The organism is Roseovarius sp. (assembly GCF_027019125.1).
In the GTDB taxonomy this organism is placed as follows: Bacteria; Pseudomonadota; Alphaproteobacteria; order Rhodobacterales; family Rhodobacteraceae; genus Roseovarius.
On sequence record NZ_JALUXE010000024.1, the window covers coordinates 111343 to 162589 of the forward strand.

Consider the following 51247-nt stretch of genomic DNA (forward strand, 5'->3'; position numbering starts at 1 on the left):
TTGGCCAGGTTATTGGAAATCACCTGAATACGGGCTTGCTGCGCATTGAGCCCGGTTTTGGCCACATGCATCACGTTCGAGGACATCGGCGCTGCCTTTCCTGAGGTCTCTGTTCGATCTCAGTCTGCAAACGTCGTGCCAGCCCGATCTGGTTTTACGACCAATGCGCCGGTAATTTTAGCGCCATGCCGAAAAAATGAGATGGGCGGCCTCTCACGGCGCGCGCCCGCAGCTCTCGGGACGGGCATCCGTGGGCATCTCGGCGCACCATTTGGCAAACTCTGCCCCCGCGCGCTCTTGCACTGCCAGCCGCGCCTTGGGCTCCAGCCCGGCCATGGCCACCTCCCGCAGCGCAAAGCCGCCCGGCTCTTCAAAGGCAGCGCCCAGCGTGAACCAGAGCGCCGCCTCTTCCATCCGGGCGGGACTGCGCAATTGCGCCTCGACCCGACCGAGCGCCACGAATTGTCCCGTCACACCAGCCTCGGCCCGGGCGCGCAGATCGGCCAGCAACCGATCCGCCAGCCGGGCGCGGGCCGGTTCGGTCAAACGGTTCAACAGAAGATCGCTCACGTCCATTGCCCGGGTCTCGCCCGCAAGACGCGCCCGCCATGCCCAATAGGCCGCTGCCTGATCGTCCTGCGGCACGCCCTGCCCGCGTGCCAGCATCACCGCAAGGTTGACCTGAGCCGCCCGGTGCCCGGCCTGTGCCAGATCGGCGAAAATCGCCACAGCCGCCCCGGCCTGTCCATCTTGTGCCAGGGCCACGGCCCGGCCGAAATCCGGCGTAGACCCGGCCATCGCGGCCGCGCCGCATAACCAAACCGTAGATGCCAGCAAGAACCGCCGCATCTACTTGCCCGCCATCATCACCAGTTGCAGATACATCATGCGCCGTCGCTCTCCGTCCGGGCGCTGCTCATAGACCACCAGACGATGCCGCTGCGTGGGGGTCATCTCGACGTCGATGCTGACCGTGTCGGGCAGGTGAATATCGTGCTGCGCCAAGAGCGCCTTGGGATCGGCCAAAAGAGCGGTGCTGAAGGCGCGATCAATCCAGCTCCGGGCCAGAGCCCGCCCAAGGATTTCCGGCAAATGCCGCTCGACCAGCGAAATATCGTGCAGATTGGTGCTCCGCCGCACCAGAGGAAAGGCGTCCGGCGCTTGGCCCGGCGCGGCCTGTCCCGCAGACCGGCGCAACATCCTGAATTTTGACAAGGCGCCCGCCACTCTGCCCACTCCTTCTGGTTTCACCGCGTCGCTTGGGCGATACGGTTCCTCACAGACACAACGACAAAAAACCCTGTCAGTTTAGCGTCGCTTGGCGCGGTCCTTGCAGTTTGCCCTGCATGACCCGGATTTCGCCCCGCCAGCCGCTCATCATCTTTGCCCTGACTGCAAGTCTCGGGCCAATGGCGCTTGGGGCTGCCAGCCTTTGGGTCCTGCGCCACACGCCCAGCGTGCCACAGCCAATGGCCGCGACTGCCCCCACGGGCGATGCCCCCGCCGGACCCGAGCCGCGCCGCTATCTGCCGCTCAGCCTGCCGGTGACGGTGACTTTGCCAGACGGCGGCGGCACGGTCAGTATCGGCCTGGGTATCGCTCTGCGCGAGGCAGGCAGCATCGAACTCATGGCCCGGCTGGCCGACCGACAACTCGAGGCACAGGCCGAACTGGCCGATGTCGTGCTGCGCGCCGCCGAGAGCTATCCCGCCGACACCCGCCTCGCGGCGCTGCGCAACACCCTGCCCGAAACGCTGAAAGAGGCGATGAACGCCCGGCTGATCACCATGAGCGAGGAGCCTGCCATCCTGGAGGTTCTGATACTCGACTGGTCCCACGCCCCCTGATTGGCAGGCTTCTTGCATCCCCGAGACATATACCAAGCCCGTGAAAGGACATCCCATGATCTCCATGCGCCAGACCTTCATTCCCGCCCCCGGCACCGATCCGCACAAACTGGGTGTGGAACTCGTGATCTGCGACGAAAATGGCGAACCGCGGCGTCAGCATGTCTGGGGTCTGGTGCGCTTGCTGCGCCGCCTCTGCTAAGGGACGCGGGTCGCGGCCATTTCAGCGCGGCTGCCGCAGGTGCTGCCGAAGGCGCGTCGCAAAAGCAACAGTGCCGACCCCGAGGATCCCCCAACCTATCGTCAGCGGCGCGGGCATCAGCCCGGCCACCGCCGTGGCCCATCCGGGTTGCAGGTAGATCCCTGCGATCAACCCGCCCGCAATCGTCAGAAACATGCGCAGCTTGAGGCAGGTGGCGCAGGTCTGTTCCTGCCTGCCCGCCATCAGCGCGGCCCAGCCTTGCGATCGCAGTTCAGATAGACAAGATTTGCCCGGCCGCGCCCCGCGCGCTGCGCCGCCTTGGCCGACAGCATATCGGCGGTGCGCCGCACCGCATCGAGCGCCTCGGCAAGGATCGTGATGCGATCCTGTGCGCCATCTTCAGACAAGGACGCCCCCCCCACCAGCGCAATGACCGCGCAGCGCAGGGCATGATCGGCGCGCGACACAGCCGCCAGATCCCCTGTTTCTGCCGCCGCGACCAGCGCCGCCGTCAAGTTTCGGATCTGGTCGCCAAGAAGGCTGTAGGTCATTTGCTGCACCACACGTGTCATACCGCCTGCGCCTTGACCTGCGACCCGATTTGTTGCCAGGCGTCCAGAATGTCACCCATGGCAGCGGCAGCCTCTGCCAGGCGCGCGCCCTCTTCGCCGCGCATCGCCTTGAGCACGTGAAACCGCGCGAATTCATAAAGCTGGAAAAGATCCCCCGCCAGATCGCCGCCTGCCTCGAAATCGAGACTCGATTGCAGGATATAGATCGCGGTCAGAACCCGGTTGACGTGGTCCGCCGGCAACGGGCGCGCCTCTTGTTGGGTGCGCGCCAAGACACCGAGTGAGCGGTTGAGTTCACGCAACGTGACAAAAACGATGTCATAGGGATCGGTTGCCGCTTCCTGCACGAGGGTCTCGGCCTGACGGTAACGGGAACGGGCGAAGGCGAAACTCATCGAAACTTCCTTTGACATGATTGCCAGATCTGTTTGTCAAAACGGCAAATCGCGTCAGGATGTTAGCCCCGGCAGTATTGCCGCCGGGGCCTGGCGTCAGGCTGCGACGCTGGCCTTGCTCTCGTCGCCCGAAGCCAGCGCGCTGACGGCAACAACCATGCCCACCTCGCCACCGGACAGGACGGCGATGCCACTCATGTCGCGCATCCCCGACAGCACGCCCTGCAAGGGGCGCAGCATCACAAGCTGCTGACCCAAGAGCTCGTCAACCGGAATGGCGATGCGCGTCTGATTGCTGCTGAGAACCACATAGAGCCGCGCGCCAGCGGGCATGTCGGCCGGCTCTGGCAGCAACGGATGCACAGGCACAAGCGGGCCTTCGTCGATATGAAGCATCCGCGCGCCCCCAGAGGCCGCCACCGGCAAGAGCCGGTCGGTCTGAAGAATACGATGGATCGAATCCACCGGCAGCACATAGCGCACATGGCCCACCCGCACGACCATGCCATCAAGCACGATCATATGCTGCGGCACCCGCAGGTGGAATCGCACCCCGGCCCCGGCAGGAAGGCTGACACGGCGCAGCGCGCCCTTCTTGCGCGCCATCTCGTCGGCCAGCACGGCATAGGCCTCGGACACCGGAGCCTCGGGGCTGTTGTCGGTCAGCTCGACCCGCACGTGATCGCTTTCGGCCTCGACCGAGATATGAAACCGCGACGCCGGATATTCCCCGGAAAGCCGCAGATTTACCAGTGTCTTGAGCGGCCCGCGCAGTTCCTCGATCAACATCTGGTCGAGCATCACGTCGCCACCGACATAGGTGACAGAAGCATCGACACCGATCTTGCGGGCCTGCGTGGCCACGTAGGCCTTGAGCGGGCGCAACAGCACTTCGGAAGGGCGCGACCGTTGCGCCACGCTTTCCTGTTGCAGATGCGACAACTCTGCCGAGAGCTGCGCCCCCGACTCGCTGATTTCCTGAAGCCGCATATTGTGCTGCTCCAGCCGGTCGCGCAGGACCGAGCGCACGCGCTGCTCCAATTCGCCCACCCCGGTGGCGCGCAGCGCCTCCATCACATCCTGCACCAGATCGACCGAAGCAAGCTGTGTCAACTCGTGCTCGAGCTGCGCGTGGCTGGCGGAAATGGCCCCCACCGCCTCGAGCAGCGCGAGGCTATCGCCGACATCCGACATCGGGATAAGATCAAGCGTGTCGGGCTCTGCCGCCCCGGCCTCGGGTGCTTCGCGCACCTTGAGAGCCTGCGCCATCATCAGCCGCGTGCCCGTCGTGTCCAGCATCGCCAGCCGCTCGACCATCCGGTCCTCTTCAAGGCTCGATGCCACGAGGAAATCAAACAGCGTGGCCTTGTCCAGGAACACCGTGACGTTGGTGATCATCCGCACGACGCCCGTGGTGATCCACTCAAGGAAGCCCTGCGCCAGCGCGTCATCGTCATTCAGATCGGCCCGCAGCACATAGAAATGCAGGCCCTCCTTGATCGCCTCATGGGCGGTCTTGACGCTCTCGGGCGACATCACCCGGTGGAATTCCGGGGGCAGGCCCAATCGGGATTCGATGCTCTTGGCGGTCATCACACCGCTGGCTACGAAACAGGCGTTGGTCGCCTCTTCGAACATCTTTTCAATCCGCGAGGTGTCAGGCGTATCCCCCTGATCCAGCGCATCGAACACCAGTTCCATCGTGTCGACAAAGCCGCGCCCCATTTGGAGCAGGATCACATCCGGGGCCTTTTGATCAACGCGCACCCGCGCGAAGAGGTCGATCAGCGCCATCGTCAGTTGCGAGGCCGTTTCGATCCGGTAATTCAGACAGGCGAAATGCACCTGTCGCATCAAGGTGGAAAATGCCGGGAACCAGTTGGCACCGTCCTCGACGCTCCGCGCCTCCATTCCCTTGCGCAGGCTTTGCAGCGTCTCAAAGATATGGTCGACGCACCAGGCACCCAAGAGCTTGCTTGGGGGCATCATCTCGGCGTCGAACACCGACGCGGGCAAACTGCGCTCGACGCTGACCAATTCCTCGTACAACGCCAGTTCAGCAGCGCGATACGCATGGCCTGCCGGCTCTTGCGACAGTCTGTGGGCGCTGTCGACCAGCCGCACATATTCGCGCGGCGCGGCCAGATCGGCGATCCGCTCGGCAAGATCGCGGCGCTCTTCCATAGTGCAGGGCGTATCGCCCCCCATCCGCATGCCCTGGTCGGCAATCAGCGGGTAGAGCTCTGCGATAGCCTGGAAGAAAGCCCGTCCATCGGCGGCCGGATCAATCGGACCACGCGTCTGCGCCGGAGCGGCGTCCGCGTCGCCAAATTCTTGCGCGGCACGCGCGCGCAGCTCTGCCACATGGTCCTTGGCTGCGGCATGGCTCATGCCCGTGGCCTCGGCCACCGGATCCAGCAGCGCAACCCAGCCGGTCAGATCAAGCTGCTGCGCGGCATAGCGCAGACCGTCGGCCTCCTTGCGCAGGGCGGCGAGGCTCGAGTCCTCTGACCAATTCGCGCAGAGCGCGTCCATCTTGTCGAGCGTCTTGAACACCATATCGGCAAAGATCTGGTGATAGGTCTGATCCGCCCGCAACTTGCCTTCCGCGACCTCGGCCGCGGGTTTGGGTCGCGCCGTGGTCTTCTTGACCGGCGCGGCTTTGGCTTCCACTTGGGGTTCTGGCGCAGGTTCAGGTTCTGCAACCGGCTCTGAGACCACATCGACGGCGGGCTCTGGCATCGGCTCTGGTTCGGGGGCGGGCTCTTCGGCAACCTCGGGCGCGGCGCTTTCCCCGCTCAACAGGCGGCGGATCGCGGCGCTCAGGTCGCGCGTTGCGGCGAGGTCCGGCGCATCTCCGCTCAGGACCGGCTCCAACAGGGCCAGCCAATCGGCGAGGTTCAGCTGTCCGGCGGCATAATGCAGGTTATCCGCCTGCCTGTGCGCGGCGCGCGGGCTGGTATCCTCGACCCACTCCGCAACCAACGCATCCAGCGCGGCGCAGGTCTTGTCGGCCATGTCGTTGAAAATCTTGTGATGTTCCGAGTCGGGGGCCAGGAGCTTGCCCTCTGTCACCTCGGCCACGGTCTTGACCTGCGGCGCAGGTTCCGGCTCTGGCTCTGGCTCTGCTTCGGCTTCGCTCTGCGGCGCTCCGTCCTCTTCGGCTTCCAGCTCAGCTTCGGGCTCTGGATCATCCTCGGGCTCGAATTCCGGCTCGTCATCGTCGCCTTCGAATTCGTCAAATTCCGCGCCGTCGCCTCCGTCCAGCTGATCCAGCAAACCCGCCAGCCCCATGTCAAAGACGGGGGCCTTGGCTTTGGGGGCCGATGCCGCTTCAGGTTCAGGTTCAGGTTCAGACTTGGGCGCAGCAGGCGCTTCGGCGGCCGCTTTCTGCGGCACCACATCGGGTTGCGGCTCTGCTGTGGGCGCAGGCTCTGCCGGTTCGGCTTCGGCCCCGGTCAAACGCCCGATCATCGTTCGCAAATCCTGCTTGAGCCCCGCTGTCGGGCCCGGCTCCACATCGGCGCGGGTGTCGGCGGTCTCTTCGAGCATGCCGCGCAACGCGTCGCCGGTGCGCATCAGGATATCGGTGATCTCGCCATTCAGCGGCACGCCTTCGTCGCGCACCAGACCGATCAGATCCTCGGCCAAATGTGCCAGCCCCTCGACCTGCGCCAGTCCCAGCACGCGCGAGTTGCCCTTGAAGGTATGGACAGCCCGGAACAGCGCGCCGATATGCGCACCCATGTCGCCTTTGCCCCCTTCAAGGGCATCGAGCGCCGCTTCCATTGCGTCAAGGGACTGCGCGCCGTCATCGGCATACAGCATCCAGATTTCGTCCATCTCATCCATCATGGTGTCACCCGCCCAGTGGGTTGCATTCCGGCCCTCAGGCCCCGACCAGTGCCCGCATCACGCGCGTCAACTCGTCTCCGGTCTTTTCCTCGAGGTCATGCGACACTGTGCCGGAGGGCTTGGAAACCACCCCATCCGCACCCAGTTCGCGCGCCTTTGCCGCCAGGGGAGATCCCTGCACCGTCACCGAGGACAGCATACAGATCTTGGCCCGCGTCTTGAGCTTGGCGTGACGCAGAAACTCAAGCCCGTCCATCACCGGCATCTCGATATCGAGCAGGATCAGGTCGAGGTCGGGCAGGTCCGGAAGCTTGTCCAGCGCCTCTTGTCCGTTGGCGGCCTGCGCCACGAGCTTGAAGTCTTTACGCGACTTGAGAAAACTGGAGATGTAGAGCCGCATCATCGCGGCATCGTCCACCACCATTACATTATAAGGCATTGTCTTGTCTCCAAATTATATGGACTTTGGCAGAGGTGGGGCGGCACCGCGCCGCCCCCTCCCGCTCAGAAGCCGTTAAAGCCACGTGCGTCGAGATCGAGCGATCCGCCACCATTCACCCGCCCGTTGGGCTTGCTTCCCATCATGGCCTGGATCTGCGCCATCATCTCGGGCGTGAGACCGCTGAAGCCGCTCATCGGGACCGCCGCCGTCGTGCGGCGCAGCTTGAAGCGACCGATCTCTTCCTTCATCTGCTGGGTGGCGGCACTCATCTCGGCAGCGCCAGCGGCCAGTTCGTCCGCCTGCTGGCTGGTATCGAGCGCCGTCTTGGAAATCTCGGACATGGCGAGCGAGATTTGCGCCACGCCGCGCGACTGCTCGGCACCCGAGCGGTCGATTTCCTCGACGATATCCTTGACCTGCGTGATCTGCTGCGAGATGCCGGTAAAGGCCTCGGATGTCTCATCCGCAATGCGAACCCCCGCATTGACGCGGTTCGACGCATCCTCGATCAGATCCGAAGTTTCGCGCGCCGCCTTGGCGGACCGGCCCGCAAGGTTGCGCACCTCTTGCGCCACCACGGCAAAGCCGCGCCCATGCTGACCGGCCCGCGCCGCCTCGACCGCCGCGTTCAGCGCCAGGAGGTTGGTCTGGAACGCGATTTCGTCGATCACCTTGATGATCTTGGCGATGTCCTGCGACGAGGTCTTGATGCCATGCATGGCTGTGACCATGTCCTTGATCTTGGCGGCACCCTGATCGGCGAGACCCACGGCGCTGCTTACGAATTGCGACGCTTTCTGGGTCGACTCGGAATTTGCGCGCACCTGCTGATCGGTCTGGTTGACCGAAGCCGAGACCTCTTCGACCGAGGCCGAGGCAACCTGCGAATTGGTCGAGAGCGTCTGGCTCGAGTGGGCCACCTGGTTCACCGTGGTCGCGACCTGATCCACCTGTTCGGAGATCACCGCAAAGGCCCCGTTGAGGCTGCTGAACGCCTGCTCGAAGGACTCGATCACGCTGCGATATTCGCCTTTGAACTTGGACAGGTCCGCCTGCACGTCAAGATTGCCCGCGACGATGGAATCCGACAGCGTGCGAATTTCGCTGACCACTTCGCGGAAATTGCCGCGCACCTTCTCGATGACGCGGTTGATGAAGGCTTTCTTGCCGGGCAGCGTCGCGAAGGGCGTATCGAAATTGCCTTCGCCGAACTCCTCGACCACGGCGAGCGCGGCCTTCTTGGTGTCGATATGGGCCTTAACCATTGCATTCATCATCGCCGCTGCGCTGCGGACTTCACTCCGTTCGAACGCGTCATGGTCGACGAAGGCATCAATATCACCGGCATCATGCGCGGCGGCCATTTTCTCCATCTCTGAGGTCAGAAGCTGGAACTCATTGAGCGCGAGGTCATTCTCGGCCTTGATGCGCTTGATCTCGGTCACGTCCCGCCATTCCACCAGCACGAATTGCGATCCACGCTCGACACCGGCGACGGGGGTCGCGGTAAATTCCAGCGAGATGCCGCCAATCACAAAGGCACCTTCATGCGGCCCGGTCATGTTATCCATGATCCGGCGCTGATAATGCGGGTTCTTGTGGAACACATCGACATTCTTGCCGATGATCTCACGCGACCGGAAATGCGGCAGATCGCGACGGATATCGTTTTCAATGCGGTCGAACATCTTGAACGCGGCTTCGTTACAGTAGAGGATATTGTAATCCTCGTCCGCAACCATGATCGGATTGCCCAAAGAGGCCAGAAGCGAGGTTGCAACCACGCGCTTGGAAAAATCCAGGTCTTTCACGTCATCCATGCTGTCATTTCCTCTATTCTTGGCGTCACGGGTCGATTGGGTGGTCATCTCTTGTTTCCTTTCGGTGTCGTCGGCGGGCTGGTCCGGCGTGGGCTGGGGGGCTGAAACATCCATCCGCGAGTCATCCGCGGCACTGGACGTGGAAATCGGTTCCTGATCGGAAGCCGGGGGATCGGAGCGCGGGTCGGCCATGGATCAGGCTTCGGCCATCATCGGCGGGACGAGCGCGTCATCCTCGACCAGCAGGTTGACATTGAGCAGGATCGCTACCCGGTCTTCCAGACGGCCCAACCCCAAAACGAGGCTGCGGCCCTCGGCCCCCGAGAAGCTATGCGTCCGGTCGATCTGGTTGGCGGGAATGTCGAGAACTTCGTTGACGCCATCCACGATCAGGCCCACCGGCGCATCGCTCACTTGCAGCACGATCACCACCGTGCGGTCATCATAGGCCTTGTCCGGCATGCCAAAGCGCAGCCGCACATCCATAAGCGGGATCACCTTGCCACGCAGGTTGATCACACCCTTGATGTAATGCGGCACGTCCGGCACGCTCATGATCCGTTGCAGCCCGACAATCTCGGTCACAACTCCGATCGACACCCCGTAGAGTTCGGATCCGACCGGAAAGGTCAGATACATGGTGTCGATGGAATCCGACGGCTCGGCCTGGAGCTCGTTCTGTGGTGCCTGCGTATCGGCTAACGCGGTTTTAGTCATGGTCAGACTCCTCTATGGGTCATTCGGGGGGCCGGGGCGGCAGTTGCCCGCTGGGTTGCAGATGTCGTGCCAACCGAAGCCAGCAGTTTCTCCGCCATCTGGTCGAGCGGCACTTGTGCCAGCGCCGCCCCTCTCTCCCACGCACGCGCGGGCATTCCGTAGACCAGCGATGTGGCCTCGTCCTGAACAAAGGTCTGCGCCCCCGCGAGGCGCGCGGCCAGCAATCCGTTGGCACCGTCGCTGCCCATGCCGGTCAGCAGGGCTGCACTCAGGCGCGGCGCAGCCAGCTTTGCGGCCGATGCCAGAAGAACGTCGACCGACGGCGTTGAATAACAAACCGGATCGCCTGCGGTCATCTCGACCGCAAGTTCACCCGACGCGGCCCGACGCAAGCGCATGTGCCGCTCGCCGCCCGGCGCAATGAGGGCCAGGCCGGGGCTAAGTCGGTCGCCCTGTCGCGCCTCGCGCACCTCGATGGCACAGGTCGCATTGAGCCGTCGGGCAAAAGCCTCGGTAAAGCCGGCGGGCATGTGCTGAACAATCACCACGGGGGGGCAATCGACGGGTAACGCATGCAGCACCGTGCCCAGCGCCTGCACCCCGCCTGTCGAGGCCCCAAGCGCGATCACCCACTCGCGCGACCGCACAGGTGCCGCAAGCGCTTGCGATGAGGCTGGCGCGGCAGCCGCGACCGCGGTCTGCATCCGCTTCATGTCGACCCGCGCCACCGCCCGCACACGTGCAGCCAGGGTTGCCATTGCGATCGTGTCCATCAAGCCTGGCGCCACGCCTTGTGGCTTGGGCATCACATCGATTGCCCCGGCCTCCAGCGCCTCGATACTGCGCCGCGCCCCAAGCTGGGTTGTCGATGACACCACGATGGTCGGGATACGCAGCCGCGCCACGGTCTGACGCAGGAATTCCATGCCACCCAGCCCCGGCATTTCCAGATCCAACGTGATCACCTCCGGGCGACGGGCGACGACAAAGTCATGCGCCTCTTCGGCACTCGCGGCCTCGCCGATCACCTCGATGTCGGGATCAGCGGCAAGCGTCCGGGTCAGGAACCGCCGGAAAAAGGTTGAATCGTCGACAACGAGCACCGTGACGGGTGCGGAGGAACGGGTCATCATGACCTCCTACGATAAAGACCGGTGGCGACGGGCTCCCAGAGGGTGCCAAGTTGGCGCACGGATTCCGTCACAGAGGTGATCAGCCAGCCACCCGGCTCGACCACGTCATAGAGGGCATTCACCGTGGCAATCTGATCGGCCCGATCGAAATAATAGAGCACGTTGCGGCAGAAGACGGCCTGAAACGGGCGGTTGAACGGATAGGGTGTCGCCTTGAGGTTCATGCGCCGGAAGGTGCAGGCCTTGCGCAACTCGGGGGCCACGCGGTACTGATCCAGCCCGGCAGGCGTGAACCAGCGATTTACCCGCGCCGGGTCGGTCTGGGAAAACTGACGGGCAGAATAGATGCCCAACTCGGCCCGCTCGACCACCGGCTCGCTGATATCGGTGCCCAGAATATGCGTGCGGTTGAGAACGCCAGTTCCCAGCCGCTCGGCCAGCATGATGCCCAGCGTATAGGCCTCTTCTCCACTGGAACAGGCCGCCGACCAGAACCGGAATTCGGAACGCTCCTTGAGTTCAGGCAGGGCCAGGTCCATGAAATGGTCCAGCACCTCGATCTCGCGGAAAAAATAGGTGTGGTTGATCGAAGCCGCATGCAGCACAGCAAGCTGCAGGTCCTGCGCACTGGCGCGGTCCAACTCACGCGCCAGGTGGTTCAGATCTGGCAGGCCGAACCGCCGCAAGACGCGCTCCATTCGCTGGCGCAGCAAATTGGCCTTGGACGGGCCAAAGGTGATCCCGCAGCGGCGGCTCAACCAATCGCGCAGCTGCTCGAATCCGGCCTGATCCGCATGGATCTCCATCAACGCCCGCCTCCGTTTGCCAGTCGCTCGCAATCAAGCACCATCGCCACCTCGCCCGAGGCCAAGAGCGCAAAGCCCCAGCTCGCGCGCACCCGTGTCAGGGTGCCTTCCAGCGGCTTCATCACCACCTGCTGACGGTCGAGAATCTCATCGACCGGCACGGCAATCGGGCCAGAGGTCGACTCGAACACGATAAAGACCATCTCTGACAGCGGCGGCAGATCGCTGCGCATGCCGTCAAAGAATTTTTCCAACCGGCACACAGGAATGAACCGATCCCGCTGCCGCAGCATTTCGCAGCCACCCTCGGCCGAAAGGGCCAGGTGATCGCCAATGCCCGGTTTCACGATCTCGGCAATATCGTCGATCGGCACGCAATAGAGCTGCGTGCCCAGCCGCAGGATCACGCTGTCCAGAAACGCCAGCGACACAGGAATATGCAGCGACACGGTAGTGCCTTTGCCCTCTTCGCTCTGCACCCCGATGCGGCCCCGCAGATCCTTCATCGTGGTGTTGAGCACATCCATGCCCACACCGCGCCCCGACAGGGTCGTCACGGCCTCGGCTGTCGAGAACCCCGGCTCGAAAATCGCCTTCCAGACGGCGGCATCCTCGGGCTCTTCGGTCGGGCCGAAGAGACCCCGCTCGCGCGCCTTGGACAGGATCTTGCCACGGTTGAGACCGCGACCGTCGTCGATCACCTGAATTCGCACTTCGCTGCCCACCTGTGCGGCAGACAGTACAATCCGCCCCGCGGGCGATTTTCCCGCGGCCTCGCGCTCTGCGGGGGGTTCCAGCCCGTGATCGGCGGAATTGCGCACCACATGCAGCAACGGATCATAAAGACGGTCCGCCACCAGCTTGTCGATGGATGTATCCTCGCCACGCAACTCGAGGTCGATTTGTTTTCCGGTTTCGCGCTGCAGTTCGCGCACCATGCGCTTGAGCCTGCGAAACACCTCATCCACGGGCACCAACCGCAGTTCGCTCGCGGCGTCCTGCACTTCGCCCACGATCATCGACAGGCGGTGCGCGGCCGCTTCGAACCCAACAAGATCGAGATTGGCCAATTCCGGGGCATTGATGGTTTCGGATACCGAGAGCGACAGCTCTCCTACGAGATCCATCAAGCGTCCGATCTTATCGGAAGACACGCGTAACAACGCGCCGCCAGAGGCCTGCTCAGGTACCTGCTCTGCGCGCGCGGTCATGGCTGCAACCCTCTTTCAGGACACAGCTTTTCTGTGGACACACTCGACATGTGAATGGGTCTCTCCAAGACTGTCGGCTTGCTCGCCGGTTACATTTGAACGCAGGATTGCAACCGGCGTGCCAAGCTAGGGGGCGCCGTCAGGCGGCATCTTCGGTGTTTCCATCGAAATTGAAGATACAGACTCCTTCGAATCCCGTAGATCGAAAGAGAAAGGTCTTCTTCATAGTCTGGATGAAGCCCCCGTGTTTCTTTTCGAAGTTCTTGAGATCCGCGATGGTCGGGAAGAACAGGTTTACAGAAATGTCACCCTCCTTGCCGATCATCACCGTCAAACCGGAGATCCGACATTCCGGAATCGCATTCCCCAGAATCTCCGTGATGAAAGGGGCCGCGATCTGTGCCGCATCGAGGCTTGGAAACTTGAGATGATACGTTTTCGATAACATTTGTTGCCTACCAGTTGAGCTCTTCTGACTCCCCAAACGGACCCTTCCCCAAAAATGTGAGCGCTCAGGCGACATATCCTCCGAGTATCTTTAGATGGAGGCGGCTCGCTTTTGGCGCGAACCCGCACTGAAAGTGCTGGCCTGCACAAAGGACAGCATCCGCACTCCTGCCGACTGACGAAGCCTCGACACACGACAGTCGACACCCGCCCTTTTCGTCGGAGTTGCGACGTTTTTCTGGCGCAACCGGCCGGGTTGCCCCGCGAAATCACGCTTTCGGGCCAATCCGGGGCAAAAATGCCCGCAAAACCCGTCTGGCACGATCCCTGCTTACACATTTCATATCGCAATCAACGAGGTTTCCCATGGCCGACATCTGCATCACCGCCGCGAATTTCCCTCAGGCACAGGCCCTCAAGGCGCTGCTCGACGGGCGCCGTCTGAATGTCCGCATCGGCTATCAGCCCACCTGTCACACGCTTGTTCAGGGCGCACCCGTGACCGACCAGCGCGCGCTGGTGGAACTGGCCCGCAAGCTGGGGGCGAAACGCATCGTGGTGGTCGAAGGTCAGGCCGCAGAATTTGCCCTGCGCGAGGATCTGGGCGGGCGCATGCTGACCGTATCGCTGCCCGATAGCGGCCTGCCCGCCCTGCGCGATGCCGCTCTGATGGCCCTGGCCGATCTCTTGGCTGCGCCCTTTGGCACCATGGTTGCCGCAGATCCGAACTCGGGTGCCCTCATTGATATGGCCCGCCGCGTCGCCCGCTTTGACGTCAGCGTCTTTATCAACGGCCCCACCGGCAGCGGCAAGGAAGTGCTGTCGCGCCTGATCCACGCGGCTTCGCCCCGCGCCGACAAACCCTTTGTTGCGATCAACTGCGCCGCTATCCCCGAGAACATGCTCGAAGCGCTGCTCTTCGGACATGAAAAAGGGGCCTTCACCGGCGCCAACACCGCCAACAAGGGCTATCTGCGCGCCGCTGACGGTGGCACGCTGCTGCTTGATGAGATTTCCGAAATGCCGATGGCGCTTCAGGCCAAACTCCTCCGTGTCATTCAGGAAAAGGTCGTGACCCCGTTGGGCAGCCAGGCCGAAACCCCGGTTGATGTGCGCATCCTCGCCACTTCCAACCGCGACATGGAGAGCGAAATCGCACGCGGCACCTTCCGCGAAGACCTCTATTACCGCCTCAACGTGTTCCCGCTGGAAACGCTGGCCTTGTCAGCGCGTCCGCAGGATGTTCCGGTGCTGGCCCAAGCGATGCTGCGCCGCCACACGCCCGAAGGACTGCCGACGCCGCTTTTGTCGCCCGAGGCTTGCGACATCCTTACCGGCCATTCCTGGCCCGGCAATGTGCGCGAGCTGGAAAACGTCATGCAGCGCGCGCTGGTTCTGGCCGATGGCATGGTGATTGCACCTGAACATATCATGCTTGTTGCCCGCCCCACCTCTCTGTCCGCCGCGCGCCCCGCCGCAGTATTCACCTCTCTCGCCGCCTGATCCTGACCTGACATGAGCCTGACCGGCATCTCCTCTTCTGTCAGCATGATGCACGCCTCGCAGGCGGCAGCACGCCCTGACCCCATCCAGCGCCCGACCGCAATGGCCGACGCACAGGGGCCGGGCTTTGCCGAACGGCTGGGCAAGGCAGTTGAGAACGTGAATACCCAACAAGGCAAGGCCGCACAGGCCGCCCGCGACTTCGAGACCGGGCGCACCGAGAACCTTGCCGCCGTGATGGTCGAGCAACAGGTCGCCTCGCTTGGGTTCCAGATGACGATGCAGGTCCGCAACAAGGCGCTCACCGCCTATCGCGACATCATGAACATGCCGGTCTGAGCCTCAGACGAGAACCACGGAAGTAGAGAACATGGACGGATCGCAAACCACTCTCCCGGCACAAGCTGGCGCCACGTCGCTCGTACAGCGCGCGCGCCTTGCGCTCTCGGGCATGGATGGGTTCATGGCCCAGCCGGCCCTGCGCCGCGCCCTGCCGGCGATTGGCGTGCTGCTGGTCGTGACGCTCGGGCTGGCGGCATGGCTGTTGCTGGCCCCTGCCGACCGCGTGACCCTGCATGCAGGTCTGCCCGAGGCCGAGAAATCCCGTGCTCTCGACGCGCTGACCGCCGCCGGTATGGACGCGCAGCTAGACCCGTCGTCCGGCGCGCTGACCGTGGCTGCAGACCAGTTTCACAGCGCCCGGATGCTTCTGGCCACTCAGGGCCTGCCCGCAGGGGCAACCGACGGCATGTCGGCAATTGACGAGATGCCCATGGGCACATCGCGCCAGATCGAATCCGCCCGCCTGCGCCGGATGCAGGAACTGGACCTTGCCCGCTCCATCCAGGAATTGCGCCCGGTGCGCGCTGCCCGCGTGCATCTGGCCTTGCCGGAACGCAGCGCCTTTGTCCGCGACAGCCAGCCGCCCCGTGCCTCCGTGTTCCTGGAACTCGCGCCCGGCATGACCCTCGATCAGGCGCAGGTTCGCGCAATCGTCAGCCTCGTTTCCGCCGCCGTGCCCGATATGCCGCGCGGCAATGTCTCGGTCGTGGACCAGACAGGCACGCTCCTGACCAGCCCCGAAGAAGACCCGGTGCAGGCCGAGGCCGACCGCCAGATGCAGCATCAGCGCAGACTCGAAGCTGTCTACCGCGATCGGGTGCTGGCACTCCTGACGCCCATCGTGGGCGCAGGCAATGCCGCCGTTGAAGTGACGCTGGATATGGATTTCACCCGGTCCGAGATCACCAGCGAGGAATACCTGCCCGACACCGCCCTGCGCAGCGAGCAGAGCAGCAGCCAACAAACCAGCGGCGCACAGGTCGGCGGCATTCCCGGCGCCGTCTCCAACACGCCCCCCAACGAGGCGCAGATGGCCGACGCCGCCTCAAAAGCGGCCAAGAGCGGCACCACGAACAGCGCCACCTCCTCGACCCGCAATTACGAGGTTAGCCGCCGGGTGGAAACCCGCCAGCCCCAGACCGCCCAGATCAACCGCGTGCATGCCGCCGTGCTCTTGCACCGCCTGCCCACGCCCGAAACCCCCGCCGACGGCGATGCCGCGCCTGCCCCCGAGGCCGTGCCGCTCGCGGAAATCGAGGCATTGACCCGCTCCGCCATCGGCTTTGACGAGGCACGCGGCGACCTTGTCACCGTGGCCAGCGCGCCCTTTGTCGTGGCCCCCTCCCTCATTCCCGCAGAACGCTGGTATGATGCGGCCTGGCTTCCCACCCTGGGGCGCACACTGGCGCAACTCGCCCTCTTTGGCATCATCGTGCTGGGTGTCGTGCGCCCGATCCTCAATCGCCTTCTGCCACCTGTCGGGGCCACCACTGCCACCACCGGCATGACCTTTGGCGACGCCATCGAAGTGCCCCGCGGCGAGAGCCTGTCCGCCCTGCGCCAGCGCCTCGAGACCGCGGCCCCCAATGCCGATGACCTCAACGGGGCCATCACCTACGAGGAAAAGATCGACCTTCTGCGCCAGATGGCAGGGGCCGAGACCAACCGTATCGCGGGCGTCTTCAAGTCCATGATCGCCCCCACCGGTGAGGACCGTCCATGACCCTCGCGTTGCCTGCCCCTGCCGGAGCCAGTCCCGGCGCTGACCTGACCCCGGTGCAAAAGGCCGCCATCCTGATGATGGTCTTTGGAGAAGAGACCGCCGCGCAGATCCTGCGCGCCCTCTCCCCCTCCGAGGTTCAGGTGCTCGGCGAGGCCATGTTCACCGTGCAAGGTGTCGATCACGACACGGTCGACGCGGTGCTCAACGAATTTCTGGGACTGGTCAGCAATCAGACCGGCATCGGCATCGGTGCTGGCAATTATGTCCGCCAGGTGCTCGATCAGGCGCTTGGCGCGCACAAGGCGCAATCGGTGCTCTCGCGCATCGTGCCCACCAACAGCGAACGCCCGATTGAAATCCTCGACTGGATGGACCCATCTGCCGTGGCCGAACTGATCCAGGACGAGCATCCGCAGATCATGGCGCTGGTCATCGCCTCGCTCGACTATGCCCAGGGGGCCGAGGTGCTCAAACTCCTGCAGCCCGAGGCACAGCCCGAAATCATCCGCCGTATCGCCACGCTCAACACCGTGCAACCCGAGGCGCTGCGCGACCTCGAAGAGGTGATGCGCGCCAAGTTCAAGGCCAACACCACCCTGCGCGCCTCGCAGATCGGCGGGGTCAAGGCTGCCGCCCGGATCATGAACTTCACCCGTCAGGATATGGAAGAGCGGATCATGAAGGACATTCGCAAGGATGACAAAACGCTCTCCGAGGATATCCAGGACAATCTTTTCGTGTTCGATTACCTCATCAAATCCGACGAGCGCGCCCTGCAGACCGTGCTGCGCGAAATCGACACCGAGGTTCTTGTTCTCGCTCTCAAGGGTGCCAATCCCGCCCTGCGCGACAAGCTCTTGGGCTGTGTTTCGGCCCGCGCCGCCGCCAATATCATGGACGAGATGGAGGCCATGGGCCCGGTGCGTCTGAGCCAGGTGCAAGAGGCCCAGAAGCAGGTCATCACCGTCGCCCGCCGCCTGTCTGACGAGGGCAAGATAACGCTCGCCGGACGCGGCGGCGAAAAGATGGTCTGAGACCATGACCGCGATGCCCGCCCCTGACCTCCCCCCCGAGACCGGCGCACTGACGCCTGAGGATCTGCTGGCCCTCGTGCGCCGCTCATCGCAGCAATTCCAGCGCCGCCAGCCCGCAACACCAGAGGCACAGGCAGAAAGCGGCTTTGCCCCGCAGACCGTGGTGCGCCCCCTGCGCACGCAGCCGCCAGAGCCCGAACCCGCGCCCGTCGATACAGCGTCCGAACCCACCGCCGCCACCTTTACCCCCGCACCGCCACCGCCCACTTTGGACATCGAGGCAGAGCGCCGCGTCGCCTGGGCCGAGGGCCACGCCGCCGCGATGCAGGAGATCGAGGCCGCCTGCGCCAAAGCGCGCGCCGAGGCTCTGGAGGAGGCCCGCGCCACCGCGGCACAAGACATCGCCGAGGCGCGCGACGCCTTTACCGCCGCCGTCACCCGCCTCACCAGCGCTGAAAACGAGCGTCTCGCGGATCTGACCGCCAAGCTGGAGCTCGCCGTGCGCCACTTGGCCACCCAGCGCGCCGGGCAGAAGATTGACGAGGCCCCCCGTCCCTTTCTGCGCCGGATCGAAAAGATCACCCATCAGATTGCCGCCGGGGCCGAAGGGACCGTCGTGCTGATGAACCCGGCGGACCTCATTGCAATCAAACCCCATATCAAGGATTTCAGCCCGCTGGCCAAAGGCCGCCTGTCGCCCGACACCACGCTGGGGCGCGGCGATATGCGCCTGCGCATGGACGAGATCACCTTTTCCGACGTGATCGCCGAACGCGACGGGGGGCTGGCATGACCGATCTGCTCGCGCGTCTGGCCCAAGTCACCGAAACCATGACCGAGGTGCCACCCCCCGGCTATTCGGGTCAGGTGCTGCGCTACGATGGTCTCATCCTCGAATGTGCGGGCTTTCCCGCCAGCCCCGGCACCCGCTGCCGGATCGACACCGAGGATGGCAAGGGTGCCACGGGTGAAATCGTGGGCTTTGCCAATGGCCGCAATCTGCTCTTTCTCGACCAGCCCGGCGCGCGTATCACCCATGGCTGCATGGTGCATAAGCTGCGCGGCGGGCATAACGCCGCCATGGGCGACGCCCTCTTGGGCCGCGTGCTCGATGCCGAAGGCGTGCCGCTCGACGGCTTTGGCCCGCCCGATTGCCCCGACACCCGACCGCTCTCGGGGCGCGAACAAAACCCGCTCGCGCGGCAACCGGTCGATGCCCCCCTTGATGTAGGCGTGCGCGTGATCAACGCGGCCCTCACCGTGGGGCGCGGTCAGCGCGTGGGCATCATCGCAGGCTCTGGCGTGGGCAAATCCGTTCTGATCGAGATGATGACCCGCTATACCTCTGCCGATGTGATCGTCGTCGGGCTGATCGGCGAACGCGCCCGCGAAGTGGGCGATTTCGTCTCCAAGGTGATGACCGGCGAGAACCGTGCCAAGACCTGCGTCGTGGCCGTGCCCGCCGACCGCTCGCCGCTCCTGCGCCTGCGCGCGGCGCATCGCGCCACCGCGATTGCCGAATATTTCCGCGATCAGGGCAAACAGGTCATGCTGATCATGGACAGCCTTACCCGCGTGGCCCATGCCCGCCGCGAAATCGGTCTGGCGCTTGGCGAACAACCCACCGCCAAGGGCTATACGCCGTCGGTCATCTCGATGATCCCCGGGCTGATCGAGCGTGCCGGTCCCGGCCTGCCCGGTCAGGGCAGCATCACCGCATTCTATACCATTCTGGCCGATGGCGACGACACCACCAATGACCCCGTGGTCGACACCGCCCGCGCCATTCTCGACGGGCATTTCGTGCTCTCGCGCAATCAGGCGCAGATGGGCATCTATCCGGCCATCGACCTTACCCAATCGGTGAGCCGTGTGATGAAGGACATCGCCGAGAAACCCCACCACGCAGCCGCGCTGCGCCTGCGCCGCCTCATTGCCCTTTACATGGAGAACCGTGACATGATGCTGATGGGTGCCTATTCCCCCGGTCAGGACGCTACGCTTGACGAGGCCGTTGCCCTCTGGCCCCGGATCGAGAACTTCATCCGGCAGGACATCCACGAACCCGCCAGCCTCGAGGACAGTATCAGCGCCCTTTGCGCCCTGACAGGGGGTGCCGCATGAGCGCGCGTCAGCACCGCCTCCTGACCTTGATGGCGCGGCAGGAAAACCGCGATCTTGGACATCTCTCGATCCAGCTAGGCCACCTGCGCCAGCAGGAAATGCAGCAGTTCGACATCGCCGACCGTCTGGGCCAGATGCTCGACCAGACCGCTACCCTCTCGACCCAGCCGATGACCCCAGGCCAGCTCAGCACCGCGCATTTCATGGGTCGCACCTTGGTGCAACAGCTCGAGGCGACGCGCAGCCAGATTGCCCGCACACGTCAGGAACGCACCGCCGTGGAACAGGACCTCTCGCAGCACCAGCGTCGCCAGCAGATCCTGCAAGAGCGCGCCGACCTCTGCCGCCGCGCCCTGCATCTGGCCCGCGCCGAGGCCGAGGACAACGCCACCCAGCCCCGCCGCACGCGTTAAACCTGCGGCCTCAGCGCACGCATGCATCGCGCAAGTCGCGCAAATGCTCCGGGATGGCCCGCGCCGTCACGCCCGCCTCGCGCACCAGCCCGTCGAAATGCAGCGTCATCGCCTGAATCCGCTCGGTGTCGCGAAACACCATGTAATTGCGCCCCAGATAGAGCACCGACAAGAGCGGCCCAAAGATGGTGATCGGCGCCGAATAGACCCGCCGCGCATCAAAGAGATAGAGCCGCAGACGCGGATAAAGCTGCGTTGTGGTGGCGATCAGATGATCCAACTGCGCCCGCCTGAGGCCTGCGGACAATCCGCGATAATAGCCCTCGCCCCGCGCGAAACTCTCGATCTCATAGAGCGGCAAGGCGATCTCGTAATCCGACCGCGCCGCCCGCATCCAGGCCATGCGATCCTCGGACGCCCCGATCGCCTGATCGGTCGAGCGGCCCAGATGTGGCGCATATTCCCATTCCAGCATTGCGCGGGTCTTGAGCATATCCGGCAAGGCGGCCGGCACATGGCGGATCTTGTAGCCCGCCGCCTCCTTGTGCCAGGCGAAAATCTGTTCATCCACCAAGGCGCGCGGCGCCTCGGTCAGCGAGAGTGTGTTGGCCAACATGTCTGCGGCCGTCTCGGGCCGGTCGGTCAACCCCAAGAGCCAGTCAGCCGACACCCCCAAGGCCGAGGCACATTCCCCCACCACCTGCGCATTGGGCAACCGCGCGGCATCGCCCTTGAGCAGTTGCGACACGGTCGAGCGATCCACGCCGATGGTCCGCGCCAGAACGCTCTGATTGCTGCCGCGCAGGCGCATCGCCTCGGCCAGCCGGGTGCGGAACAGGGTTGCGCGCAGACGTTTGTCGATATTTTTTATCATTTGGTGATTTTTATCACAAATGCGGAGAAATGTTAACCATTTCCGAAATGGCGTCCTCAGGAAATCGAAACGAATGTCGCGCCATATTACGTATCAAAAGGACCTTGAATGCGCCCCCATTCGCAAGCCGCAGCCCCCACCGGAACCGCCGGACTACCGCCCAAGACGCGGCAGGATGCCCGCGTGGAATGGCCCACGCTCGGGCTCTTGGCGCTCTGCTACGGCTTATGGATCTTTGGCACGACCGCGGCCTCGGTTCTGGCGCTTCCTCTGGGCATCGTCGTGACTGCCCTTGCCATAGCGCTCCATTCGTCGCTCTGTCACGAGGCGCTGCATGGCCACCCTTTCCGTTCCCGTCTCCTGAATGAAACGCTGGTCTTTCCCTGCCTTTGCCTCGTGATCCCCTATGTTCGTTTCCGGGATACTCACCTTGCGCATCACCGCGAGGAATATCTCACCGACCCCTATGACGACCCCGAGGCAAACTACCTGGATCCCGCCGTCTGGGCGCGGTTGCCACGTTCGGTGCGGCTGGTCCTGCGGCTCAACAACACGCTGGCGGGGCGTATGCTGATCGGCCCGCTGGTGGCGCAGGTCATGTTTCTGCATAGCGATTGGCAGGCGATCCGGGCGGGCGACCGCGCCGTACGCAAGGCCTGGCTCTGGCATGTTCCGGCGGTGGCGCTGGTGTTTGTCTGGCTCTGGTTCGCGCCGATGCCGGTCTGGGCCTATCTTCTGGCGGTCTGGCTTGGCCTGGCGGTGCTGAAAATCCGCACTTTTCTGGAGCATCGCGCCCATGAGCGCGCCAGTGGCCGCACCGTGGTGATCGAGGATCGCGGCCCGCTGGCATTGCTGTTCCTCAACAACAACCTGCATGTGGTGCATCACATGCACCCCGAGGTGCCATGGTATCAGTTGCCCGCCCTCTATGCGGCGCGGCGCGATCATTACCTGCGCCGCAACGATGGCTATGTCTATCGCTCCTATGCGGAAATCTTCCGCGCCCATCTCTGGCGCGCCAAGGACCCGGTGCCGCACCCTCTCTGGCAAGGGCGGTCTCACGGCGACGCATAACGGGGCCGGGCTCTACCCCCGCAGCACCGCGCCTGGATTCATGATCCCCAGAGGGTCAAGCGCCGCCTTGATCGCGCGCATCGCGTCCAGCTTTACCGGATCGCCATAGCGCTCCAGGTCTTCGACCTTGAGCCGCCCGATACCATGTTCGGCGCTGACAGACCCGCCCATCTCATGCACCAGATCATGCACCGCGCGCTTGATCGCGTCGCGTTCGGCCACGTGATCCGCACGGCTGCGCCCCGGCATGGGAAAGACGTTGTAATGCAGGTTGCCATCGCCCAGATGCCCGAAACAGTTGATCCGGAACGCCCCGATCCGGGCAATCACTTCGGCGCCTTTTGCGATGAAATCCGGGATCTCTGACATCGGCAGCGAAATATCATGTGAACTGATCGACCCGATACGGCGGTTCGCCTCGGGAATTTGCTCGCGCACCTCCCAGAACTGATGGCGCTGCGTCTCGGATTGCGCAACGATCCCATCGCTGACCAGCCCCGCCTCGAATGCCTCGGCGAACAGCCCCTCGAGCGCCAAGGCCGGATCAAGCCCACGGGCCAGCCCCACATCAATCAGCACGAACCATTCCGGCATCTCGGCAAAGGGCTGGCGGATGTCGGGCAAGGTCTCGGCCAGAAACTCCAGCCCGGCCCGATGCATGATCTCGAATGCGCTCACCCCCTCGCCCACCCGGTCGCGCGCCAGTGCCAAGAGGTCAAGCGCGGCGCGCGGGCTGTCCACCACCATGAGCGCCGTGCCCTCGCCCGCGGGGCGCGGAGACAGCTTGAGCGCTGCGGCGGTGATCACCCCGAGCGTGCCCTCGGAGCCGATCAGGAGATTACGCAGATCATAGCCGGTGTTGTCCTTGCGCAGGCGTTTGAGGCCATGCCAGATGCGCCCGTCGGGCATGACCGCCTCAAGCCCCAGACAGAGATCGCGCGCATTGCCGTAGCGCAACACGTTTACGCCGCCCGCATTGGTGGCAAGGTTTCCGCCAATCCGCGCCGATCCCTTGGCAGCGATGCTGAGAGGAAAGAGCCGGTCCACCTTGGCGGCGGCCTCGTGAATATCCTGCAGGATCGCCCCCGCCTCGACCACGATCACATTCTCGGACGGATAAATGCCCCGCACCGCGCGCATCCGCTCAAGGCTCAGGATCACGGGGCGCGGCCCCTCGGGCGCGATTTGCCCGCCGACAAGCCCCGTGCCCCCGCCATAGGGCACCACCGGCACCCGCGCCGCGGCGCAAGCGCGCACGATCTCGGCCACCTCTTCGGTGTTGCCAGGGGCCAGAACCACGCCCTGCCCCTGCCAGCGGCCGCGCGGTTCCTCGAAATATCCGGGGGTTGCCTCGCGAAACGTGGGCGCGGGCAGGCGCGCGCGCAGCGCGTCGATGAATGCGGGGGTGGCTGGGATCAGGCTCATGCGATTTACCTATCACGTTGCCTGTAGCGGTCCAGCCCTTTGTGATCCGAAAGGAGGCAGCTTGCCACGCTGAAATCGGCGGCTTTCCCCTTGCCTCTGGCCGCCCCTCGGGCCATTTTGCGCGCCATGCAGATGATCCCCCGCGCCCCCCTGTTTCTTGGCCTTGCCGGTCTCTTGCCCTTCCTTTGGGGGGCCCTGACCGTGTTTCTGCCCGACCTCGGCCTCTGGACCGCGCAGACCATCGGGCCGCGCTTTGCCGGGCCCTATGTGATGCTCTTTTACGGCGCGGTGATCCTGTCGTTCATGTCGGGCGTGCTCTGGGGGTTCGCCACGCGGGCGACGGGCACGATGGCGGGCGTCTGCTACGGCCTCTCGGTCATTCCGGCCCTCTGGGCGTTTTTCATGACCGGCGGCGGGCCGACCTCGGCGGGAATGAGCCTGATTTTCGGATTCGCGGGCCTTCTGGCGCTTGATTGGCAATTTTCACGATGGGGCCTGACACCGCCGTGGTGGATGGCGCTGCGGGTGCTTCTGACGGCGGTGGTGATCGGTTGTCTTGCCGTGGGGGTGCTGCTCTGATGCCCGCGCTCTTCGCCTATACCGACGGGGCCTGTTCCGGCAATCCGGGCCCGGGCGGCTGGGGCGTGCTGATGCGCGCCGTGGAGGGCGATACCGTGCTCAAAGAGCGAGAGCTTTCCGGGGGCGAGGCCGACACAACCAACAACCGGATGGAGCTTTGCGCCGCCATCGCCGCGCTCGAGGCGCTCTCGCGCCCCTCAGCCATCACGATTGTCACCGACAGCGCCTATGTCAAAAACGGCGTGACCGGCTGGATGCACGGATGGAAGCGCAACGGCTGGCGCACCGCCGACAAGAAGCCGGTCAAGAATGTCGAGCTATGGCAGCGTCTGGACGAGGCGCAAAAGCGCCACACCGTCACATGGGAATGGGTCAAGGGCCACGCAGGACACCCCGAAAACGAGCGCGCCGATGAATTGGCCCGCGCCGGCATGGCCCCGTTCAAGCCGGGCAAGGCCAAGGGATGAGCGCGCTCTTTCTCCTTGATTACGCCTCGGTCTTGATCTTTGCGCTGACCGGCGCGCTTGTGGCCTCGCGCCAGCAACTCGACATCGTTGGATTTGCCTTCATCGCCTGCCTGACGGCGGTGGGCGGCGGCACGCTGCGCGATGTGCTTCTGGATCGCAACCCGGTCTTTTGGCTGGGCAATCCGGATTATATCCTGATCGCCTGTGGCGCGGCACTCCTGGTATTTTTCACTGCCCATCTGGTCGAAAGCCGCTATCGTCTCCTGCTCTGGCTCGACAGTTTCGCGCTTGCCGTGGCGGTGCCCGCGGGGGTGAGTGCCGCGATGGTCATGGGGCAAAGCCCCGTGATCGTGGTGCTGATGGGAATGGTCACGGGTTGCATGGGCGGGCTCATGCGCGATGTCGTCTGCAACGAGGTGCCCTTGGTGCTGAAGCAGGGAGAGCTTTACGTGACCGCCGCCTTTGCCGGGGCGCTGGGTGCTGTTCTGGTGGCGACGCTCAGCGATGACCCGCTCGTCATCCTGGGCACCTGTGCGGCGCTGACATGGGCGTTGCGCGCGGGCTCGCTCGGCTTTGGCTGGCGGCTGCCGGTCTACCGCGCACGCCCGCCAAGAAACTAGCCGTCAGCGCCGTTCGCCGATCATCTTCCACAGCCAGACAAGCAGCATCGCGCCCAGAACCGCACCGACAAGCCCGCCAAGAAAGCCGGTGATCATCAGCACCATGCGAATGACCACCGCCCCGATCAACGTGCCCGCTATCCCGATCAGGATGGTGGGTACCACGCCCATCTCGACCCGCATCAGCCGCGTCGCCAGAAAGCCCGCTGCAATCCCCACGATCAAGAGCCCGACAATGCCCATGCCTTACCTCCCCTTGCGCCAATGGGTCGGCACGATGATCAGCGCCCCCACCGAGGACAGGATCGCATCAATCCCCGGCGCGCCAAAGCGAATGCCGAACATGATCCGGACAAAGTAAAACAGAAATGCACCGCCGATGCAGATGATGATCGACGGCAAATAGCCGTTGCGGGTAAAGCCGGTTTTCTCGCTCGCATAGCCGACGATGCCCGCGATCACCACCGTGCCAAAGAGTTGCATGAACATCGCGTCACCCCAGCTGCGTGCCACGCGGCAAGGGCATGCCGCGCAGAAACTCATCCACATCCTGCGCCGCGCGCCCGGCGCGTTGCAAGCGCAAAAGCCGCACCGCGCCAGTGCCGCATCCCACAGTCAGCGCCGCATCGAGCACGGCACCGGGCGCGCCCTGCCCCTCAGCCACAGCCGAGCGAAGCAGCTTGATCCGCTCGCCTCCGGCCTCGCACCACGCCCCCGGAAAGGGCGAAAGCCCCCGGATCAGCCGGTCCACCTCTGCGGCGGGGCGTGCCCAATCCACCCGCGCCTCGGATTTGTCGATCTTGGCGGCATAGGTCACGCCCGCCTCGGGTTGCGGCTCTGGCGTCAAGGCGTCGAGCCGCTCGAATGCCTCGACGATCAACCGCGCACCAAGGGCAGACAATCGGTCATGCAATTCCCCTGTGGTTTCCTGGGGGCCAATCGTCAGTGCCTCGCGCAGCAGAACCGGCCCGGTATCCAGCCCCGCCTCCATCTGCATGATGCACACGCCAGTCTCTGCATCCCCGGCCATGATGGCGCGATGAATGGGGGCGGCCCCCCGCCACCGGGGCAAGAGGCTGGCGTGGATATTCAGACAGCCACGCGCGGGCGCATCCAGCACCGCCTGCGGCAGAATGAGGCCATAGGCCACCACCACCGCCACATCGGCCTTGAGCGCTGCAAAATCCGCCTGCGCCACCTCATCTTTCAGACTGACCGGATGGCGCACCGGCAAGCCAAGCGCCTCGGCTCGCGCCTGGACCGGGCTGGGGCGGTCCTTTTTGCCACGCCCCGCAGGGCGCGGCGGCTGGCAGTAAACGGCTGCCACCTCATGCCCCGCTGTCACCAGCGCGTCGAGCACCGGCACCGAGAAATCGGGCGTTCCCATGAAGATCACTCGCATGCCCGCGCCTTTCATTGTTCCCAAAATATTCAAATCCGACGCCGCCCGCGGCACCGCCTCAGCCGATCTTGCGCGCGCGCCGCAAGAGCATGTCGCGTTTGACCTTGCTGAGGTGATCGAAATACATCCGCCCCTGCAAATGGTCGATCTGATGCTGCACACTTGTGGCCCAGAGACCGACAAAATCGCGCTCTTCGACCTCTCCTGCCGCGTTCAGAAACCGCACTGTCACGGCGCGCGGCCGCTCGATCACCGCAGAGACACCGGGCAAGCAGGGGCTCGCCTCGTCGTGAGGGCGCAATTGCACGCTGGAATGCAGAATTTCGGGATTGGCCATGCGCACCGCCTGTCCCCGTGCCGTGCTGGCATCGACCACCGCGAGGGCCTGCATCTCGCCCAGTTGCGTGGCGGCAAGCCCCACACCCGGCATCGCCTCCATGACCGCGATCATCTCGTCCCAGAGGGCGCGCGTTGCATCCGTGATCTCCGAGACTGGCGCGGCAGGCTGACGCAACCGTTTGTCAGGCCAGCGCAGACAGGGGCGCGGCACCACCGCTTAGCCCCGCGCCAATTCGCGCTTGAGCTTTTGCATGCGCCGGGTGATGAGCTGGCGCTTCATCGCCCCCAGATAGTCGATGAAAAGCTTGCCATCGAGATGGTCGATCTCATGTTGCACACAGGTAGCCCAAAGACCGCCGAACCCTTCCTTGTGCTCCACACCGTCAAGATCCAGCCACCGCACCTCGACCTCGGCTGGCCGCGTGACATCGGCGAACTGGTCGGGGATCGACAGGCAGCCTTCCTCATAGACGCTTTTCTCGTCGGAAAAGGCCGTGATTTCGGGGTTGAGCATCACGATGGGGCGCGGCGTGGCCCCTTCGTCCTTGACGCAATCCAGCACGATCAGCCGGTCCATAACCCCCACTTGCGGCGCGGCAAGGCCGATGCCCGGCGCGTCATACATGGTCTCGAGCATGTCCTGCGAGAGTTTGCGCAAGGCATCGGACACGTCCTTTACGGGCGTGCAGACCTTTCTCAGGCGCGGGTCGGGGTGGATCAGAATAGGCCGCTTCATGGCGGCTATTTAGGCGATGACCGGGGCTTCTGCAACGCCCCTTGCGCTTGGGCTGTGATCGTTTAGCCTGCGCCGCGATCACCACCCCGGAGAACCCCATGAATTTTGACGAGATCATCGACCGCCGCAATACGTTCAGCTCCAAATGGGACAACATGGAAGCATATGGCGGCGTTTCCCCTGACGTGGGCATCCCGATGTGGGTCGCGGATATGGACTTCCGGGCCGCGGATGTGTTGCAGGACGCCATGCGCAACCTGCTCGAGCGCGCCAATTACGGCTATTTCACCGGCGAGAACGAGATGAAGGAAGCCACCGCATGGTGGATGAAAGAGCGCCATGGCTGGACCGTCGATCCCGACCATATGAGCAGCACCGCCGGACTGGGTCATGCCATCGCCCTGATCCTTGAAACCTATACAAATCCCGGTGACGAGGTGATCATATTCTCGCCCGTCTACCACGAATTCGCCTACAAGATTAAACTGAACAAGCGTGTGGTGCACGAGGCTCCGCTTGTGATCCGCGACGGCGTCTATCACATGGATATGGACGCGCTCGAAGCGGGCTTGACCGGCAAAGAGCGGATGATGCTCATATCCTCGCCGCACAACCCCGCAGGCCGGATCTGGACACCGGAGGAACTGCGCCAGTTGGCCGAATTCTGCCGCTGCCACGATCTCTTCATGGTCTGCGACGAAATCCACCATGACCTCGTCTACCCCGGCCAGAGCTTCACCAGCTTTCTCAACGCGGCGCCCGACGCTGCGGGGTATTCCTTTATCCTTACGGCAGCGTCGAAAACCTTCAACACCGCTGGGGCCCGGCTTGGGACAGTCACCATCCCCAACGATCACCTGCGCCAACGGTTCCGCCAAGCGCTTTTGGAACATCAGACACAGCCCAACCTTCTCGGTGTCGAATTGACGCGGGCGGCCTATTCGCCGGGGGGCGCTGAATGGGTGGACGCGCTTGTCAGCTACATTGACCGCAATCACCGGCTGTTTCTCGACGGGATCGGCCAAATTCCGGCGCTGAAGGCGATGCCCATGCAATCGACCTATCTTGCATGGGTCAACTTTGCAGATACGGGCATGGAGATGTCCGAAGTGTTGCGCCGAATCCATGAAGATGCGCGCGTTGTTCCCTCGATCGGGACCGGGTTCGGCATCGGTGGCGAGAGCTTCCTTCGGTTCAACATAGGCACACCGCGCGCCCGTGTTGCCGAGGCGGTCGAGCGGCTGCAAACCGCGTTTGCCGATCTTCAATGACGTGCGCCGGGGCAAAGCGGGCATGACGCGGGTCTTCATCACCGGCACGGCCGGGTTCATCGGCTATCATCTGGCCGACCTGTTGCTGGATGAGGGCATGGTGGTGCATGGTCTCGACGGCATGACCGATTATTACGACGTCAGCCTGAAACAGCGCCGCCACCAGATGCTCCTGCAAAAGCCGGGGTTCACCGCGACTGAGGCCATGCTCGAGGATCAGGCGGCGGTGGATGCCGCCATCGACGCCTGCGCACCCGACATCATCGTGCATCTCGCGGCACAGGCGGGCGTGCGCTACAGCCTCGAGAATCCCCGCGCCTATATCGACGCCAATATCGTCGGCACCTTCACCGTGATGGAGGCGGCCAAGCGGCATGCGGTTCGCCATCTGCTCATGGCCTCCACCTCCTCTGTTTACGGTGCAAACACAGAGATGCCCTATGCCGAGACGATGAAGGCCGACAGCCCGATGACGATCTACGCCGCCACCAAGAAGGCGACCGAGGCAATGGGCCATGCCCATGCCCATCTGTGGAACCTGCCCACCACGATGTTTCGGTTCTTTACCGTCTATGGCCCCTGGGGCCGCCCCGACATGGCCTATTTCAAATTTGTCGAGGCGATTCTGGCAGGCCGCCCGATCGACATCTACAATCACGGCGAGATGTATCGCGACTTTACCTATGTGGGCGACCTGGTGCGCGGCATCCGCCTGTTGATGGACGCGCCCCCCGTGCGGCCCGATAGCCCCGAAAGCATCGCGCCCGGTGACAGCCTCTCACCCGTTGCCCCCTACCGGGTCGTCAACATCGGCAATTCCGACAAGGTGCGGCTTCTGGATTTCGTGGCCGCCATCGAAGAGGCGCTGGAACGCCCCGCCATCCGCAACATGATGGAGATGCAAAAAGGCGATGTGCCCGCCACCTGGGCGGACGCCCGCCTGCTCGAAAGATTGACCGGATACCGCCCGCAAACCAGCGTGCGCGACGGGATTGCCCAATTCGTGCGCTGGTATCGCGCCTATTATCAGGTCTGAGCGGGAATGTGATGCCAGAGGGCCGCAACAGCCATGGCGTCGGGCGACGTGCGCTGATAGCTTGCGGCTGAACCCAAGACACCCGCCGCAATGACGGAGGCAGCCCGCCCATGAGCAAGACCGGCAAACCGATCAATCTGGCGCTTCAGGGCGGCGGCGCGCATGGGGCCTTTAGCTGGGGCGTGCTGGATTACCTGCTCGAGGATGGTCGCCTGCGTATTGCCGGGGTGTCTGGCACTTCGGCCGGGGCAATGAACGCCGTGGCCTTGGCCGATGGCATGACCCGCGCCGGGGCCGACGGCGCTCGCGCGGCTCTGGACAACTTTTGGCGCGGCATGAGCGGCAGCGTCAAACACTCGCCCATGCAGCGCACGCCACTGGACCGGCTGACTGGCAACTGGGGGCTGGAGAACAACCCCTTTTACCATTTCATGAACGCGCTTACGGGCGTCGCCTCGCCCTATCAACTCAACCCGATGAACATCAATCCCCTGCGCGATCTGGTGGAAGAGAGCATTGATTTCGACATGGTGCGCAAATGCACGGCGTTCGAGCTCTTTGTCTCGGCCACCAATGTCGAGACGGGCCGGGTCAAGGTCTTTGCCCGTGAGGAACTGACAGCGGATATGGTGATGGCCTCGGCCTGTCTGCCTCAGCTCTATCAAGCGGTCGAGATCGACGGGGTGCCCTATTGGGATGGTGGTTATATGGGCAACCCTGCGCTCTTCCCTCTTTATGGCAAGACCGGCACCGACGACATCGTGGTCATCCAGATCAACCCGATCGAGCGCAAGGGCGCGCCGCGCTCGGCGCAGGACATCCAGAACAGGATGAACGAGATCAGCTTCAACGCCAGCCTGCTCAAGGAATTGCGCGCGATTGATTTCGTTGACCGGCTGATTTCACAGGGCAAGCTTTCGACCGATCACTATCGTCCGGTCAAGGTTCATCTGATCGAGAACGAAGCCGCGCTGAAACCTATGGGGGCGTCGTCCAAGATGAATGTCGAGTGGGCCTTTCTCACCCGGCTGCGCGACATCGGGCGCGACACGGCAGCGGCTTGGCTTGACGCCAATTACGACCGCATCGGCAAAGAAAGCACAGTTGACCTACGTGCGATGTTTCAAGGGATCGGGGCCGAACATCAGGGCTGAGGGGGGATCGCACGCTGTCTCAGCAGAACCGCGTCAGCCATCCCAAACTTGCCTCTGTGCCCGCCTCTCCGGGCCGGTATTCCGCCCCGAATGGCCGCTGCCAGCCGAGCGCCGCAAACTGCGGCAAGAGCCAGCGATAATCCACCTCGCCCTGGTCCGGCGCGCCGCGATCCGGCACGCCCGCGAATTGCACATGGCCGATGATGGGCTGATAGCGGGCGAAGCGGCGCAGCAGATCGCCCTCCATGATCTGCAGATGATAGCAGTCGAACATCATCCGCAAATTGTCCCGCCTGAGCGCCGCAATGACAGAGGCCGCATGGGCCGTTGACGACAGGTGATACGCGGGCACATCACGGGTATTGATCGGCTCGATCAGGATCGTCAGCCCCAAGGGCGCGGCCAGATCACAGGCATAGAGCAGATTGGCGCGAAATGCCGCCTCCGCCTCTGGCCCGCCATCGGTGCATCCTGCCATGACATGCACCGCGCCTGCACCAATGGCCTGCGCATAGTCCACCGCCTGCCGGATTGCCGCGCGCGCCTCTTCTTCGCGGCCCGGCAGGGCAGCCAGCCCGAAATCGCCCGCCCCCCTGTCGCCCGGCCAGGTGTTCAGCCCCAGCATCGGCAGGCCGGTTTCCTCGAGTGCGGCACGCACCTCGGGCGCGGCGAACTCATAGGGGAAATGGCACTCCACCGCCGCGAAACCTGTCCGCGCTGCCGCGCGAACGGCATCGGGCAAGGGCAGGTCGGCAAAGAGGAAGCCAAGATTGGCAGAAAAGCGCATCAGTCCCAATCCACCTCGAACTTGCGCACCACCCGCGCAATCTGCCCCGCATCCAAAGGCCGCGCCCCGGTGCCGCGCAAGATCAGCGCCAGCTTCGCGGTCTCTTCCAGTTCTTCCATCGCGAAAACAGCCGCCTCCAGATCCTTGCCCGCGACCACGGGGCCGTGATGGGCAAGCAACACCGAGGACCGCCGCCCCGCCAGCCCCCGGATCGCCTCGGCCATCGCCGCGTCACCGGGCACATAGAAAGGCAAGAGCGCCACCTTGCCGACCCGCATCACCGCATAGGCGGTGAGCGGCGGCACCGCGTTGTCAGGATCGGTATCGGGCAGAATCGAGAGGGCAACGGAATGGGTGGAATGCAGATGCACGACCGCCCCCGCGCTCTGCCGCGTCTCGTAAAACGCGGCATGCAGCGGCATTTCCTTGGTCGGGGGATCACCCGAAATCAGCCGCCCACCCGCATCAAACCGGCTGAGCCGCGCGGGATCAAGCCGCCCCATGCTGACGCCGGTCGGCGTGACCAACATCCCGCCATCCTCGGTCCGAACGGAAATATTGCCAGACGCTCCACCGGTCAGCCCCCGGTCGAACATCGACTTGGCCCAAAAGCACAGATCCTCACGCAGACGGCTTTCACTCATCGGACTGCTCCATCCTCTGCGCGGCTTCGACAAAGAAATCCGGCCCCCCGAAATTCCCCGATTTGAGGGCCACAACAAGATCATCGCCCGCGCGCATCACCGGCACGCCGGGCGCAATCTCTGGCCCGATCTCAAGCTGTGTCAGGCCCAGCCCCTCGACCACCGCGCCCGAGGTCTCACCACCCGCGCTGATCAGCCGCGTGACACCGCGCGCAACCAGCGCCCGCGCCAGTTTCGCAAAGAGCGTCTCGATCGCTGCCGCGACCGCCCCGGCCCCGAACTGCGCCTGATCCTGCGCCACGCGGGCGGGCTCAGCCGAGGAATAGATCATCGGAATCCCGACCTGCGCCAAGGCCCACTCCGCCAGATCCTCTGGTGCAACCCGGCCCGCCATAACGTCAGCCGCTGAGATTTCCCGCGCTGGATGCGAGGCCGCATGCCGCGCCACCTGTCCACGCGTGGCAACCGAGCAAGACCCCGAGAGAACCACCGCCGGGCCAGACTGTCCATGCCACGCGCCACCATGCCCCGCCAATTCCCCGCGGACCCGGAAATTTTCGGGCAGGCCCATGGCAATCCCGGATCCACCGGTGATCAGGGGCAAATCCGCCGCGGCATGACCCAAGGCCACCAGATCCGCGTCGTTGATCGCATCCGCGACGATCAAGCGATGCTCTTGCGCCGCCAGAGCCGCCCGGATCGCCCCCGGCCCTTGCCGCACGACCTCTGCGCCCAGATGACCAACCGGCCCCGCCACCTGCAACGCCAGCCAGCGGCGAATATCCGGATCGGTCATCGGGGTCAGCGGATGATGCTGCATCCCGCTCTCGCTCAAGAGCCGGTCATTCACAAATAGATGCCCCTGATAGACCGTCCGCCCCGCGCCCGGAAAGGCCGGGCAAACGATCACCTGCCGCGCGTCCAAGGCATCGGCCAAGGCCTCGGCCACCGGGCCGATATTGCCCTCGGGCGTTGAATCAAACGTAGAGCAATATTTGAACAGGAACTGCCGGCACCCCTGCGCGCGCAACCAGTCGAGCGCCGCCAGCGATTGCGCCACCGCCTCGGCCACCGGGATCGACCGGGACTTGAGTGCGACGACACCCGCCTCCACACCCGCCTCGGCGGGCGCTTTGGGCACACCCACATATTGCACCGATCGCATGCCCGCCTTGGTCAGCGTATTGGCCAGATCGCTCGACCCGGTGAAATCATCGCCGATACAGCCCAAGAGCATCAGTCGTCCCCCGGCAATCGCAAACCTGCGCGCGCGGCGATATGTTTGGTGATGGCCGCGTCATCGGCGCGTCCCAACCCCGCCGCAGAGGCCGCGCGATACTCGGTCAGCGCCGCCTCGACCAGCGGCAGGGACAGGGCCGCGCGCGCCGCAATATCGCTGACGATGCCCAGGTCCTTGGGCCAGATGTCTATGGCCGAACGCGGGGCATAATCCGCCTCGATCACATGCGGCGCGCGGTTCTCGAACATCCATGAATTGCCCGCCGACACCTTGATCACCTCCAACACACGGGCCAGATCAAGCCCTTGAGAGGTGGCAAAACACAGCGCCTCGCCCATTGCGGCGATATGCACACCTGCCAGCAACTGATTGACCGCCTTCATCGCCGATCCCGGCCCGGCGCAATCGCCCAAGCGGTGCACCGTTTCTGCCAGTGCCGCCAGCACCGCCTCGGCGCGCACGAATGCCTCGGCCCGGCCCGATGCCATCACCGAAAGCCGCCCCTCCGCCGCCTTGACAGCCCCGCCTGAAATGGGCGCATCGAGATAGAGCAGTCCGCGGCGGGCTGCCTCTTCCTCCATTTCGCGGGCAAATTCCGGCGCGACCGTGGCACAGCCCAGGATGACACCACCCGTCTGCACCCCCTCTGCCCAACCTTGCGCCCCAAAGAGCGCATTGCGCGTCTGTTCGGCATTGAGCACGACACAGACCAGCACCCCCGCCTTGGGCGATGCCCGGTCCAGCGCACGTCCCCCCGCCGCAACAAGCAACTCCCGACGCCCCGCGTCCGGATCATGGCCGTATGTCTCGAACCCGGCCCGCAGGGCGGATTGCGCCATGCCAAGGCCCATCGACCCCAGCCCCACGAAATGCACGATCTCTGTCATTGTCCCACCGAAAGAATGATCTGCATCGGCCAGAGCGTGATCGCCGGAATATAGGTGATCAGCATGAGCGCCCCGAACACGGTCAGCACGAACCAGAAAAGATGCGGGATGACCTTCTCAATCGAAAGATTGGCCACCGCGCAGGCCGCAAAGAGGTTGACGCCCAGCGGTGGCGTGATCATCCCCAGCGCCAGATTGACCACGAGGATCAGCCCGAAATGCACCGGATCAACCCCGTAGGAGACCGCAATCGGCGCCAATATCGGTGCCAGAACAAGGATCGCCGCCGAGGTTTCGATGAACATGCCCACGACCAGCAGCATCAGGTTCACGACCAGGAGAAACGCAAAGCGGCTCTCGAAAATGTCCTTGAACCAAGCCGCGATCTCATTGGGCAGACCCGAGCGCGTGATCAGGAACGAGAAAAGCGCCGCTGCCGCAATGATGAGCATGATCGCTGCCGTCGCCAGCACCGTCTTTTTCAGGATTACGGGCAGGTCCGCAAAGCGCAGTTCCCGGTAGAACACCATGCCCACGACCACGGCTGCGGCCACGGCAGCGGCGCTCGCCTCGGTCGGCGTGAAGACGCCCGAATAGATGCCGCCCAGGATCACCACCGGGACGATCAACGCAGGCAAGGCGGACCAGAGCGCCGGGCCCACCCGTGGCCGGTCGCGCCCATCCTCTAGCCCGATGCCCCGCACCCGGCAAAGGATCAGCACCAGCGCCATCAGCGACCCCGCCACCAAGAATCCCGGCCCGATACCCGCAAGGAACAACTGGCCAATCGATGTATCCGTAGAGACACCGTAGAGGATCAGCGGTATCGACGGCGGAATCAGCACGCCCAATTCGGCAGAGCTTGCCTGAACCGAGGCCGCCATGGGCGCCGGATAGCCATGTTTCACCATCGCCGGAATGAGGATCGCGCCAATCGCAAAGGTCGTGGCCACCGACGAGCCAGAGACCGAGGCGAACATCATGCAGGTCAGCACGCAGGAGGCGGCCAACCCGCCCTGGATGCCACCGACAATGGATTTTGCGAGTTCGACCAAACGATGCGAAATGCCGCCCGCAGACATCAGGTTGCCCGCCAGAATGAAGAGCGGAATTGCCATGAGCGGAAAACTATCGATGCCCGTAAACATGCGCTGCGCCACCAGCAGCAACGGCAGGCGCCCATTGGCCTCTATCCCGATCACCGAGGCAAGGCCAATCGCCACCGCAATCGGCACGCCAGCCAAAAAGAAGATCGCAAGGGATAGCGCCAGTGCCGCGTTCATTGCAAACCTGCCGAAAACGCAACCGCGCCTTTTTGGACCGCCCGCAGCGTGCAGCCCAGTATCGCCAAGAGGATAAACACCGACCCGACCGGCAGCGCCGCATAGACCCATGCGATCGAGATTTCCAGCGCCGCCAGCTTTTGCGACATGACCCGTTCGGTCATCGCCCAACCCTGCCAGAAGAGGATGCAGAAAAACACTGCCGACAGCCCCATCGACACAAGGTAAAGCGCAAAGCCAAGGCGCGGCGGCAAGATCTTTTGCACCACCTCAACCGCGATCATCGCCCCTTCGCGAAATGCCGGGGCCACGGCCAGAAACACGCACCAGATCATCGCCGAGCGGGTGATCACCTCGGACCATGTCGAGGGATGCCCAAAGACGAAACGCGTCGTCACCTGATAGAGCGCCAGACCCACCGCGATCAGCAAAAAGCCGATTGCCAGCCTCAGGGCCAGTTGCGTGGCCATGGCTTCGAGTTTCAGAAAGACTGTCATGCGCGCCCTGCCTTTAGCCCCGGCGCACCCTGTGCGCCGGGGTCCGGTTCCTGCCTTGGATCACTCGACGGCCTTGATCCGTTCGATCATATCGCCGCCGTATTGATCGGTGTAGACGGAATAAGACGCCTCTTCGGCCAATGCCGCAAACGGGGCCTTGTCGATGTCGGTGATCACCTCCATGCCGTTTTCGCGCAAGAGGGCAACACCCGCCTCTTCCAGTCGGTTGACCTCTGCACGCGTTGCCGCAGCACTGGCCTTGGCCGCCTCGGCAAACCAGCCGCGCTGCTCGTCGGTCAGACTATCGAGCAGGACCGGCGAGGCCAGAACCGCAGCCGGTGAATAGACGTGCCCGGTGAGCGAGACATATTTCTGGACCTCCCAGAATTTCGACGCTGTGATCACCGTGACCGGGTTTTCCTGCCCATCCACGACACCCTGTTGCAGCGCCGAGAAAAGCTCGGGGAAGGCCATCGGCGTGGGGGCCGCTCCCATGCCCTCGAATGCGGCCATATGCACCTTGTTTTCCATGGTCCGCAGCTTGAGTCCCGCCAGATCTTCGGGCGTGCGCACGGCGCGCTGCGAATTGGTCACATGGCGAAACCCGTTTTCGGACCAAGCGAGAGCCACGAGATTGTTCTTGCTGATCTCGTCGAGCAATTCCTGTCCGATCTCGCCATCCAGCACCTTGCGGGCGTGGTCATAGTCCCGGAAGAGGAACGGCAGATCGAGCGCATAGACCTGCGGCACGAAATTGCCCAAGGGTCCCGTCGAGGTGATGACCACGTCGAGCGATCCGATCTGCAGCCCCTCGATCATGTCCCGCTCGCCGCCCAACTGCCCGGCCGGGGCCTGCTCTCCGGTAAAGGTGCCACCGGACAATTCAGTCAGCGTGTCGATAAAGGCCTGCGCCCCCACCCCGTAATGCGACGTGGGCGACAGCGCATGCCCCACCACGATATTCTGTTGCGCTTCGGCTGCGGTGGCCAAACCCAGCGCGGCAAGCGCACCCAATGCAAAATATTTCATGTGATCCTCCTCCTTGTTGACTGTTAGTTCCGTCGTCCGGGGCCTCCCGCACCCCGTTAGCACATCGTCAAACCATCCATATATTCGCGCACGATCTCTGCAAAATCCTGATTGGGCGCAAATCCCAGCGCCTCGGCGCGCGGCGTAATGATCTGGCCCGGCCATGTGGTCACGATCCGCTCGATGGCCGCATCTGGCCGCTCTGTCACCCGCGCCGCCACCTCGGACCCCGCCACCGTTTCCAGCGTCGTCAGCATTGCGCCCACCGTCACCGAAATTCCCGGCAAGGTTACGGTGGTTTCCAGACCCAGATCGGACTGCGCCAGACCGATGGCGGTCAGCGTATACTCGAGCGCCTTGGCAGGCGAGGCCAGATGCATCCGAAGATCGCGCCCCACCGGCAAATCCGCCGCCATCCCCGCCAGAGGCTCGCGGATGATTCCGCTGGCAAAGCCCGAGGCCGCGCGATTGGGCTTGCCCGCCCGCACCGCAATGGTCGGATAGCGCAGTGCGCGCCCCTTGATATACCCCTTGCGGCTGGCATCGCGCACCAGCAGTTCGCCCATCAGCTTTTGCGTGCCGTAGGATGACAGGGGCGCGGGCAAGGTGTCTTCGGAAATCGTGTCATTGTCGGCGCAGGAAAACACCGCGACCGACGAGGAAAAGACAAGGACCGGCGGCTTGCGCAGGCTGCGGCAAGCGTCGATCAGGGCAATGGTGGATTGCAGGTTGACCGCCATGCCCAGCGCGTAATCTTCTTCCGCCTGCCCCGACACGACACCGGCCAGATGAATCACCAGTTCCGGCGCGTCCTCGACGATCCGCGCCAGTATCTCCGGGCGATCCAGCGGGCCCGGCACCGCATGCACCCGGCGGCAGGACTGCGCCAGATCATGCAACGGAGCCTCGGCAATATCGCTGGCAAGGATGGCCGCGATCCGCCGCTCTTGCCCATCCACGATCAGGCTGTCACGCTCCGACAGCGCGCGCACAACGCGCTGACCAATGAATCCCGCCGCTCCGGTAATCAGAATACGCACGCCAAATCCCCCTTGCTCCGGACTGAACCAAGTTATGACAGCGCTGTCAATATCGTTCTGCCCGAGGCCCCTCAAGGCAAGGTCAGGGCGTGAAAGCCCATGTTTCTGCGTTAGCGGATGTCGCGATCCCCTCATCCCTCGGCTTCGGACCCCTTCGCGTACAGATTTTCAATGACAGCGCCATCATTTTGCGCAATCTGGTACTATGAACCAAAACACCTCCGATCCCCCTTCTCGTCGTCCGACCCTCTCGCAGGTCGCCAAGGCCGCAGGTGTCAGCGAGATCACCGCCAGCCGTGCGCTGCGCGGTGGCAGCGCCGTCGCCAAGACCACCCGCCAAAAGGTCGAGCGTGCCGCGCAGGCCCTCAACTACGTGCCGAACCGTCTTGCCGGAACGCTCGCCGGCGGGGCCTCGCGTCAGGTGGCGGTGATCCTGCCCTCGCTCTCCAATATCGTCTTTGCCGATGTGCTCAAGGGGCTGGAAAACCGGCTCGAGGATGATGGCTATCATCCGATCCTCGGTATTTCGCATTATGACGCCACTCGCGAAGAACACCTCCTGCACGATCTTCTGTCGTGGCGGCCTGCGGGCCTCGTGCTGGCCCCGACGTCTGGCAGTGCGGCCACGCGCGCATTGTTGCAGGCTGCCGAACTGCCGGTGGTCGAGGTGATGGACACCGATCCCGACGCCGCCGACATGGCCGTCGGCTTTTCGCACCGCGCCGCGGGCCGCGCCATGGCGCATTATCTCATCGGGCGCGGCTATCGCCGGATGGCCTATATTGGCCATGACATCGCCACCGATTTCCGCGCCCTTGCGCGACTCGACGGTTTCAAGGACGGGTTGACCGACGCAGGCCTTTCCCTGTCCGACACGCTGATTCTGGATGGCCCCTCCTCGGTTCCGTTGGGGCGGGAAGGGTTGGCACGGCTGCTGGACCGCACCACGCAATGGCCCGAGGCGGTTTTCTTTTCCAATGACGATATGGCCGTGGGCGGGGTCTTCCATTGCCAGACCGCCGGTCTCTCGCTGCCCCATGACATCGCCCTTGCGGGGTTCAACGGGCTAAGCATCGGGCAGGCGCTGCCCACACCGCTGACCACCATCGCCTCGAACCGGGAACGCATCGGCTTTGTCGCCGCTGACCTTATCCTGCGCCGTCTCAAGGGGGAACGCCCGCCCCGTATCACGCAGATCGACTTTCGTCTTGTCCCCGGCTCCACGGCCTGAGGCTGGCAATCGCGCAGGCGCGCCCCATCTTGCCCCTCACCAACACGCAGCAGAGGCAGGCGGCATGAGCGATCCGACAGACCAGACCAGAACCGCCCCCGTGCCCGGCCACCGCCTTGGCCGCATGCTGCGCTTGGGCGGGATGACCACGGGCATCATGGGCGACATGGTCGCCGGTGGCCTGCGCCAGATGGCCCAAGGCCAGCGTCCGCACCTGCCCGGTCTGCTGCTGACCCCCGCCACCGCGCGGCGCGTAACCCGTGATCTGGGCCAGATGCGCGGGGCGGCGATGAAACTTGGGCAGATGCTGTCGATGGATACGGGCCTTGTCCTGCCGCCCGAGATGACCGCGATCATGGCCGCCCTGCGCGCCGAAGCGCCGCATATGCCGCCCAAGCAATTGCAATCGGTGCTCAATGCCGCCTGGGGCAGCGGATGGTATGGGCGCTTCAAACGCTTTGATCTGCGCCCCTTCGCCGCCGCCTCGATCGGGCAGGTGCACCGCGCGCAAACGCATGACGGCCGCGATCTGGCGATCAAGGTGCAATACCCCGGCGTGCGCGCCAGCATCGACAGCGACATCGACAATCTGGCGACCCTCCTGCGCGTGCCGGGCCTCATCCCACGCGACACGGACCTCGGCCCGATACTGCGCGAGGCCAAGGCGCAACTGCATCAAGAGGCGGATTATATCGCCGAGGCGCGCCACCTGAGCGCCTTTCGCCGCCTGCTCACCGGGTCAGAGGCGTTTCGCCTGCCCGCGTTGCATTCCGATCTCAGCACGCCCGAGGTGCTGGCCATGACCTATATCGACAGCCAGCCGATCGACACACTGACCGACGCGCCCCAAGACCTGCGCGATCATGTGGCGCAGAAACTGATCGACCTGACCTTGCAGGAACTCTTCGCGTTTGGCCTGATGCAGACCGATCCCAACCTGGCCAACTACCGCTTTGATCCTGCGACAGGACAAATCGTGCTCTTGGATTTCGGGGCGGCGATGGAGATTGACCCGTCCCTCACCTCTGATTTTCGCAACCTGCTGAACGCAGCTCTTGATCAGGACGGCGCACGCACGCGCGCTGCCATGCTACGCATCGGCTATTTCAGCCCGGCCACCGCGCCCCGCCATCAGGACCTCATCATGGATATGTTCGAAACGGCCATGGCGCCCCTGCGCCAGAGCACGCCCTATGATTTCGGCACCTCCGATATGGTCAAGACCCTGCGCGACATGGGGCTTGCCATGGGCTCCGAGCGGGAGCTGACCCATGTTCCGCCTCCCGCCACGCTGTTTCTGCACCGCAAGATCGGTGGAATTTACCTTTTGGCCAGCAAGTTGCGGGCGCGCGTTGCCCTGCGCCCGCTCTTGGAACGCTATCGCTGACCGGGCTCTACTCCGCCGCCGGTAGCAGCAGGGCTGCGCCCGGCTCGGGACAGCGGCCGTGCAGGTCGAGCAACCCGTGGCCATAAACCTCGTCCGGTCCCGGCGCACCCAGATCGGCCGCACTCTGGGTGAGGGCATCGCGAATCTGCGCCGGAGTCATTTCGGGATTGGCCTGTCGCCAGAGCGCCGCCGCCGCCGTGACATAGGGCGCAGCAAAGGACGTTCCGGTTTTCCACCTTGCCCCCTCGACCGAGGCCGCGGTCCAGACCTCGACCCCCGGCGCGGCCAGATCAACATGCGGGCCACGCCCAGCCCGGCGATAGATCCCCCCGGAGCGATCCACCGCCGTCACGGCGATCACGCTGTCATAGGCGGCAGGATAGGCGGGCGGCGCGTTTGGCCCGCCATTGCCCGCCGCAGCCACCACAACGGCTGTCTCGGCCGCCTCGATAGCCGCCAGCGTATCCTCAAGCACCGTGTTTGGCGGCCCTGAAAGGCTCAGGTTGATCACCGTCGCCCCGGCACCGATCAACTGATCCAGGCCCTGCACGAGCGTATAGACATCGGCGCGCTCATCACCCGACGCCTTGTGAAACGCATCCACCGCCACCAGCGGCACCCCCGGCAAAAGCCCCGGCGTACGTGATCCTGCATCGCCCACCAAGATGGCAGCCACTGCCGTGCCGTGAATGGCACCCGACGCGCTGTAATCCTCGGGGGCCACGCGCGTCAGCGCCACCTGCGCGGCGGCAAGAGCGGCGTGGGTCGTATTTATCCCGGTGTCGATCATACCGATTGTGACCGGTGCGCCGCAGGTTTGTGCCCCGATGTGTTCCGGCCAGTGGATCAGCGCCCGTGCCGCGCAATGCAGCCCGTCGCACGGGGCAAGCGGGGCCGCATCCTCCGTGGCCTGCGGCAAATCCGCGGCCTCGGCGCGGTAATAATGGTTGAAATCCGCTGTCTCGCCGGTGGGCAAGGCCTGCACCGCTGCGCGCGCTTCGGCCAGCGTGGTGCCCCGCGGCACGGACAGGCGCTGTATGTTGACCCCAAGGGTTGCCAGATCAATCCGGTCGATCACGCCATAGCCCTGCGCCACCAATGCGGCCGCATCCGCCTCGTTCAAACCGCGCGCAATGATCTCGCGCGGGGCCTCAGTCGGTCGCGGAGCAGGACGTGGGGCGGGGGTGCGGGCGCGGGCCGCACGGGGGGCAGGCTCAGGCGAAGGGCGACCGAAGATCGTGCGCAGGCTGCGACGAAATTCGCGACCTTTGGCCTCGCCGCCTCCAACACCCCCAGCCTCGCTGCTGTCTTGGTCGCTGCTACTGCTACTGCTACTGCCGTCGCTGCTACTGCTGCTGCCTCCATCGTCACCGGCCCCGTCGCTATCGCTTCCGCTATCGCTTCCGCCATCGCTTCCGCCATCGCTTCCGCCATCACCGCCATCACCGCCGCCGCCGTCGCCGCCGCGCGCCCAGGCCATGCTCGCTGGGTTTATCCCCTCGGGCCATGGTCCAAGCGGCACGATCCCAAGGATCAGAACCCACACCAGTATCGCTCGTAACACGCGCACGGAAATTCTCCTTTTGTCGCCCTGCATCAACATGCCATGCTACAGGAAACGCTGTAACCCCGGTTTTATTCCCGTAGATTGTTTCAAGGGCCTTTCACCGATGTCTGACCAGTTTACCGAGGATGTCGTGGCCCTGCTGCCCACGCTCAAGCGATTTGCCCTCTCTCTGTGCCGTCAGGGCGATCTTGCCGAAGACCTCGTGCAGATCACCGCCGAACGGGCATTTCGCGCCCGCGACCGGTTTGACCCCGCAACCCAATTGCAATCCTGGCTCTTTCGCATCCTGCGCAATGCCTGGATCGACACGCTGCGCCGCGATGCCACCCGCGGCGAGGTGGTGGACATCCACGAAAGCCCGCAACCTGACCCCATCGACAGCGCCGCCCAAACCGATGATCGCCTGACCCTCAACGCGGTGCGCAACGCCATGAACCATTTGCCCGAGGATCAGCGGATGGTTCTGCATCTGGTCTGCATCGAAGGGCTCAGCTATGCCGAAACCGCCACCACGCTCGACATTCCCCAAGGCACCGTGATGAGCCGCCTCAGCCGCGCCCGTCTCGCGCTTGCAAACTCCGTGGGAATAGATCGCGTCTCCAGCCGTTAACCCCATGTCAGGGGAAGGATCGAACAGATGCACATTGACGACGACAGATTGATGGCCCTCGCCGATGGCGAGATCACCGGACCCCAGGCCGAGGCGCTGCATGCGCGCATTGCCGCCGATGTGGATTTGGCCGAACGCTACGCCCTCTTTGTCGAGACTGCGGATCTGGCGCGGCAGGCCATGCAGGATCTGCCAGAGGCGCAGGTGTCCGACGCGCTGGTTGCGCGCATCCGCGCGATGGGCGAGGCCAGCGCGCCGCCAGAGATGACCAATGTCGTGCCCCTTCGCGCCGCCCCGGCCCCCGCCGCGGCACCCCGTTGGCAGCCGATGGCGCTTGCCGCCAGCCTTGCACTTGCCGTCGGTCTGGGTGCGGGGCTGATGCTGTCGGGCGGGTCCGATGCCCCGCTTGGCGCGCCCTTCAACACGGCCATGACAGAACAATTGGACAGCTTGCCGTCGGGCACGGCGGCGGAATTGCCGGATGGCACCGCCCTGACGGTCGTGGCGTCCTTCACCGATGCCGCCGGTCAGTTCTGTCGGGAATACGAGGCGGCAACGCCCGCAGGCGGCAATTATGTCGCTGTTGCCTGTCGCGCGGAGGGCGATTGGCAGTTGCAGTTCGCCATGGCGCAAGCCGGTGAGACCGGGGCAGAGGCCGGATACGCGCCCGCCTCATCCCTCGAAATGCTGGATGCCTTCTACACCACCACGGGCGCAGGCCAGCCGATGACATCCGAGGAGGAGCGCGCCTTGCTGAAATAGCACGCCGCGTCGGGGGCAGGTCCCTACCCCGGAATCACAAACCGACGATCGGGATGGTCCAGCCAATCCGCCGACCGTGCCCTGAGCGCCCCCACCAAGGGCGCGAACCAGTCCCAATTGGCCGCAGCACTGTCATTCACCACCAGCATCTTCTTGCGGCTATAGATCGGTGCCTCGTGCAACTCAAAAAGCCGCCCCTCCGCCACCAATGGTGCCGCCAGGGCGCGCGGCAAATACGCCGATCCTCCCCTCTCCAGCAGGAATTGCAGCGCCCAAAAGGAACTGTCGAAACTCACCCGCGCGATACCTGCATCGTGGTAGGTCTCACCATGGGCGCGGCGATACTCCTCGCCGTGATCCACGAAAATATACTTGGGATCGGCCCGGATCGAGGTCACTTCGCGGTCGGAATAAAGCACCAGTTCTTCCGGCGGCAACGCATAGACCGTCTGATTGCCCCGCGCCGAGGCCCCATAGGTCAGGATCACATCCACCAGCCCCGCCGCCAACCATTCCTCCAACTCGCGCCCGCCGCCCTGTTGCACCGACACGGCCATATCGGGATGGCCCTGAACCACCCCATCGAAGAATGCCCGCCCCGGCCCGTGCCACAACTCGCGATCACAGCCGAATGTGCAGACCGAACTGAGGCCCGCCGGCAACCCCGTCTCATAGCGCGCCTGCCGCCACAGCCCGGTCATGATCCGCGCATAGCGCAACAGCTTGGTGCCCGCCGGCGTCAGGGTCGTGCCCGATTTCTGCCGATTGAGAAGCTGCTGACCCAACTCATCCTCCAGCGACTTGAGGCGCGCCGTGACCGTCGATTGCGTCACGTTCAACTTTTGCGAGGCGCGCACCAGATTGCCGGTGTCGACGATGGCAAGAAAGGTCTGCAAGGCGGTGATGTTCATCCAGGATTCTCAATTCGAATTTTCCGCATGTTTGCAGCAAAACAATTCGTTTTCAAGAATGCTGCAACTATGCCAATTTCCCCCGACCCGCCTCAGATAACCAAGGACAGCCCATGACCCTAGAGCTTCGCCGCAGCCTCACCCTCGTGCAACGCACCCACCGCGAAGGCGGCAAGGATGTGGCCGATCCCACGCTGCTCGTCGCCGCCATGGCGATCATCCGCAACCCGTGGTTCGGACGCGGCCATGTCGAGGATCTTGGCCCCGAAATCCGTGCACAAGGCCCGGTTCTGGGTCGCCTGCTGACCGACATGATCCTCGATGTCACCGGCGACCGCCTCGAAGGCTATGGCAAGGCCAGCGTCGTCGGCATGGGGGGCGAGCTGGAACATGCGATGGCGCTGACGCATACGCTCTGGTTCGGCAACCAGTTCCGCGATGCGGTCAAGGCCAAGACCTATCTCGCCTTCACCAATACGCGCGGTGCTGCGGGCACATCCCTGATGATCCCGCTGATGGACAAGGACGACGCCGGGCGACGCTCGCATTACCAGACGATCCATACCACCGTGCCGGACGCGCCCGCCGAGGATGAAATCATCCTCGCCCTCGGCGCGTCGGTTGGTGGCCATCCGCATCACCGCATCGGCAACCGCTACGAGGACCTGCGCGAGATGGGCCATGACGTCGACAATCCGGCGGGCGTTTGAATGGCGCGGACGCCCGAGGGCACGGCCTATGACCTGAGCGGCCCCGAGAACGCCCCCGCCGTGGTGCTGATCCACGGTCTTGGCCTGTCGCGGCAGAGCACATGGGGCGTGATCGCGCCGCTTCTGGCACGGCATTTCCGTGTGCTGTGCTACGATCTACCCGGACATGGCGCGAGCGCGCCGCATGTCGGCCCGCTCACCCTGACGACCCTGTCAGAGCATCTCGTCACCCTGATGGACCGGCTGGCGTTACCGCGCGCGGCCCTCGTCGGTTTCTCGCTGGGCGGTATGATCAACCGGCGCGTGGCGCTCGATCATCCGGACCGCGTTACGGCCTTGGGCATTCTCAACTCGCCCCATGAACGCGCACCCGATCTTCAGGCGCGGGTCGAGACCCAGGCCCGCGATGCCGCCTCGGGCGGTCCGGCGGCCACGATCGACGCTGCCCTGGAACGATGGTTCACCCCTGAGTTCCGCATCTCACGCCCCGAGATGGTCGAGACCATTCGCGAAACCGTCCTCGCCACCGACCCCGCCAGTTATGCGGCGCATCGGTTGGTGCTGGCAGAGGGGGTGACAGAACTGATCCGGCCCAATCCGCCCCTGACGCTGCCCGCTCTCGTCGTCACCTGCGAACACGACAGCGGCTCTACCCCCGCCATGGCCCAGGCAATCGCCTCGGAAATCTCTGGCAGTCAATGCCACATCCAGCCCGGCCTGCGCCACCTCGGCCTGATCGAGGCCTCGCAGGCCTTTGCCGGCAGGCTCACGCAGTTTCTAAGCCTGCACGCATGATCTTATGCGGGCGCATCGCCCAACCATTTATACATGACCCGCGCGTCCACCAACCCGGCCTGCGGATGGCGAAAGGCGCGCGGCAAATGTCCCACGGTTTCAAACCCAAGGCTCTGCCATAGCGCGATCGCCCCCCGGTTGGTCTCGACCACGAAATTGAACTGCATCGCAAGATAGCCCAATTCGCGCGCCTCGTCCTGCGAATGCAGGCACATGGCCCGCGCGATCCCTTGCCCGCGCGCGGCCTCGGCGACCATGTACCCGGCGTTGCACACATGCGCCCCACCCCCGGCCTGATTGGTCTTGAGATAGTAGGTGCCCAGAACCTCGCCGCCGCGTTCGGCCACATAGGTGGCGCGCGGTGTTTCCATCCAGAGCGCGCGCACCGCCTCCCGGGTCAGCCCCGGCTCGATGGCATAGGTATCGCCCGCCCGGATCACATCGCGCACGATGGGCCAGAGCGTTGCGAAATCCGCCTCGCGCGCCAGCCTGATGGTGATGCCCGCCTGTTCTGTCATAGCACACTCCCCCGCCAGCCATGGCTAGCGGGGGCCGCAGCCTTTGGCAAGTCTCAGGCGTTCAGATCGACCACAACCCGGCCCTTGACCTGCCCTTTGAGAATGTCCGCCCCCAGACGCGGCAAATCCTCCAGCGTGGCGGGTGTGATCATCGCCTCCAGCTTGTCCATCGGCAAATCCGTCGCAATGCGGTCCCATGCGCGGACCCGGTTGGCATAGGGTTGCATCACACTGTCGATCCCAAGGAGGTTGACGCCGCGCAACAGGAACGGAATGACCGTGGCAGGCAGGTTCGCGCCCCCCGCCAGGCCCACGGCTGCAACGCTTGCGCCGTATTTCATCTGGCCCAGCACCCGCGCCAGCATCGCGCCGCCAACAGCATCGACACAGCCCGTCCAGCTTTCGCTCTCAAGCGGTCGCTTGACGGTCTCCGCCAGCTCCTCACGCGGCACGATGCGACTTGCCCCCAGCCCGCGCAGATACCCCTCTTGCTCGGGCCGGCCGGTCACGGCGGCCACCTCATGCCCGAGATGCGCCAGAATGGCCGTGGCCACCGATCCGACTCCGCCAGCAGCGCCGGTGACCAGCACCTCGCCATTCCCCGGTTTCAGACCGTGATCCTCCAGCGCCATCACCGCCAGCATCGCGGTAAACCCGGCGGTGCCCACCGCCATCGCAGCGCGCGTATCCAATCCCTCCGGCAAAGGCACCAACCAATCGGCTTTGACCCGCGCCTTCTGGGCATAGCCGCCCCAATGCGCCTCACCCACACGCCAGCCGGTCAAGACCACCTTGTCACCCGGCTTGTAGCGGGCATCATTGCTGGCCTCGACCGTGCCCGCAAAATCAATCCCCGGCACATGAGGATAGGTGCGCACCAGACCGCCACCCGGCCCGATGCAAAGACCATCCTTGTAATTCACCGTGGAATATTCGACCGCTACCGTCACCTCGGCCTCGGGCAAATCGTCCAGCGTCAGGGTCTTGACCCCTGCCGATGTCTTGCCGCTTTCCTCGTCCTTCTCGACGACCAATGCCTTGAACATTTCTCTACTCCTCTTTCCTGCAGGACGCCCACGCCCTGCTTCATCTGGCCCAAAATACCTCGGGGGGGCCGCCCGGCACGGGCGGCGGGGGCAGCGCCCCCACGCTTCTCAGGCCCAGAACCCCGCCTGCACGCTGGCGCGGCGTTCCCCATCGGGCGTCACCACACGCAACTCCGTGCCCGCATCCCAATGGGTCATCCGCACCATGCCAATGGCCACGTTGGTGGCAAAATCCGGCGACCATGTGGCCGAACTCACACGGCCCACGCGATCGCCCCTGGCGGACAGAACCGGCCACCACTCGCGGCAGGGCGGCACCGGTGCCCCCTCGATGGCAATGGCACGGATCTGCTGCGTCGGGCCTTCCTTGGCCACGCGCAACAGCGCATCGCGCCCGATGCAGCCAATCGCGGTGTGGGTGTTGCAGAACTTGCCCAGCCCGCATTCATGCGGCGTGTTGTCATCGGTCATGTCATTGCCATAGCTCAGCAATCCGCCCTCGATCCGCTCGATCAGATTCGGGCAGCCGGCATGGACATCCATGCTCTTGCCCGCCTCCATCAGCGCATTCCAGAGCGGCATGCCAATATCGCCACCCTCGACATAGATCTCGAACCCGCCTTGCTTGGAATAGCCTGAGCGCGCGATCACCATGTCCCGGCCCTGGAAATCAAAATGCCCAAAGCGAAAGAAGCGCACATCGCGCACCGCATCGCCAAAGACCGCCGCCATCAGGTCATCTGAGCGCGGGCCTTGAATGGCCAGCGGGCTGACATCCGGCTCATCCACCAGCACGTCAAGCCGCCAGCCCTGTGCGATGCCTTTGACCCAATAGAGCAGGTCGCTATCGGCAATCGAAATCCACCAGCGATCCTCGGCCAGTTTTACCGCCACCGGATCGTTGAGCATGCCGCCGGTCTCGTCCACGATGGGCACATAGAAACACTGTCCCGGCGTCATGCCGCGCAAATCTCGTGGGGTGAGCATCTGCATCAGGCGGCTCGCATCCGGTCCGCGCAGTTCCACCTGCCTTTCGCAGGCCACGTCCCAGACCTGCACCGCCTCTTTCAGGTGACGATAATCTTCCTCGACCGAGCGGAATACGGTCGGCAGGAGCATGTGATTATAGACCGTATAGGCCTTGACACCCGCCGCCTCGACCCCTTGGGAAAATGGCGTGCGGCGCAACCTGCGCGACGGGGACAAAAGCGGAGCGTTCATTGGGCCTCCTCGGGCATGAGAACAAGATCGGTGACAGGCGCCGGCAGGCCTGCGCGCGTCAGCATCGCATGCACCTGCCCCCTGTGATGGGTCTGGTGGTTGAAAAAATGGGTGACGCAAAGCGCAATCGGGCGGCTCAGCTCTGCGCCCTTCAGGACGGAAAACCATCTGACATCGCCCGTGAGGTCGATGCTGTGCAGATCGCGCGCCCAAAGACGGAGCGCGCCATCGGTGGCGAACCGCTCCGCGCTCCACGCGGCGCCTGTGGGGGTGAGCGTGGTGCTCGCCTCCATGCCCCCCTCGGGGGCCGTCACCTTGGCCCCGAACCGATGAAGCCAGAGCCGGTCTGCCCAAAGGATGTGATTGAGCGTCCCGAGGATCGAGCCGAAAAAGGCCCCGTGATCCTCGGTCAACAGCTTCAGGCTCACGCCATCCACGGCGCGCATCACTTGCGCGTTCTGCCACGCATTATAGCGCGCCATCAGGCGCACATAATCCGCAGTGAGCATCATCAGCGCGGGCCTTTCCAGTCAATCTGGCAGATTTCCGCGCTGCGCCCGTCGAAATCCCACACCCGGCCAAAGGCGCGCACCCGGCCCTTGGTGGCGGTGGCGACGGTGATATCCGGCCCCATCCAGTATTCGGTGTTGGTGACGACAATGTCCTCGCCCTTGTGGCCCGGCACCGGCACCACCTCGCCTTGGATCTTCTTGCCCACCATCAGGCGGCGCGCGTTGCCTTCGGTCTCGAAAATGACCGGCGCGCGCTCTGCCCCCAGAAACTCGCTGACCAGAACGCCGAACAGGCCGGTCGTGCCGCGTGCCTTGCCCGAAAAGATATTGACCAGCGCCGCATAGGCATCCTCGCTCGCGCGCTCATCGATAAAGGCCGCCGCCTTCCAATTGCCGCGCGCCATCAGGCCGGGGATTTCCAGCATGAGACCGACGTTGAGACCGCTCAGGTCCTCGTCGCCATAATGGCCCTCGTCGATGCGCACGCCCGACCATGCCTGACAGTAACCCTCGGTGGGCGCATGTTTGCCCAAAGAGACCACGCAGGGGCAAAACACCGTGCAGTTGCAGTTGAGGATCAACTCCCCCTTGATCGCCCAGGGCACTGTGCCCAATGTATCCAGAGCCATGTTACGGCCTCCTCTCTCAGATTGACGTGAACAGAACCCAGACTGAAGCCACCATCAACACCGCCCCCAAGGGTCGGGTCAGATAACGGCCCAGATCAGGCAGTTTCTCCAGGACCATGATCACAGTCGCAAGCCCCATGAAGGCAAGGTTCATGACCCCGCCGACAAAGGCCAGCGCCATCAGCGCCCAACAGCAGCCAAGACAAACCAGCCCCAGCCGCGCGCCGTTACGCAGCGCACCTTCATCCCAACCCGCATTCCCCAAGTAAATCTTTGATTTTGCTGTCGTGATCATATTATTTCAGATATAAATCATGGCGTTGGAGGCTGTGAGGGGCTTGTTTCATGGATCACCCAGAGGGTGCGGGATTACAGCGG

The 51247-nt window shown here is 64.1% G+C and carries 58 protein-coding genes and 1 pseudogene (1 of these 59 cut by a window edge); 22 read left to right on the forward strand and 37 right to left on the reverse strand.

Annotated features, from left to right (window positions below; translation table 11 throughout):
- The 3 genes from flgG to MVC20_RS07855 all read right to left on the reverse strand — a co-directional run.
- Positions 1 to 86: the start of a flagellar basal-body rod protein FlgG gene (flgG, locus tag MVC20_RS07845; protein WP_297540081.1), read on the reverse strand. 703 nt of this gene lie to the left of the window's left edge; 86 of the gene's 789 nt are visible here — the first part of the coding sequence; its start codon is at positions 84 to 86; the stop codon falls past the left edge of the window.
- A gap of 127 nt (positions 87 to 213) precedes the next feature.
- Positions 214 to 798: a sel1 repeat family protein gene (locus tag MVC20_RS07850; protein ID WP_297540083.1), complete on the reverse strand. Its 585-nt coding sequence runs from the start codon at positions 796 to 798 to the stop codon at positions 214 to 216.
- A gap of 51 nt (positions 799 to 849) precedes the next feature.
- Entirely contained in the window at positions 850 to 1200 is a 351-nt protein-coding gene (locus tag MVC20_RS07855; protein WP_297540085.1) for a hypothetical protein, read from the reverse strand.
- A 146-nt stretch (positions 1201 to 1346) separates the two neighbouring features.
- Here MVC20_RS07855 and MVC20_RS07860 point away from each other — a divergent pair, with 146 nt between their 5' ends.
- Both MVC20_RS07860 and MVC20_RS07865 read left to right on the forward strand, forming a co-directional pair.
- Positions 1347 to 1847, forward strand: a complete 501-nt coding sequence (locus MVC20_RS07860; protein ID WP_297540087.1) for a hypothetical protein — start codon at positions 1347 to 1349, stop codon at positions 1845 to 1847.
- 55 nt (positions 1848 to 1902) lie between these two features.
- Positions 1903 to 2049 carry a hypothetical protein gene (locus MVC20_RS07865; protein ID WP_297540089.1) on the forward strand — a complete coding sequence of 49 codons (147 nt, stop codon included), beginning with the start codon at positions 1903 to 1905 and terminating at the stop codon, positions 2047 to 2049.
- A gap of 21 nt (positions 2050 to 2070) precedes the next feature.
- Here MVC20_RS07865 and MVC20_RS07870 read toward each other — a convergent pair whose 3' ends face one another.
- The 11 genes from MVC20_RS07870 to MVC20_RS07920 form a co-directional block, all read right to left on the reverse strand.
- Positions 2071 to 2292 carry a hypothetical protein gene (locus MVC20_RS07870; protein WP_297540091.1) on the reverse strand — a complete coding sequence of 74 codons (222 nt, stop codon included), beginning with the start codon at positions 2290 to 2292 and terminating at the stop codon, positions 2071 to 2073.
- A complete protein-coding gene (locus MVC20_RS07875) occupies positions 2292 to 2621 on the reverse strand; it encodes a hypothetical protein (protein ID WP_297540093.1) in 330 nt (109 codons plus the stop codon). The genes MVC20_RS07870 and MVC20_RS07875 overlap by 1 nt, the downstream gene beginning before the upstream one ends.
- Entirely contained in the window at positions 2618 to 3016 is a 399-nt protein-coding gene (locus MVC20_RS07880) for a flagellar protein FliS (RefSeq protein ID WP_297540095.1), read from the reverse strand. Before MVC20_RS07880 ends, MVC20_RS07875 begins: the two co-directional genes overlap by 4 nt.
- Before the next feature lie 96 nt (positions 3017 to 3112).
- Entirely contained in the window at positions 3113 to 6868 is a 3756-nt protein-coding gene (locus MVC20_RS07885) for an Hpt domain-containing protein (RefSeq protein ID WP_297540097.1), read from the reverse strand.
- 37 nt (positions 6869 to 6905) lie between these two features.
- Positions 6906 to 7310: a response regulator gene (locus MVC20_RS07890; RefSeq protein WP_297540099.1), complete on the reverse strand. Its 405-nt coding sequence runs from the start codon at positions 7308 to 7310 to the stop codon at positions 6906 to 6908.
- 65 nt (positions 7311 to 7375) lie between these two features.
- The gene (locus MVC20_RS07895; protein WP_297540101.1) at positions 7376 to 9181 is read right to left on the reverse strand and encodes a methyl-accepting chemotaxis protein; all 1806 of its coding nucleotides are present in this window, start codon (positions 9179 to 9181) and stop codon (positions 7376 to 7378) included.
- A gap of 147 nt (positions 9182 to 9328) precedes the next feature.
- A complete protein-coding gene (locus MVC20_RS07900) occupies positions 9329 to 9850 on the reverse strand; it encodes a chemotaxis protein CheW (protein ID WP_297540103.1) in 522 nt (173 codons plus the stop codon).
- A gap of 2 nt (positions 9851 to 9852) precedes the next feature.
- Positions 9853 to 10980, reverse strand: coding sequence for a chemotaxis-specific protein-glutamate methyltransferase CheB (gene cheB / locus MVC20_RS07905; protein WP_297540105.1), 1128 nt, complete (start codon positions 10978 to 10980; stop codon positions 9853 to 9855).
- Positions 10980 to 11789 (reverse strand): protein-glutamate O-methyltransferase CheR, encoded by an 810-nt coding sequence (locus tag MVC20_RS07910; protein ID WP_297540107.1) that lies wholly within the window; start codon positions 11787 to 11789, stop codon positions 10980 to 10982. The genes cheB and MVC20_RS07910 overlap by 1 nt, the downstream gene beginning before the upstream one ends.
- The gene (locus tag MVC20_RS07915) at positions 11789 to 13000 is read right to left on the reverse strand and encodes a chemotaxis protein CheW (RefSeq protein WP_297540109.1); all 1212 of its coding nucleotides are present in this window, start codon (positions 12998 to 13000) and stop codon (positions 11789 to 11791) included. The genes MVC20_RS07910 and MVC20_RS07915 overlap by 1 nt, the downstream gene beginning before the upstream one ends.
- A gap of 139 nt (positions 13001 to 13139) precedes the next feature.
- Positions 13140 to 13448, reverse strand: a complete 309-nt coding sequence (locus MVC20_RS07920) for a hypothetical protein (RefSeq protein WP_297540111.1) — start codon at positions 13446 to 13448, stop codon at positions 13140 to 13142.
- A 365-nt stretch (positions 13449 to 13813) separates the two neighbouring features.
- Here MVC20_RS07920 and MVC20_RS07925 point away from each other — a divergent pair, with 365 nt between their 5' ends.
- The 7 genes from MVC20_RS07925 to MVC20_RS07955 are packed head-to-tail and all read left to right on the forward strand — an operon-like array spanning position 13814 to position 20586.
- Positions 13814 to 14950 (forward strand): sigma-54 dependent transcriptional regulator, encoded by a 1137-nt coding sequence (locus MVC20_RS07925; protein ID WP_297540113.1) that lies wholly within the window; start codon positions 13814 to 13816, stop codon positions 14948 to 14950.
- Positions 14951 to 14962: 12 nt separating this feature from the next.
- A complete protein-coding gene (gene fliE, locus MVC20_RS07930; RefSeq protein WP_297540115.1) occupies positions 14963 to 15289 on the forward strand; it encodes a flagellar hook-basal body complex protein FliE in 327 nt (108 codons plus the stop codon).
- 31 nt (positions 15290 to 15320) lie between these two features.
- Positions 15321 to 17015: a flagellar basal-body MS-ring/collar protein FliF gene (gene fliF / locus MVC20_RS07935; RefSeq protein ID WP_297540117.1), complete on the forward strand. Its 1695-nt coding sequence runs from the start codon at positions 15321 to 15323 to the stop codon at positions 17013 to 17015.
- On the forward strand, positions 17012 to 18049 hold the full coding sequence (gene fliG, locus MVC20_RS07940) for a flagellar motor switch protein FliG (RefSeq protein ID WP_297540119.1): 1038 nt from the start codon (positions 17012 to 17014) through the stop codon (positions 18047 to 18049). The genes fliF and fliG overlap by 4 nt, the downstream gene beginning before the upstream one ends.
- A 4-nt stretch (positions 18050 to 18053) precedes the next feature.
- The gene (locus MVC20_RS07945; RefSeq protein ID WP_297540121.1) at positions 18054 to 18842 is read left to right on the forward strand and encodes a FliH/SctL family protein; all 789 of its coding nucleotides are present in this window, start codon (positions 18054 to 18056) and stop codon (positions 18840 to 18842) included.
- Positions 18839 to 20173 carry a FliI/YscN family ATPase gene (locus MVC20_RS07950; RefSeq protein WP_297540123.1) on the forward strand — a complete coding sequence of 445 codons (1335 nt, stop codon included), beginning with the start codon at positions 18839 to 18841 and terminating at the stop codon, positions 20171 to 20173. Before MVC20_RS07945 ends, MVC20_RS07950 begins: the two co-directional genes overlap by 4 nt.
- Positions 20170 to 20586, forward strand: coding sequence for a hypothetical protein (locus MVC20_RS07955; protein WP_297540125.1), 417 nt, complete (start codon positions 20170 to 20172; stop codon positions 20584 to 20586). Before MVC20_RS07950 ends, MVC20_RS07955 begins: the two co-directional genes overlap by 4 nt.
- Before the next feature lie 10 nt (positions 20587 to 20596).
- Here MVC20_RS07955 and MVC20_RS07960 read toward each other — a convergent pair whose 3' ends face one another.
- The gene (locus MVC20_RS07960) at positions 20597 to 21460 is read right to left on the reverse strand and encodes a helix-turn-helix transcriptional regulator (protein WP_297540128.1); all 864 of its coding nucleotides are present in this window, start codon (positions 21458 to 21460) and stop codon (positions 20597 to 20599) included.
- Between the two features lie 108 nt (positions 21461 to 21568).
- On the opposite strand from MVC20_RS07960, the gene MVC20_RS07965 reads away from it, so the two are divergent.
- Complete coding sequence (locus tag MVC20_RS07965) at positions 21569 to 22534, forward strand: fatty acid desaturase (protein ID WP_297540130.1); 966 nt, start codon at positions 21569 to 21571, stop codon at positions 22532 to 22534.
- Between the two features lie 12 nt (positions 22535 to 22546).
- Here MVC20_RS07965 and MVC20_RS07970 read toward each other — a convergent pair whose 3' ends face one another.
- Positions 22547 to 23959: an FAD-binding oxidoreductase gene (locus MVC20_RS07970; RefSeq protein WP_297540132.1), complete on the reverse strand. Its 1413-nt coding sequence runs from the start codon at positions 23957 to 23959 to the stop codon at positions 22547 to 22549.
- A gap of 126 nt (positions 23960 to 24085) precedes the next feature.
- Here MVC20_RS07970 and MVC20_RS07975 point away from each other — a divergent pair, with 126 nt between their 5' ends.
- The 3 genes from MVC20_RS07975 to MVC20_RS07985 are packed head-to-tail and all read left to right on the forward strand — an operon-like array spanning position 24086 to position 25625.
- A complete protein-coding gene (locus MVC20_RS07975; RefSeq protein WP_297540134.1) occupies positions 24086 to 24538 on the forward strand; it encodes a DUF3429 domain-containing protein in 453 nt (150 codons plus the stop codon).
- Positions 24538 to 25005: a ribonuclease HI gene (gene rnhA / locus MVC20_RS07980; RefSeq protein WP_297540136.1), complete on the forward strand. Its 468-nt coding sequence runs from the start codon at positions 24538 to 24540 to the stop codon at positions 25003 to 25005. The genes MVC20_RS07975 and rnhA overlap by 1 nt, the downstream gene beginning before the upstream one ends.
- Positions 25002 to 25625: a trimeric intracellular cation channel family protein gene (locus MVC20_RS07985; RefSeq protein ID WP_297540138.1), complete on the forward strand. Its 624-nt coding sequence runs from the start codon at positions 25002 to 25004 to the stop codon at positions 25623 to 25625. The genes rnhA and MVC20_RS07985 overlap by 4 nt, the downstream gene beginning before the upstream one ends.
- A gap of 3 nt (positions 25626 to 25628) precedes the next feature.
- On the opposite strand, the gene MVC20_RS07990 is transcribed toward MVC20_RS07985, so the two are convergent.
- From MVC20_RS07990 to def (MVC20_RS08010), 5 genes are read right to left on the reverse strand one after another with little or no spacing between them, the layout of a single operon-like run.
- Complete coding sequence (locus MVC20_RS07990; protein WP_297540140.1) at positions 25629 to 25868, reverse strand: GlsB/YeaQ/YmgE family stress response membrane protein; 240 nt, start codon at positions 25866 to 25868, stop codon at positions 25629 to 25631.
- A 3-nt stretch (positions 25869 to 25871) separates the two neighbouring features.
- Positions 25872 to 26114, reverse strand: a complete 243-nt coding sequence (locus MVC20_RS07995; RefSeq protein ID WP_297540204.1) for a hypothetical protein — start codon at positions 26112 to 26114, stop codon at positions 25872 to 25874.
- Positions 26115 to 26118: 4 nt separating this feature from the next.
- Positions 26119 to 27027 (reverse strand): methionyl-tRNA formyltransferase, encoded by a 909-nt coding sequence (fmt, locus tag MVC20_RS08000; protein WP_297540142.1) that lies wholly within the window; start codon positions 27025 to 27027, stop codon positions 26119 to 26121.
- Positions 27028 to 27085: 58 nt separating this feature from the next.
- Positions 27086 to 27580, reverse strand: coding sequence for a peptide deformylase (def, locus tag MVC20_RS08005; protein ID WP_297540145.1), 495 nt, complete (start codon positions 27578 to 27580; stop codon positions 27086 to 27088).
- A 3-nt stretch (positions 27581 to 27583) separates the two neighbouring features.
- Positions 27584 to 28102, reverse strand: a complete 519-nt coding sequence (gene def, locus MVC20_RS08010) for a peptide deformylase (RefSeq protein WP_037273733.1) — start codon at positions 28100 to 28102, stop codon at positions 27584 to 27586.
- Positions 28103 to 28200: 98 nt separating this feature from the next.
- On the opposite strand from def (MVC20_RS08010), the gene MVC20_RS08015 reads away from it, so the two are divergent.
- The 3 genes from MVC20_RS08015 to MVC20_RS08025 all read left to right on the forward strand — a co-directional run bounded on the left by MVC20_RS08015 (position 28201) and on the right by MVC20_RS08025 (position 31563).
- The gene (locus tag MVC20_RS08015; protein ID WP_297540147.1) at positions 28201 to 29373 is read left to right on the forward strand and encodes an aminotransferase class I/II-fold pyridoxal phosphate-dependent enzyme; all 1173 of its coding nucleotides are present in this window, start codon (positions 28201 to 28203) and stop codon (positions 29371 to 29373) included.
- A gap of 22 nt (positions 29374 to 29395) precedes the next feature.
- Positions 29396 to 30409, forward strand: coding sequence for an NAD-dependent epimerase/dehydratase family protein (locus MVC20_RS08020; RefSeq protein ID WP_297540149.1), 1014 nt, complete (start codon positions 29396 to 29398; stop codon positions 30407 to 30409).
- A 110-nt stretch (positions 30410 to 30519) separates the two neighbouring features.
- Positions 30520 to 31563 (forward strand): patatin-like phospholipase family protein, encoded by a 1044-nt coding sequence (locus MVC20_RS08025; RefSeq protein WP_297540151.1) that lies wholly within the window; start codon positions 30520 to 30522, stop codon positions 31561 to 31563.
- Between the two features lie 19 nt (positions 31564 to 31582).
- On the opposite strand, the gene MVC20_RS08030 is transcribed toward MVC20_RS08025, so the two are convergent.
- Genes MVC20_RS08030 through denD form a run of 8 tightly spaced genes read right to left on the reverse strand, consistent with a single transcriptional unit; the run spans position 31583 to position 38970 of the window.
- Positions 31583 to 32350, reverse strand: a complete 768-nt coding sequence (locus MVC20_RS08030; protein WP_297540153.1) for a TIM barrel protein — start codon at positions 32348 to 32350, stop codon at positions 31583 to 31585.
- Positions 32350 to 32994 carry a 3-oxo-tetronate 4-phosphate decarboxylase gene (otnC, locus tag MVC20_RS08035; RefSeq protein ID WP_297540155.1) on the reverse strand — a complete coding sequence of 215 codons (645 nt, stop codon included), beginning with the start codon at positions 32992 to 32994 and terminating at the stop codon, positions 32350 to 32352. The genes MVC20_RS08030 and otnC overlap by 1 nt, the downstream gene beginning before the upstream one ends.
- On the reverse strand, positions 32987 to 34231 hold the full coding sequence (gene otnK / locus MVC20_RS08040; RefSeq protein WP_297540157.1) for a 3-oxo-tetronate kinase: 1245 nt from the start codon (positions 34229 to 34231) through the stop codon (positions 32987 to 32989). The genes otnC and otnK overlap by 8 nt, the downstream gene beginning before the upstream one ends.
- Complete coding sequence (gene ltnD, locus MVC20_RS08045) at positions 34231 to 35121, reverse strand: L-threonate dehydrogenase (protein WP_297540159.1); 891 nt, start codon at positions 35119 to 35121, stop codon at positions 34231 to 34233. Before ltnD ends, otnK begins: the two co-directional genes overlap by 1 nt.
- Positions 35118 to 36404 (reverse strand): TRAP transporter large permease, encoded by a 1287-nt coding sequence (locus tag MVC20_RS08050; RefSeq protein ID WP_297540162.1) that lies wholly within the window; start codon positions 36402 to 36404, stop codon positions 35118 to 35120. The genes ltnD and MVC20_RS08050 overlap by 4 nt, the downstream gene beginning before the upstream one ends.
- Entirely contained in the window at positions 36401 to 36901 is a 501-nt protein-coding gene (locus MVC20_RS08055; RefSeq protein WP_297540164.1) for a TRAP transporter small permease, read from the reverse strand. The genes MVC20_RS08050 and MVC20_RS08055 overlap by 4 nt, the downstream gene beginning before the upstream one ends.
- A gap of 60 nt (positions 36902 to 36961) precedes the next feature.
- A complete protein-coding gene (locus MVC20_RS08060) occupies positions 36962 to 37930 on the reverse strand; it encodes a TRAP transporter substrate-binding protein (RefSeq protein WP_297540166.1) in 969 nt (322 codons plus the stop codon).
- A gap of 56 nt (positions 37931 to 37986) precedes the next feature.
- Positions 37987 to 38970 carry a D-erythronate dehydrogenase gene (denD, locus tag MVC20_RS08065; RefSeq protein ID WP_297540168.1) on the reverse strand — a complete coding sequence of 328 codons (984 nt, stop codon included), beginning with the start codon at positions 38968 to 38970 and terminating at the stop codon, positions 37987 to 37989.
- Positions 38971 to 39175: 205 nt separating this feature from the next.
- Between denD and MVC20_RS08070 the strand changes: the two genes are divergently transcribed.
- Both MVC20_RS08070 and MVC20_RS08075 read left to right on the forward strand, forming a co-directional pair.
- A complete protein-coding gene (locus MVC20_RS08070) occupies positions 39176 to 40201 on the forward strand; it encodes a LacI family DNA-binding transcriptional regulator (RefSeq protein ID WP_297540170.1) in 1026 nt (341 codons plus the stop codon).
- Positions 40202 to 40265: 64 nt separating this feature from the next.
- Complete coding sequence (locus MVC20_RS08075) at positions 40266 to 41588, forward strand: AarF/ABC1/UbiB kinase family protein (RefSeq protein WP_297540172.1); 1323 nt, start codon at positions 40266 to 40268, stop codon at positions 41586 to 41588.
- A 7-nt stretch (positions 41589 to 41595) separates the two neighbouring features.
- Here the strand turns inward: MVC20_RS08075 and MVC20_RS08080 are convergent, their stop codons facing one another.
- Entirely contained in the window at positions 41596 to 43158 is a 1563-nt protein-coding gene (locus tag MVC20_RS08080; RefSeq protein ID WP_297540174.1) for a S8 family serine peptidase, read from the reverse strand.
- A gap of 100 nt (positions 43159 to 43258) precedes the next feature.
- On the opposite strand from MVC20_RS08080, the gene MVC20_RS08085 reads away from it, so the two are divergent.
- Both MVC20_RS08085 and MVC20_RS08090 read left to right on the forward strand, forming a co-directional pair.
- The gene (locus MVC20_RS08085) at positions 43259 to 43765 is read left to right on the forward strand and encodes an RNA polymerase sigma factor (protein WP_297540176.1); all 507 of its coding nucleotides are present in this window, start codon (positions 43259 to 43261) and stop codon (positions 43763 to 43765) included.
- Between the two features lie 27 nt (positions 43766 to 43792).
- Entirely contained in the window at positions 43793 to 44527 is a 735-nt protein-coding gene (locus MVC20_RS08090) for a hypothetical protein (RefSeq protein WP_297540178.1), read from the forward strand.
- A gap of 23 nt (positions 44528 to 44550) precedes the next feature.
- Here the strand turns inward: MVC20_RS08090 and MVC20_RS08095 are convergent, their stop codons facing one another.
- Positions 44551 to 45438, reverse strand: a complete 888-nt coding sequence (locus MVC20_RS08095) for a LysR family transcriptional regulator (protein WP_297540180.1) — start codon at positions 45436 to 45438, stop codon at positions 44551 to 44553.
- Between the two features lie 113 nt (positions 45439 to 45551).
- Here MVC20_RS08095 and MVC20_RS08100 point away from each other — a divergent pair, with 113 nt between their 5' ends.
- Both MVC20_RS08100 and MVC20_RS08105 read left to right on the forward strand, forming a co-directional pair.
- Entirely contained in the window at positions 45552 to 46148 is a 597-nt protein-coding gene (locus MVC20_RS08100; protein ID WP_297540181.1) for an amino acid synthesis family protein, read from the forward strand.
- The gene (locus MVC20_RS08105; RefSeq protein WP_297540183.1) at positions 46149 to 46943 is read left to right on the forward strand and encodes an alpha/beta fold hydrolase; all 795 of its coding nucleotides are present in this window, start codon (positions 46149 to 46151) and stop codon (positions 46941 to 46943) included.
- 2 nt (positions 46944 to 46945) lie between these two features.
- Here MVC20_RS08105 and MVC20_RS08110 read toward each other — a convergent pair whose 3' ends face one another.
- From MVC20_RS08110 to MVC20_RS08135, 6 genes and pseudogenes are all read right to left on the reverse strand, one after another.
- Positions 46946 to 47461, reverse strand: a complete 516-nt coding sequence (locus tag MVC20_RS08110) for an N-acetyltransferase (protein WP_297540185.1) — start codon at positions 47459 to 47461, stop codon at positions 46946 to 46948.
- 53 nt (positions 47462 to 47514) lie between these two features.
- Positions 47515 to 48507 carry an acryloyl-CoA reductase gene (acuI, locus tag MVC20_RS08115; RefSeq protein ID WP_297540187.1) on the reverse strand — a complete coding sequence of 331 codons (993 nt, stop codon included), beginning with the start codon at positions 48505 to 48507 and terminating at the stop codon, positions 47515 to 47517.
- Positions 48508 to 48615: 108 nt separating this feature from the next.
- Positions 48616 to 49728 carry a dimethylsulfoniopropionate demethylase gene (locus tag MVC20_RS08120; protein ID WP_297540189.1) on the reverse strand — a complete coding sequence of 371 codons (1113 nt, stop codon included), beginning with the start codon at positions 49726 to 49728 and terminating at the stop codon, positions 48616 to 48618.
- Positions 49725 to 50240, reverse strand: coding sequence for a DinB family protein (locus MVC20_RS08125; protein WP_297540191.1), 516 nt, complete (start codon positions 50238 to 50240; stop codon positions 49725 to 49727). The genes MVC20_RS08120 and MVC20_RS08125 overlap by 4 nt, the downstream gene beginning before the upstream one ends.
- Positions 50240 to 50869, reverse strand: a complete 630-nt coding sequence (locus tag MVC20_RS08130) for a DUF1326 domain-containing protein (protein WP_297540193.1) — start codon at positions 50867 to 50869, stop codon at positions 50240 to 50242. The genes MVC20_RS08125 and MVC20_RS08130 overlap by 1 nt, the downstream gene beginning before the upstream one ends.
- Before the next feature lie 16 nt (positions 50870 to 50885).
- Positions 50886 to 51119, reverse strand: a pseudogene (locus MVC20_RS08135) (DUF2182 domain-containing protein); the annotation flags it as partial.
- Positions 51120 to 51247 lie beyond the last annotated feature (128 nt).

What these genes read in the sequence shown, in the direction of transcription:
- MVC20_RS08105 (WP_297540183.1), top strand. Translation starts at nt 46,149, where the DNA reads ATGGCGCGGACGCCCGAGGGCACGGCCTATGACCTGAGCGGCCCCGAG.
- MVC20_RS08110 (WP_297540185.1), bottom strand. Translation starts at nt 47,461, where the DNA reads ATGACAGAACAGGCGGGCATCACCATCAGGCTGGCGCGCGAGGCGGAT.
- fliF (WP_297540117.1), top strand. Translation starts at nt 15,321, where the DNA reads ATGGACGGATCGCAAACCACTCTCCCGGCACAAGCTGGCGCCACGTCG.
- MVC20_RS07915 (WP_297540109.1), bottom strand. Translation starts at nt 13,000, where the DNA reads ATGACCGCGCGCGCAGAGCAGGTACCTGAGCAGGCCTCTGGCGGCGCG.
- MVC20_RS08030 (WP_297540153.1), bottom strand. Translation starts at nt 32,350, where the DNA reads ATGCGCTTTTCTGCCAATCTTGGCTTCCTCTTTGCCGACCTGCCCTTG.
- MVC20_RS07945 (WP_297540121.1), top strand. Translation starts at nt 18,054, where the DNA reads ATGACCGCGATGCCCGCCCCTGACCTCCCCCCCGAGACCGGCGCACTG.
- MVC20_RS07900 (WP_297540103.1), bottom strand. Translation starts at nt 9,850, where the DNA reads ATGACTAAAACCGCGTTAGCCGATACGCAGGCACCACAGAACGAGCTC.
- def (WP_037273733.1), bottom strand. Translation starts at nt 28,102, where the DNA reads ATGAAGCGGCCTATTCTGATCCACCCCGACCCGCGCCTGAGAAAGGTC.
- MVC20_RS08120 (WP_297540189.1), bottom strand. Translation starts at nt 49,728, where the DNA reads ATGAACGCTCCGCTTTTGTCCCCGTCGCGCAGGTTGCGCCGCACGCCA.
- MVC20_RS07970 (WP_297540132.1), bottom strand. Translation starts at nt 23,959, where the DNA reads ATGAGCCTGATCCCAGCCACCCCCGCATTCATCGACGCGCTGCGCGCG.
- fliE (WP_297540115.1), top strand. Translation starts at nt 14,963, where the DNA reads ATGAGCCTGACCGGCATCTCCTCTTCTGTCAGCATGATGCACGCCTCG.
- MVC20_RS07850 (WP_297540083.1), bottom strand. Translation starts at nt 798, where the DNA reads ATGGCCGGGTCTACGCCGGATTTCGGCCGGGCCGTGGCCCTGGCACAA.
- MVC20_RS08100 (WP_297540181.1), top strand. Translation starts at nt 45,552, where the DNA reads ATGACCCTAGAGCTTCGCCGCAGCCTCACCCTCGTGCAACGCACCCAC.
- MVC20_RS07960 (WP_297540128.1), bottom strand. Translation starts at nt 21,460, where the DNA reads ATGATAAAAAATATCGACAAACGTCTGCGCGCAACCCTGTTCCGCACC.
- MVC20_RS07965 (WP_297540130.1), top strand. Translation starts at nt 21,569, where the DNA reads ATGCGCCCCCATTCGCAAGCCGCAGCCCCCACCGGAACCGCCGGACTA.
- fliG (WP_297540119.1), top strand. Translation starts at nt 17,012, where the DNA reads ATGACCCTCGCGTTGCCTGCCCCTGCCGGAGCCAGTCCCGGCGCTGAC.
- acuI (WP_297540187.1), bottom strand. Translation starts at nt 48,507, where the DNA reads ATGTTCAAGGCATTGGTCGTCGAGAAGGACGAGGAAAGCGGCAAGACA.
- MVC20_RS07890 (WP_297540099.1), bottom strand. Translation starts at nt 7,310, where the DNA reads ATGCCTTATAATGTAATGGTGGTGGACGATGCCGCGATGATGCGGCTC.
- rnhA (WP_297540136.1), top strand. Translation starts at nt 24,538, where the DNA reads ATGCCCGCGCTCTTCGCCTATACCGACGGGGCCTGTTCCGGCAATCCG.
- MVC20_RS07885 (WP_297540097.1), bottom strand. Translation starts at nt 6,868, where the DNA reads ATGGATGAGATGGACGAAATCTGGATGCTGTATGCCGATGACGGCGCG.
- MVC20_RS08070 (WP_297540170.1), top strand. Translation starts at nt 39,176, where the DNA reads ATGAACCAAAACACCTCCGATCCCCCTTCTCGTCGTCCGACCCTCTCG.
- MVC20_RS08130 (WP_297540193.1), bottom strand. Translation starts at nt 50,869, where the DNA reads ATGGCTCTGGATACATTGGGCACAGTGCCCTGGGCGATCAAGGGGGAG.
- MVC20_RS07895 (WP_297540101.1), bottom strand. Translation starts at nt 9,181, where the DNA reads ATGACCACCCAATCGACCCGTGACGCCAAGAATAGAGGAAATGACAGC.
- MVC20_RS07925 (WP_297540113.1), top strand. Translation starts at nt 13,814, where the DNA reads ATGGCCGACATCTGCATCACCGCCGCGAATTTCCCTCAGGCACAGGCC.
- MVC20_RS07880 (WP_297540095.1), bottom strand. Translation starts at nt 3,016, where the DNA reads ATGAGTTTCGCCTTCGCCCGTTCCCGTTACCGTCAGGCCGAGACCCTC.
- MVC20_RS08015 (WP_297540147.1), top strand. Translation starts at nt 28,201, where the DNA reads ATGAATTTTGACGAGATCATCGACCGCCGCAATACGTTCAGCTCCAAA.
- MVC20_RS07975 (WP_297540134.1), top strand. Translation starts at nt 24,086, where the DNA reads ATGCAGATGATCCCCCGCGCCCCCCTGTTTCTTGGCCTTGCCGGTCTC.
- MVC20_RS07865 (WP_297540089.1), top strand. Translation starts at nt 1,903, where the DNA reads ATGATCTCCATGCGCCAGACCTTCATTCCCGCCCCCGGCACCGATCCG.
- otnC (WP_297540155.1), bottom strand. Translation starts at nt 32,994, where the DNA reads ATGAGTGAAAGCCGTCTGCGTGAGGATCTGTGCTTTTGGGCCAAGTCG.
- MVC20_RS07950 (WP_297540123.1), top strand. Translation starts at nt 18,839, where the DNA reads ATGACCGATCTGCTCGCGCGTCTGGCCCAAGTCACCGAAACCATGACC.
- MVC20_RS08090 (WP_297540178.1), top strand. Translation starts at nt 43,793, where the DNA reads ATGCACATTGACGACGACAGATTGATGGCCCTCGCCGATGGCGAGATC.
- fmt (WP_297540142.1), bottom strand. Translation starts at nt 27,027, where the DNA reads ATGCGAGTGATCTTCATGGGAACGCCCGATTTCTCGGTGCCGGTGCTC.
- MVC20_RS07985 (WP_297540138.1), top strand. Translation starts at nt 25,002, where the DNA reads ATGAGCGCGCTCTTTCTCCTTGATTACGCCTCGGTCTTGATCTTTGCG.
- MVC20_RS08095 (WP_297540180.1), bottom strand. Translation starts at nt 45,438, where the DNA reads ATGAACATCACCGCCTTGCAGACCTTTCTTGCCATCGTCGACACCGGC.
- MVC20_RS07875 (WP_297540093.1), bottom strand. Translation starts at nt 2,621, where the DNA reads ATGACACGTGTGGTGCAGCAAATGACCTACAGCCTTCTTGGCGACCAG.
- MVC20_RS08025 (WP_297540151.1), top strand. Translation starts at nt 30,520, where the DNA reads ATGAGCAAGACCGGCAAACCGATCAATCTGGCGCTTCAGGGCGGCGGC.
- ltnD (WP_297540159.1), bottom strand. Translation starts at nt 35,121, where the DNA reads ATGACAGAGATCGTGCATTTCGTGGGGCTGGGGTCGATGGGCCTTGGC.
- MVC20_RS08075 (WP_297540172.1), top strand. Translation starts at nt 40,266, where the DNA reads ATGAGCGATCCGACAGACCAGACCAGAACCGCCCCCGTGCCCGGCCAC.
- MVC20_RS08055 (WP_297540164.1), bottom strand. Translation starts at nt 36,901, where the DNA reads ATGACAGTCTTTCTGAAACTCGAAGCCATGGCCACGCAACTGGCCCTG.
- MVC20_RS07860 (WP_297540087.1), top strand. Translation starts at nt 1,347, where the DNA reads ATGACCCGGATTTCGCCCCGCCAGCCGCTCATCATCTTTGCCCTGACT.
- MVC20_RS08060 (WP_297540166.1), bottom strand. Translation starts at nt 37,930, where the DNA reads ATGAAATATTTTGCATTGGGTGCGCTTGCCGCGCTGGGTTTGGCCACC.
- MVC20_RS08125 (WP_297540191.1), bottom strand. Translation starts at nt 50,240, where the DNA reads ATGATGCTCACTGCGGATTATGTGCGCCTGATGGCGCGCTATAATGCG.
- MVC20_RS08085 (WP_297540176.1), top strand. Translation starts at nt 43,259, where the DNA reads ATGTCTGACCAGTTTACCGAGGATGTCGTGGCCCTGCTGCCCACGCTC.
- cheB (WP_297540105.1), bottom strand. Translation starts at nt 10,980, where the DNA reads ATGACCCGTTCCTCCGCACCCGTCACGGTGCTCGTTGTCGACGATTCA.
- MVC20_RS07920 (WP_297540111.1), bottom strand. Translation starts at nt 13,448, where the DNA reads ATGTTATCGAAAACGTATCATCTCAAGTTTCCAAGCCTCGATGCGGCA.
- MVC20_RS07870 (WP_297540091.1), bottom strand. Translation starts at nt 2,292, where the DNA reads ATGGCGGGCAGGCAGGAACAGACCTGCGCCACCTGCCTCAAGCTGCGC.
- otnK (WP_297540157.1), bottom strand. Translation starts at nt 34,231, where the DNA reads ATGCTCTTGGGCTGTATCGGCGATGATTTCACCGGGTCGAGCGATCTG.
- MVC20_RS08050 (WP_297540162.1), bottom strand. Translation starts at nt 36,404, where the DNA reads ATGAACGCGGCACTGGCGCTATCCCTTGCGATCTTCTTTTTGGCTGGC.
- MVC20_RS07955 (WP_297540125.1), top strand. Translation starts at nt 20,170, where the DNA reads ATGAGCGCGCGTCAGCACCGCCTCCTGACCTTGATGGCGCGGCAGGAA.
- MVC20_RS07990 (WP_297540140.1), bottom strand. Translation starts at nt 25,868, where the DNA reads ATGGGCATTGTCGGGCTCTTGATCGTGGGGATTGCAGCGGGCTTTCTG.
- MVC20_RS07855 (WP_297540085.1), bottom strand. Translation starts at nt 1,200, where the DNA reads ATGTTGCGCCGGTCTGCGGGACAGGCCGCGCCGGGCCAAGCGCCGGAC.
- MVC20_RS07995 (WP_297540204.1), bottom strand. Translation starts at nt 26,114, where the DNA reads ATGTTCATGCAACTCTTTGGCACGGTGGTGATCGCGGGCATCGTCGGC.
- MVC20_RS07910 (WP_297540107.1), bottom strand. Translation starts at nt 11,789, where the DNA reads ATGGAGATCCATGCGGATCAGGCCGGATTCGAGCAGCTGCGCGATTGG.
- MVC20_RS08020 (WP_297540149.1), top strand. Translation starts at nt 29,396, where the DNA reads ATGACGCGGGTCTTCATCACCGGCACGGCCGGGTTCATCGGCTATCAT.